Below are 46,497 nucleotides of genomic sequence, written 5' to 3' on the forward strand. Positions count from 1 at the left end.
AACAAGCCAACCCGAAAAGTCAAGCACCCCGCCGGATTAACACCCAAAACGTTAATCACACCCCGACACGCAAGACCGGAGAACACCTCACCACGGATTTAAGACCCACGTTTTGACCCTTAACCCGTTAATTCATTGGTATTGCAGTCTTTGGAAAATCTCGAACAATGGGCAAAGGGCTATACAAATGGGGGGTGGTATGGGTAATGTTGGGCCCATAGGTTTCGTATACGACGTCGTAATACGCCGAGAAGAGGAAGATGAATATGATGCCGAAGCATGGCAAACGAGCATCGTCGGTCGATAATGCATGGGTGGGGATGGTGCGTCGCGCGCTGGTGCCGGTCGTGGCGGTGCTGGGGGTGCTGTTCGCCGGCACGGTGGCCATGGCGGCGATGGGCGTCAACCCGATTGCGATGATGTCCTCCGCATTCGACGGCGGGACGGCCCAGGTGGCCGACGCCCCCGCGGCCGAGACCACTGCGCCGAGCGGCATCAAGGCGCGTGCCGCCGGACGGAGCTTCGTGGGCTATGACGGCACGGACGCGGCCGATTCCACCGTGAAGGTCACGGTCACGTTGCCGGAAGGGGCGAAGACGCCGGCCGGCACGCTCAAGGCCACGTTCGAGCATGGTTCGGTGACCGATTACCCGAACGTCTACAAATACGTGGGCGAGACGAACGGCGAGATTCAATTGATGGGCATCTCGTGGAGGAACGGCGACGACGAGACGTGGCTCGACGGCATCGACGGCGTGGACGCCGACCATCCCGCCACCGTGCAGGTCGAATATCTCAAGGATTCCGCCAAGCTGCCGGGCCGGCCGGCCGAGCGCAAGCTCATGGTGCTGGTGGTGGTCGACTCCGAGGTCAAGTCGCCCGAGGCCGTCACCGATGTGCAGGTGGGCGATGACGGCTACAACGGCTTCACGTTCCAGACCGACTCCGGATTCTATGCCTTCGCCAGCAAGAAGGTGTCGCAGGGCTATGTGAAGAGCGCCGAGATCACCGCCATGCAGGACGGCACCTCGGAATTCGACAAGGACGGCGATCTGAAGGCCGGTTCCGTCGACGCCGGCGGGAACACGGTGGCCGCCGACGCCGTCGACGTGCCCGGCAGCGATTCGGGCCGGAACAACCACGTGGTGCGCACCTTCGACACCGTGAAGTACACGGTCGGCCTGAACTTCGGCTCGCGTGACACCAGCGTCAAACTGAAGACCGGCAAGGTGTGGGTCGAGACCAGGCTCAAGGCCGATGTGACCGAGGCGGGCTTCGACACCACCCAGATGCTGTGGATGGGCAACGCCTACGTGGTCGAATATGTGAACGCCGACGGCAAGGTTGTGCTCGTGCGGGACTCCACCGGCAAGTACTGGAAGGGCGGCGCACTGGACGAGGTCGACGGCAGCGCGGAACTGGACACCAACCAGAACGGCTCGCTCAGTTGGCATGGCGCCACGCAGACCAGCGTCAACGCCTTCGCCTCCGGCAGCGACAAGGGGACGGACAGCTACACCACCAAGGGCTCGCTCGGCATCGTCGAACAGCGCATCATCGGCGGCATGACCGTCAACGCCAAAGACGACGAGGGCGGCAGCTTCCTCAACGGCAACCGCGACGTCTCGGCCGCGGTGCAGGTGCTCAACGCCGGCAACGGCACGGTGGTCACGCCGACGTTCACGGCATGGCTCGACGGCAACGAAGACAACTACGGCTCCGAGGAGCAGGAATCCGGCAAGCACGAGCCCGCGCCGCGCGTGACCTCCAACACGGTCACGGCCGACGTGAAGAGCGGCCGGTACGCCGTGGTCTCCGCGGCCGCCAGCTACAACGTGCAGGTGAAGAAGAACGCCAGCACGAGCTACCGTTCCTGGTTCGACTTCACCACCGGCCAGGAGGTGCCGCACGACAGCACCCTGTGGAAGCGGTTGGAGGAGCTGGCCGCCAAGCCCGCCAACAAGGGCAAGGTCGATCCCGCCCGGTTCGAAGGCGCGACCGACGCCGAGAAGCAGGAGTTCGGGAACATCCGCTGGGGCCGCATCACCGGCTACGGCATCACCCTGCAGGTGGGCAACAAGTCCGACGGCGACAGCAAGGACCTCGCCGCCAACAAGAAGCTGAAGGGCATCTCGCTGCCGGCCGGCACGCTGTCGTTCGACGTGAACCTGTCGTCGCAGCTCGACGGCAAGGCCGACGGGAACTATGAGACCTACCTATGGGACTACAACGAGAACGTCGACGTCCGGGGCAGCTACTGGCACACCTATGAGGACGGCACCAAGGTGGAGGTCAAAGGCGACTACAAGGGGCACGGCGATCGCAACTTCTACTGGGGCGGCGAGTACCGTTCCGCCTATGCCAATGGCGCGGCGCCGTTCAACGTGCCGATGGGCCGCAAGGACGCCAACGGCAACACCATGGACGCGCAGAACGTCTACAAAGGCGGCTCGTGGACGATGACCACCGCCGCCGACTCGCCGACGAGCCACACCGCCGACCACTCGTTCAAGGTCAGCGGGTACGACTTCGACTTCGACAATTGGCACTGGCCGTCGAAGGAGGCGGGCTGGACCCCGGTCACCGAGGCATACCTCACGCACCTGTTCGGCTTCTCCTCGGCGTCGTTGCAGGTGATGAACGCCTACCCCCGCGTGGCCACCGCGGACAACGACTCCAAGACGCTGCGCACCATCGTGAACGCGAACGACCTCACCGTCACGTCCCATGACGGGCAGCAGGTGAAGTCCGATCCGAAGGACCCCACCAGGACGCATCAGGAGGCCAACACCGGCGACAACGTCTACACGGATGCCATACAGATATACTCCCCGGGCCACATGTCCAAGGGCAACTCGTTCAACAGGCGCGGCGCGGTTAGCGAATCGGACGGCTATCTGGGCACCCAGTACTGGGACACCTCCTACGACAGCGTGGCGTATGCCAACAGCGACATCACGATGATCGGATACTACGAGATGTCGCCCGGCGCCGACGACCACATCCGGGCGGCGAACTACCTGCAGCTGTTCGACAGCCGCGCGATCACCATCAACGGCACCCCCAGGATGCTGTTCGACGACGCCGGCGAGCATCCCGCCGCCACGATACTGTACGCGGCCGATCCCGATCATCCGGACGGCTACGACACCAACAAGGACGGCATGGTCCAGTACATGAACGGCGTTCGCGAGGAGGACCTCGTATACAGCAAGGACGCGCCGGACGCCCAAGGGTATGTCGTCGTGAACGGCGAGAAGCTCAAGTGCGTCGGCGTATTGGCGGAAAACCGCAACCTCGACGTATTCGGCGGCAAATTCCAGCGTCTGCAGATTCCCGTGCACATCAACGGTGACGACGCGGACCTCGTGAACCGCACCGTCGCCACCGTGAACATGGTGCGCGTCTGGTACCGCGACGGCGCCATGACCCGCGACGACGGCTCGTCCGTCTCCTGGGCCGACGGCAAGTGGGACGCCGCCAAGGGCAGGAACACGCTCGCCGGCTACCAGACCATCACCAGTTCCAAGGACGAGAACGAGAACAACGGCGAGGACCTGAACAACCGTGACGGCTCGAAGGGCTACGTCAAGACCGAATACCAGAACGGCCAGCTCAAGGAAGGCACGCACAAGGGCGGCGTCTTCTACGGCAACAGCCTGCTCATCGTGTCGTACAAGGCGAGCGTCGTCATCGGCATCGACAAGGCCAACGCCCCCGACAACCCGAGCTACGACCTGACGAACGGCGAAACCCAGGTCGACTATCGCATCACGGGCATCAAGACCGAGATCGGCAGCGACGTCACCAAGCCCTCCACCCAGTTGAAGACCGACCTGGACATCAACGCCGGACTCGACGTCAAACACACCGGCGACCGCGCCCGCGTGACCGTGCAGAACGGCTCGTTCATGACGACCGGCTACCAGGTGGGCAAGGACGGCCGGCCGGAAGGCGACGAACGCCAGCTCGCCATCTCCGCCGACTCGCAGCATCCCACGACCGTGGGCTACTACGTCAAGGACGCCGCCGACCCCGACGGTCCCGGCACGTTCCACACCTACACGGTCTACGCGCGGGTGGCCGCCGACGGCAGATCGGTGAGCTTCCACATCGCCGACGCCATCGTGGGCATGAGCCTGCCGGACATCACGTTCAAGGCGAACCTCGCCCCCAACGAGCTCGACAACAACGACATCTTCACGACGCAGGCCACCATCAGCGGCTCCGGCGACACCCGCGCCTACGACGAGGCCAAGGGCAACATGAGCTCCATCGCCGCCGGCATCGTGAAACTGAGCGGCGCCACGCTGGTCAAGAGCGTCGACAAGACGCTCGTCGACCAGGACAGGACGGTCACCTACACCGTCACCTACGCCAACACCGGCGACAGCGCCATCGGCACGATGTACATGTACGACCTGCTGCCCTACAACGGCGACATCCGTGCCTCGGACTTCACCGGCGACGTCATCCTGCGCGCCGTCGACGCCAAGGTCTCCGGCCTGACGGGCACGGCCGCCGGCACCAGCATCGACGCGTACTATTCCACGCTTCCACAGGATTCGCTGCGCTCCCAGGTCGAAGGCTTCGGCGGCCGCGACGCGACCAAGGTGGAGGCCCTGCTCGGCAACACCAGGTACTTCAACAAGCTCGGCACCATCGACATGGACCCGAACAGCAGCCGCTACGGCGACCTGATCGTCGACCCCGGCATCAAGGACCCGGAGACGACCGCGCGGAAGATCACCGCCGTGTACATCCGCGCGAAGCGACTGCCCGCCGTGTCCACGCTCTCGCTGTACCTCACCGCCGAAACGGGCGACAACAAGGCCGCCGACATGTACGGCAACGTGGCGCACAGCTGGATCGCCGGCGGATCCGCGCCCATCCAATCCAACATGGTGAGCACGGTCGTGGTCTCGCGCGAGATCAACGGCGTCGCATGGTACGACCGCAACGCCAACGGCGTGCGCGACGACGGCGAACGGACGCTCGGCGGCGTGACCGCCACCCTGTTCAAAAAGCAGGCCGACGGCAGCTACAGGAAACTCGACAACGACATCGCCGGCGACCCGTTCTCCGGCAACGGCAGCACGACGACCACCAGGGCCGACGGAGCCTACGACTTCCTCAAAGTCCCCGAAGGCGACTACATCGTGGCGTTCCAAGGCGACCGGCTGGACGACTACATGAAGGCCACCGCCTATCAGTCATCCGCCGCGACCGACGCCACCAACAACGACGGCGTCGCCGTGGCCGAGCTGAACGCCTCCGGCATCACCGGCTACCCCTACGCCATCAAATACTCCGCCAAGTCGAACGACCTCGCCATGTATTCGCCCGAGGACATGGCGAAGCAGGGCATCACGCTCGACAACTACACCCAGCGGTACGCGAACAAGGACCTCGGCCTGACGAACACCGGCGACCTCAAGATCGTCAAGACCGTCAAGCGCAACGACGACGCACAGCTCGCCGACGCGCAGAGGAACCAGTCGTTCGCATTCGACGTGACGCTCGCGCTCGACGGCAAGGCGCTCGCGGGAACCCACGCGGCCGAGACCACGTCCGCGGACGGCAAGCCGACCGAGGGCGACGTGACGTTCGACGCGCAGGGCAAGGCCACCGTCACCCTCAGGCACGGCCAGTCCATCACCATCAAGGACCTGCCCACCGGCGCCTCCTACAGCGTGGCGGAGCGCAGGACCGACGCCTACACGTCCAAGCTCGACAACGCCACCGGCACCATCGGCAAAAGCACGACGGTGACGGCCAACGCCACGAACACCTACACGCCCACGCCCGCCGACTTCACGCCGCAGGTGACCAAGCAGGCCACCAACGGCGGCAATGTGGCCGACCGGACGTTCACGTTCTCCCTCGCCGGGAAGAGCTTCGCCCACGATGACGCCGTGACTGGCGCCGACGGCAAGGCATGGAACGGCGACACGGCCACGGTGCGCGGCCTGGCCGGCACCGGCGACACCGTGTCCGGCACGGCGAAATTCGGCAAGCTGGTCTTCACCAAGGCCGGCACCTACACCTTCGCCATCACGGAGAACGGCGGGAACGGCGACGGCTGGACGATCGACGACTCCACATGGACGCTGACCGTGAAGGTCAAGGACGCCGGCGACGGCACGCTCGCCATCGACGACGCCTCCTACACCAAGGACGGCGCCGGCCAGGGCGACGGCGACGGCCAGAAGCCGACCTCCGCACGGTTCTCCAACACCTACGCGGCCAAGGGCGAGGTGACGCTCGACGGCACCAAGACCCTCACCGGCCGCGACATGGCCAAGGGCGAGTTCACGTTCGACGTCAAGGACGCGAAGAACACCGTCGTCGCCACCGGCACGAACGCGGCCGCCAAGGACGGCAAGCCCGCCGCCATCGCCTTCCCGAAGATCGGATACGACACCGCGTCGCTGCGGAAGGCGGTGGATGACGGCATCGCGCAACGGCAGCCCGACGGTTCCGTCACGTTCGCCTACACGGTGAGCGAAAGGGCCGACGGACTGGCGAACACCGGCGTCGCCCAGACCGGCACGACGTCGTTCGCCGTGACGGTCAGGGTCGTGGACAACGGTCATGGCGGTCTCGTCGCCACGCCGACCTATCCCGACGGCGGCATCGCCTTCGCCAACACCTACACGACCAAGGAGAAGCCCGTAAGCGTGGACGACCTGTTCACCAAGGCCATCGACGGCCGTGACTGGCTGAGTGGGGACTCGTTCGAATTCCACCTCAAGCGGGTCACCAAGGGCGCCCCGATGCCCGCCGAAACCAATGCCGTGCAGAAGGTCGACGACGACACCGTGAAGACCACGGTGAAATCCGACTCCGCGAAGGACGGCGACAAGGTGAAGTTCGGATTCGGCTCCATCACCTACGATTTCGACAGCATCAAGGACGGGACGATTAACGCCGCGACCGGCAAACGCACCAAGACGTTCACCTATGAGGTGACCGAGGCCAAGCCGCGGGACGGCGCCATCGCCGGCATGACATACAGCACGAACAAGGCCACGCTCACGGTGACCGTCACCGACAACGGCGACGGCACGCTGAGCGCCGGCGGTTCGGCCGTCACCGTGGAGAACGGCGCGTTCACCAACGTCTACTCCACCGACGCGCGGCTGAACGTCGCGCTGACGAACAAGCTGACCGGCCGCGACATGGTCGCCGGCCAGTACAGGTTCACCGCCGACCCGCAGGACGTGCCGGCCGCCGACGGGCGTGCCGCCACCACCAAGGACGAGACCGCGAAGAAGCTCGGCCTCGGCGGCGCCGACTCCTACGTATCGCCCGCCGCCAACAGCGGCGAGGCCACCGGCCGTGTGCCGGTGACCGACGGCGACGCGGCGGCCGCCGGCAGCGACCCCATCGTCTTCACGCCGAAGGATGCCGGCAGGACCTATCGTTTCAAGCTGGCCGAAAGCACGTATCCGACCACCGAGGCGTCGGACGCCGGCGGCAACGGCTACCGCAACGACAGGACCGCCCGCGTGGTCGACATCACGCCGTCCTACGACAAGACCACCGGTGTATTGACCGTCACCGCCACATCCACCCGTGAGGGCGCTTCGGCGCCGGACGCCGCCGTCACCGTGAAATCCGATGCCGCGGCGGGCGGCGACGATACGCTGGTCGTCCCGTTCGCGAACACGTACCGGGCCTCCGGCGACGCCACCATCGCCGCGACCAAGACGCTGACCGGACGGCCGCTGAACGCCGACGAATTCACCTTCCAGGTGAAGGACGCCAACGGCAAGGTCATCGCCACCGGGCGGAACGCGGCCGCCGAGGACGGCAAGCCCGCCGCCATCGACTTCGGCAGGCTGGCCTATGACGTCGACTCCCTCGACGCCGCCGTGGCCGACCACGCCGCCACCAGGACCGTGGACGCCAAGACCGGCAACGCCACATGGACGCTGCGCTACACCGTGGCCGAATCGACCGACGGTCTTGCGGACGGCTCCATCACACCCGGCGCCGCGAACTTCACCGTCACGGCGACGGTTACGGACCAGGGCGACGGCAGCCTCAAGGCCACGATCGCCTACCCGCAGGATTCCGACGGCACGCTGGCCTTCACCAACACCTACGGCACGAACGAGGTGCCGGTGACCATTGCCGGCACCAAGCAGCTGGACTACGGCCATGACGGATTGACGACCACATGGTCCGACATCAAGGACGGGTTCGACTTCACGCTCACCGGCGTGGACGCGGCCGATTCCTCCAAGCCAGCCCCGCTGCCCGCCGGCGCGAAGGACGGCAAGGTCATGGTCAAGGCCGACGACGCCGGAGCCATCGACTTCGGCGCCATCAGCTACCGCCAGCCGCAGGTCATGGACGGCATCACGCCCGACGCCAACGGCGTACGCACCCGCTCGTTCGTCTACACGATCACCGAAAGCGGCAAGGCCGACGGCGTCACCAACGACGGGGCCGCCACCCGTACGGTCACCGTGAAGCTCACCGAATACACGCAGGCGTACGACGGCCACGAGGCCGGCGCGCTGGTGGCCGAAACGACCGGCGACACGGTGTTCCGATTCCGGAACACCTACGACGTGCAGCCCGTCGAATCGTCCATCACCGACCAGCTGAAGGTGCGCAAGACCCTCACCGGCCGCAATATGACGCCGGGCGAATTCAACTTCGACATGGTCGAAGGCGACGGCGACCAGGCGAAGGTCGTCGCCACCGGGTCCAACGACGCCGACGGCAACGTCACCTTCGGCAAGATCCGCTACGAGCAGCCCGGCGAACACGACTATACCGTGCGCGAAACAACCGGCGACAAGGGTGGCGTCGACTACGACCACGCCACCTACGTCGTGCACGCCAGCGTGGTCGACAACGGCGACGGGACGATGAGCGTGACGTGGACGCGCATCGCAGCCGGCGATGACACGGCGAAGCCCTCGGACGGCATCGCCTTCGCCAACGCCTATACGCCGACCGGCACGTCGGTGACGCTCGGCGCGATGAAGCATCTCGAAGGCCGCGATCTCAAGGCCGGCGAATTCACGTTCGCCCTCAAGTCCGCGGACGGCGCCACGCTGCAGACCGAGGCCAACAAGGCCGACGGTTCCATCGGATTCAAGCCGATCTCCTACACGGCCGACGACATGGCGGACGCGAAACGGGGCGAGGACGGCCTGCCGTCCAAGACCTTCGCATACACCATCGAGGAGGTCGGGGGAGACGTCGACCACGTCACCTACGACAGGACCGTGCACAAGGTGTCCGTCACCGTCACCGATGACCTCGAAGGCCATCTGCATGCGACCGTCGCCTACGACGGCAAGACGGCGGATGCCACGCCGACGTTCGTCAACACGTATGACGAGCCGGAGAAGCCCACGCCCGGGGAGCCCGGAAAGCCCGGGGAACCGGAGCGGATGGCGCGCACGGGCGTGGACATGGGCGCCATGGCGTTCGGCGTCGTGATGCTGGCCGGTCTCGGCGTTCTCCTGGCATGGCGTCGTCCGTGGGCGGGAGCCCCGTCGGACGCCGATCGGGGACGCTGACTAGGACGCTGACCTCCGGTAGTCGGAGGACGGCGGTCATCAATCATCGACCGCCGTCCGCCGGGCGACGTCAACCGTCCGGCGGGTGACGTCCGACGTCGGTCGATGGCCGCCGGCTGCCACCCGACGGCCGATGAAATATGCACCCGCGCTTACTATGGATTCCCGTATATACGGCGCGCGCAACGAAGGAGACGCAATGACCAACGTAACGGTACTGGGTTCGGGAGCATGGGGCACCACGTTCGGGCAGGTTCTTGCCGACGCGGGCAACACGGTGACGATGTGGGCCATCGAGCCGGAGATCGTCGCCGACATCCGTGACAACCGCCGCAACTCGTACCGTCTGCCGAGCGTCGAACAGCTGCCCGAAGGCATCACCGCCACCGGCGACCGCGCCGAGGCCGTGGCGAGCGCCGAAATCGTCGTCGTGGCAATCGCCGCGCAGTTCGCACGCGTGGCGTTGGAGGAGTTCAAGGGGCTGATTCCGCACGACGCGCTCGTCGTCTCGCTGATGAAGGGCATCGAACGCAACACCGGCAAGCGCATGGACGAGGTCGTGCGCGAGACGCTGGACCTGCCTGAGAACCGGTTCGCCGCCGTCTCCGGGCCGAACCTGAGCAAGGAGATCGCCAAGCGCGAGCCGAGCGCCACCGTGGTCGCCTCTACGAACCCGTACGCGGCCGCGCGCGTGGCCCAGGCCTGCTCCACGTCGTATTTCCACCCGTTCACCTCCACCGACGTCATCGGCCTCGAACTGTGCGGATCGTTGAAGAACGTGGTCGCGCTCGCCGTCGGCATGGCCCGCGGCGCCGGCTACGGCGAGAACACGGCCGCCATGATCGAGACGCGCGGCCTGGCCGAGCTCACCTCGCTCGGCAAGGCGTGCGGCGCCGACCCGAAGACCTTCTCCGGTCTGGCCGGCGTGGGCGACCTCATCGCCACCTGCGGCTCCCCGCTCTCGCGCAACTACACGTTCGGCTCGAACCTCGGCAAGGGCATGAGCGTGGAGGAGGCCACCAAGGCCAGCGACGGCGTGGCCGAAGGCGTGCCCACCACCGCCACCGTGGTAGCGCTCGGCGACAAGCTCGGCGTGCCCACCCCGCTCGCCGCCGCCATGACCCACGTGCTCGAGGACGGCATCTCCTGTGCGCAGATGCTCTCCGAGCTCTTCGGCACCGAAATCACCAACGAGTAGGACCAGCGAGGGCCAGCGAGTACGAACGAGTAGGGAATCATCAGCGAGTAGGGTGCCCTGCGGGGTAGTCTTGCTAACGATATCGTGGACCGACGTCGCGGACGGCGGCCGTTGAACGTACCGGAGGATTGTGGATTATGACCAAGAAGCGCATCGTGGTGTTGTACGGCGGCAGGGCCGACGAGCATCCGATCTCCTGCATTTCGGCGGCGAGCGTGCTCAACGCCATCGACACCGACCGCTTCGAACCGATTCCCGTGGGCATCACCAAGGACGGCAAGTGGATCGTGAACGGCGAGGACCCGCGCGGATGGAACCTCGACAGCGGCGTGCTGCCCGAGGTCGAGATCACCGAAAGCGCGAAGATGGTCGTGCTCGACGTGGCCCTCGGCCAGGACGGGTTCTTCGCGCAGAACGGCAACGAACTCGAATCGCTCGGCCACGTCGACGCCGTGTTCCCCGTGCTCCACGGCCCCTACGGAGAGGATGGCACCGTGCAGGGTCTGCTTGAGATGATGAACGTGCCGTACGTCGGCTGCGGCGTGCTCGCATCCGCCGCCTGCATGGACAAGCACTACACCAAGGTGCTGCTCGCCGCCGCCGGCATCCCCGTGGCGCCCGGCATCACCATCGACGCCCGTGAATTCGACGTCGCCTCCGAATTCGCCGCCAACGGCCCCGAACTGCTCGCCCAGGTGAAGGCCGCCGGCCTCGCATACCCGCTGTTCGTCAAGCCGTCGCGCGCCGGCTCCAGCTTCGGCGTGACCAAGGTGGAGAACGCCGACAACGCCGACGAACTCGCCGCCGCCGTGTTCGAAGCCTCCAAGCACGATTGGCGCATCCTCATCGAACAGGGCATCAACGCCCGCGAAATCGAATGCGCGGTGCTCTGCCCGAAGGCCGGCGGCAAGCCGCAGGTGAGCTGGCCCGGCGAAATCGTGCTCGACTCGCGCAGCACCGACGCCGACTCCTTCTACGACTTCGACAGCAAGTACATGGACTCCAGCGCCTCCCACGTGGAAGTGCCCGCCAACCTGCCCGAACCCATGCTGGAGAAGGTGCGCGAGACCGCGGCCAAGGCGTTCGTGGCCGTGGACGGCGCCGGCCTCAGCCGCGTCGACACGTTCGTGACCGCCGACGGCGAGGTGATGGTCAACGAAATCAACACCATGCCCGGATTCACGTCCATCTCCATGTATCCCAAGGCATGGGAGGCCACCGGCATCGCCTACTCCGACCTCATCACCACCCTCATCGAAGGCGTGCTGCGCTGAAAACGGCACAATGACGGGCCGAAATCGCTGAACAACGGGCAGAAATCCCCGAAATCCCCGATTTATGGTGCCTTTTGGTCGTTTTTCCTCGTGAAAACGACCAAAAGGCACCGTACATTGCCGGGAACGGGGATTTCGGCCCGTATGTCATTTGACTATGTCTGACTACGATGGGGTGGTGAGGCGGTGATTGCCATGACATCCAACGAAGTATCCTCCGAACGCATTCGTCCGGCGGCGGTGGCCGGCGCGTTCTATCCCGACGATCCCCACGCATTGCGACGCATGATCGCCGAACAACTCGACTACGCGCGCGGCCTGCTCACCTCCGACGTGCTCGCGCGACTGCCCGAAGGCGCTCCCAAGGCCGTGATCGTGCCCCACGCCGGATACGTCTACTCCGGCACGACCGCCGCGCTCGCCTACGCGCTGCTGGAACGCGGCCGGGGGACGATTCGCCGCGCCGTGATCGTGGGTCCGACACATCGCGTGGCCGTACGGGGCGTGGCCATGAGCCGTGCCGCCGCGTTCGCCACCCCGCTCGGCATCGCGTCCGTCGACGTGGCCGGCGAGGCCCGCGCGTTCGGATTCCGTCCGCATCGGGCACCGGACGACGCCCCCGGCGACATTCTGCTGGGCGGATACGCCGACTTCCTGCGGCTGCTGAACGACACCTACGCCGCGGCCGATGCCGCCGCGCCCGCGCTGCTGCTCAACGACCCGACCCATGCGCGCGAGCACGCCGTCGAAGTGCAGATACCGTTCCTGCAGACCGTGCTCGGCGAAGACATCGACATCGTGCCGCTCAACGCCGGCTCCGCCACGCCCGACGAGGTCGGCGACGTACTGCGCGCGCTGTGGGGCGGGCCCGAGACGGTGGTCGTCATCAGCTCCGACCTGTCGCATTATCATCCGAACGCCTACGCGCGGGCGCTCGACGACGAGACCATCGCACGCATCGCCGCGCTCGATTTGCCGATACATCCGAACCGGGCGTGCGGCGCGTATCCGGTCAACGGCCTGCTCGACGTCATCCGCAACGGATTGCATACGAGGCATACGACGGACGGCGTGCGGACGCCGGACGCATCTTCCGCGTCGGCATCGTTGGCCGCATCGGCCGCGAATGGACGATTCGACCTGCGATTCCTCGGATGCTGCACGTCCGGCGATGGCGGCGAGGCCGCGCTCGCCGACGATCTGACCCGGCCGGGCGAATCGGAGGGCGTCATCCATGCCACGCGTCCCGCCATGGCCAATCCGGACGAGGCCGTCGTCGGCTACGCATCGTTCGCCATGTGGGAGCATGACGACGATGACGATAGCGGCGACGATGGCGAACGGCGTGGTTCAGGTGATGAAGCCGAGGACGGTTCCCATCCTTGGCCCCCTCTGACGAGGGGGCTGTCGGCGCAGCCGACTGGGGGAGAGACGACTGCCGCTCGGCCGGCGGCCAACTCCTCTGCCGGCAAAGGCCCGGTGCTGCTTGGCCTCGCGCGTACGGCGATTCGTCATTATCTCGGCATCGATGACGGCACCGACGCCACCGCGACCATGGACGCCGTCGTCGACCGACTCGTCGACGACCATCCGTGGCTGCGCGAGCCCGGCGCGAGTTTCGTCACGCTCACCGAGGGCGGACGGCTGCGCGGCTGCATCGGCACGTTGGAGGCGTACCGGCCGCTGGGCCGCGACGTCGCCGAACACGCGGTGGACGCCGCCAGCCGCGACCCGCGCTTCATGCCGGTGACGCCGGCGGAGTATCCGCTGCTGAACGTCGAGGTGTCGGTGCTGTCGAAACCCGAGCCGATGCGCGCCGCCAGTCGCGACGAGCTCGAATCCGAGCTGCGGCTCGGCGAGGATGGCCTGATTCTCGAGGATGCGAAGACCGGATGCCGCGCCACGTTCCTGCCGCAGGTGTGGGATGAGCTGCCGCGGCCGCATGATTTCGTCGGCCATCTGCTCGCCAAGGCCGGACTGCCGAGCGGACTGGACTGGACCGGTCGGCGCATCCGCTGCAGCCGCTACACCGTGACGGCCTACAAGGAGTGACGGCGATGGCCTCGTACGATTCCCGCGCCATCGGCCGCTGGCAGCATCGCATCGGCCCCGCCGCCGACGGCCGCGTGCAATGCGACCTGTGCCCGCGCGCGTGCAAGCTCAAGCCCGGCCAGCGCGGATTCTGTTTCGTGCGCAGCAACCACGACGGCGTCATCGTCTGCGACACCTACGGCCGCAGCTCCGGATTCGCCATCGACCCGGTGGAGAAGAAGCCGCTCAACCACTTCCATCCCGGTTCGTCGGTGTTGAGCTTCGGCACCGCCGGCTGCAATTCGGGCTGCCGATTCTGCCAGAACTGGGACATTTCCAAGGCCCGTGATTGGGACCGTCTCGGCGTCGAAGCCAGTCCGGAGAAGATCGCCGACGTCGCGCTGCGATACGGCGCCGAATCCGTGGCGTTCACCTACAACGATCCCATCATCTTCGCCGAATACGCCATCGACACGGCCGCCGCATGCCGCGAGCGCGGCATCCATCCCATCGCCGTCACCGCCGGATACATGAGCGCGGCCGCCCGTCCGGAATTCTATGATGCGATGGACGCCGCCAACATCGATCTCAAGGGCTTCACCGAGGACTTCTATTGGAAGGTGACCGGCACGCATCTGCAGGATGTGCTGGACACCATCGAATTCGCCGTCAACGAGGCGCGCACGCCCGACGGCGGCCGCGTCTGGGTGGAATTGACGACGCTGCTCATCCCCGGATTCAATGACGACGACGCGCAATTGCATGCCGAATGCGCGTGGATCCGCGAGCATTGCGGCCCCGACGTGCCGTTGCATTTCTCCGCGTTCCATCCCGCGTACAAGATGGACGATGTGCCGCGCACGCCGTTGTCGACGCTGGTGCGCGCGCGGGAGATCGCGCTGGGGGAGGGGCTGCACTACGTCTACACCGGCAATGTGCACAATACCGAGGGCGATGCCACATACTGCCCGAACCCCGGATGCCGGGCGTTGCTGATTCAGCGCGACTGGTACGAGATACGCGCGAACCGCATCACCGCCGACGGTCGCTGCCCCGACTGCGGCACCCCAATCGCCGGCCGGTGGTGAGCGGCCCTCCCCTCCGACCGCCTTATTGTCATCCTGAGGAGAGCTGTGTTGCTTTGTTGTCATCCTGAACGAAGCCGTGTCGCTTTGTTGTCTCTTGCGTGGAGCTGTGTTGCTTTGTTGTCATCCTGAGTGGAGCCGTGTTGTTTTGTTGTCTCCTGCGTGGAGCTGTGTCGCCTTATTGTCATCCTGAGCGGAGGCCGTAGGCCGGAGTCGAAGGATCTTGGACACCACGCATCAAGATCCTTCGACTCGCTTCGCTCGCTCAGGATGACAGGAGTGTGGTGCTCGCGCAGGATGACAGGGGGCGTGGGGCGACGGCGGCCGGAGCGGTGGTGTTCACTCAGGAACAGAGGTGTGGTGCTCGCGCAGGTGACGCTCTGCGCGCCCCTACAGAATCGTCTCCATGCCGATTTTCTGGGGCTTGAGGCCGCAGTGTTCGTAGAAGGCCATCGCCGAGGGATTGCACGACCATACGTTGAGCGTGACGTTGTAGCAGCCGTGTTCGCGCGCGAAACCGAGCACATGCCGGTACAGCGCCTCGCCGACGTGCCGTCCTCGTGCGGATTCGTCCACGCATAGGTCGTCGATGTACAGCGTGGTGATGTCGGTGAGCACGTGGCTGCCCTTGTTCCGCTGGAACACGCAGAACGCGTAGCCGATGACGCCGCCTCCCGCAGCCCCGGTTCCGCCGTCCGTCGCGACCCTGTCGGCCGCATCCCCGTCCTCGTACACGAAGATCGGCCGTTCGTCGTCGGCGATGATTGCGGCCAACTCCTCGTCGGAGTACTTCTTCGCGCCGCCCCGGAACAGGTCGGGCCGCCCGCGGTGGTGCACCTCGGCCACCTGGTACAGCAGCCGGTCCAAATCGGGAATATCCGCTGTCGTCGCACGTCGAATCATCATTTCTTCTCCCTTGTTAGCCCCAATTTGCGAGTTGTGAGGCTTGCATCCGGGGAACGGCCTTGTTCCCAGCCGGATTTTCAACGTTTTCCGCGGTCCGAGACCCTTGTCTCGCCAAACAAAGCCTCACAACTCGAGGTTTCGCCGTTATTCCTCCTCCGGAGCGGCGTTCTGCACGAGGAATCCCTCGCCGGCGATGGCGCGCGCCGCCCTGTCCTGCATCGTGGAGAGCAGTACGCCCGGTTTGGTGAACAGCAGCACCTTGCCTTCGATGCCGTACGGCGAGAATCCGCTGAACTTCACCAGCGGCGGATTGTCCGGCAGCATGATGTCGGCCGTCGCCGCCTTCACCGCGTCGATGATGGTCGTCGCTATGGCGTCGGTGTTGGTGTTCCGGTCGCCGCGTGCGGTGAACGCCACGGTCGTCATGGCCTCGTTCGGCACCGGCATCTTCTCCAACGCCGCTGTGTTGAGCACCGAGTTCGGGATCCACATCTCGTTGCCGGCACGCTCCTCCACGATGGTGTGCCGCCACGTCACGTCCTTGACGACGCCGGTCGCGCCGTTGATGGACACGAGGTCGCCCGGCTGCACCACCTTGCCGAGCATCAGGCCGAAACCGCCGATGATGTTCGAGATGGTGTCCTTCAGGCCGAACGAGAGGGCGATGCCGCCGACGCCAAGCGCCGTCATCAGCGACGTCGGATTGATGCCGAACACCGGTTGCAGCACGATGCTGACGGCGAACACCCACAACAGCACGCGCACGATGTTGATGAAGATGGAGGCGCTGGGAATCTCCGTCTTGTCCAATGCGATGCGCATGCCCTTGGTCACGATTTTGACCACGATGGCCGTGGCGACGAGCACGACGATGAGGAAGATTATCTTCGTGGAGTTCGTTTCGAGCCATGCCAACGGGTTCTCGATGAATTCGCGGATTGTGGAGCCTTGAGTAATATCCATCCCCTTATCGTAAGGGACCGAATCTGTGCGCCACGTAAAGGAACTGTCGGATGTTCCTACGGTCATCCTGAGCGAGCGTCCCATCCTTGTCCTTCTGAGTGAGGGCTCTCGCCCTTGTCATCCTGAGTGAGCGTCCCATCCTTGTCCTCCTGAGTGAGGGCCCCATCCTTGTCATCCTGAGCGAGCGAAGCGAGTCGAAGGATCTCTACAGGCGTTCAAGATCCTTCGACTCCGGCCTGTGGCCTCCGCTCAGGATGACAGTGGGTGGTGTGCGCCTCCGCTCAGGATGACAGTGGGAGGTGGGTCGGCCTCCGCTCAGGATGACAGGCGGTGTCCGGCAGCCTCTCTCGGGATGGCAGGTGCGCCTACTTGGTTTCCTCTCCGTTGCGCGGCAAAGGTGGGAACGTTTCCCGCGGCTTGTGCCGGACTGTGGCATGATGGGCGGTATGGGAAATCATGAGACGCGCATCACGAATGCGCGAATTCCGGGGACCGACAACATCGTCGACATCGCGGTACTGGACGGCGTCGTCACACGCATCGCGGCCGCGGGGGATGTGCACGGGCGCGACAACGGCGAGGCGTTCGCCAAGCCCGCCTACACCGCCAATTACACCGAAACCGTGAACGCGGGCGGACGCTGGGTCATACCCGGCCTATGGGACGGTCATACGCATTTCACGCAGTGGGCGGCCACGTTCGGCCGGCTCGACCTCATCCGGGCGTCGAGCGCGCATCAGGCCATGGAGATGCTGCGCGACTATCTCGATGACCGTCGTGACTCGTTCGCCGGGCTCGACCCCGACACGTTCATCGTGGGCATGCGCTTCCGTCATTCATTGTGGGATGACGACCAGCAGCCGTCCTTGGCCGCGATCGACGCCGTCGCCGGAGACCAGCCGGTTGCGCTTTCCAGCGCCGACATGCATTGCGGCTGGGTGAACACGGCCGCCGCGAAACGCCTCGGCGTGCACGTCGACGATTCCGGCCTGGTCGGCGAGCTCGAATGGTTCGACGCCTACAGCAAGCTCGACGACGCCACCGGCAAGGAGCAGATGAAGCTCGTCAAGGCCGCCGAACAGGATGCGGCCTCCAAGGGCATCGTCGGCATCTGCGACTACGAGATGGCCGACACCATCAGCCAATGGCAGAAGCGGTTCGACAAGGGTATCGACAAACTGCGTGTGCGCGTGGGCGTGTATCCGGAACGCATCGAGGACGCCGTCGCGGCCGGTTGGCATGGCGGTGCGGAGATCGAAGGCAGCGACGGCCTCGGCCGCGTGACCACGATGAAGCTCATCTCCGACGGCTCGCTCAACACCCGTTCCGCCTACTGTTCCGAACCGTATTCGTCGATTACGCCGGAGACGCGTGGCGTGCTCAGCTACAGTCCCGAGCAGATCGAGCACTATATGACCATCGCGCGGGCCAACGGATTCGACGTGGCCTGCCACGCCATCGGCGACGAGGCGAACACCGTGGTGCTGGACGCGTTCGAGCATACGGGCGCCACCGGCTCCATCGAACACGCGCAGCTGCTCAAGCCCGGCGACGTCGCACGGTTCAAGGAGCTCGGACTCGTGGCCAGCGTGCAGCCGCAGCATGCCGTGGACGACCGCGACGTCGTCACCCGCTACTGGGCCAACACGTCGGCCATCCCGTTCCCGTACCGCACGCTGTATGACGCCGGCGTGCCGCTGCGCTTCGGCTCCGACGCGCCCGTCGCCGTGCTCGACCCGTGGGTGGCCATGGCCGCGGCCGTCTACCGCACCGACAGCGAACGCGACCCCTACCAGCCCGAACAGCGACTCGGCATCCGCACCGCCCTGGAGGCGTCCACCTTCGGCAACGGCACCGAGATAGCGGTCGGCGATCCCGGTGACCTCGTCCTGCTCGACAAGGACCCGTACGCCGCCTACTCCGCCGCCGAACTGCGGACCATGCCCGTCGCCGCCACCATGTGCGCCGGCCGCTGGACCCACTTCGCCCTGTAATCATGCGCCCAACCGGCTCCCCGCTCTGAGGGGAGCCGGTTGCCGAGATGCGATGTCTCACCACCCCCAGTCTCGGCTGCGCCGAGCCAGCCCCCGCCGGCGGGGGCCGACCGCTTGAGACGCGTGGTCTTTTCTGTTGTCATCCTGAGCGAGCGGTCTCTCGCTTCTGTCATCCTGAGCGAGCGGCTTCCACTGCCAACCCGAGCGAGCGGTCTCTCGCTTCTGTCATCCTGAGCGAGCGGAGCGAGTCGAAGGATCTCTACGGGCGTTCAAGATCCTTCGACTCCGGCCTACGGCCTTCGCTCAGGATGACAATAGAGGAGGCGTCCTTCGCTCAGGATGACAATGGGAGGTAATCGGCCTCCGCTCAGGATGACAATGGAAGGTGGCTGGCCTGCCGCTCAGGATGACAGAACTCTTTTCAGCCGAGACGCGTGGTTTCGCATCCGGTGAAGTCGCGGCCGGTCCGCCTACAATGGGCGATAGGTCGGCATCGACGCCGACGTTACGCATCCCGAGCATCCAGGAGGTTGCCATGAACATGATGCAGGTGATCAGAACACGTAAGACATGCCGCGAATTCACGGACGAACCGGTGACCCGCGAGCAGATCCAGACCATTCTCGAAGCGGCCAACGCGGCTCCCATCGGCATGCACGATTATGAGGCCATCGAAATCTCCGTCATCACCGACCGTGCGAAAATCGACAAGATCGACGCGCTCGCCGGCCCCAACGCCGGCCGCATGGGCACCGGGCCCACGTACAAGGCGCCCGTGCTCATCCTCCTCTCCGGCGAGGAATCCGGCATCGAACGCGGCACCGCATACTGCAACGCCGCCGGCATCATCGAGAACATGGCGCTCGCGGCCACGGACCTCGGCCTCGGCAGCGGCTACATCCTCGGCGTCATCAAGGCGCTGCAGTCGCATCCCGAATTGTTCGCCGAGCTCGGCGTGGACGAGGGCTACGTGCCCGTCTCGGCCATGACGCTCGGCCACGCGTCCGACGCCACGCTGCTCACCGAGGAGCGCGAGCCCACGACCGCCAACTTCGTCACCCACTTCGTCGGCTAGCCGCAGCGGCGACCGGGGCGGATTCCTCCCGCCGTCGTCCTGGGCGGTCGGTCTTTCTTACTGTCATTCTGGACGAGCGGTTTTTTCCTACTGTCATCCTGAGCGAGCGGAGCGAGTCGAAGGATCTCTGTGTGCGTTCAGGATCCTTCGACTCCGGCCTCCGGCCTTCGCTCAGGATGACAATGGGAGGCCGGCCTTCGCTCAGGATGACAGGAACCGCCCAGCCAACCCCCTCCCGCTAAGCTTTCGGCTGATGTTTGACGTTTTGTCGAGCAAGCCGCCATGATAGTGACGGACAGTTTTTCAATGGGAGTTTCAGTGGGAGGGATTCCTTCATGGCCAGGCATGCGACGAAAATCACCCGGAAAACCCATCGCGACACCGCCACGCGCACGGAGCACGACTGCATCGGCACGTTCGAGGTGCCGGCGAAGGCGTATTGGGGCATCCATACCGCGCGTGCCATGGAGAACTTCCAGGTCTCCAACATTCCCGATTCCACGCATCCGCAGCTCATCAAGGCGTATGCCACGATAAAGAAGGCGTGCGCCACGGCCAACGAGGAGCTTGGTCTCATCCCCGGCGTGCAGGCGGGCGCCATCCGTCAGGCGTGCATGGAGATCGAGAACGGGCGTTGGATGGACCAGTTCCCCGTCGACGTGTTCCAGGGCGGGGCCGGCACGAGCACGAACATGAACGTGAACGAGGTGATCGCCAACCGCGCGTTGGAATTGGCCGGCCATAAGAAAGGCGATTACGAGTTCATCCATCCGAATGATGACGTCAACAAGTCCCAGTCGACGAACGACACGTATCCGGCGGCCTGCCGCCTGGCGTTGATCGATGTGCTCGGCCCGTTGGCGCAGTCGACCGACAAGCTCGCGCGCGCGTTCCATCGTCTCGCCGACCGTCATATCAATGATGTGACCGTGGGCCGCACCCAGTTGCAGGATGCGGTGCCGATGACGTATGGTCAGGAGTTCCATGCGTTCGCGAGTTTTCTCAAGTCCGACATCGCCGCGTTCGAGGCGTTGGTGCCGCGTCTGGCCGTGGTGAATCTTGGTGCGACGGCCATCGGCACGGGTATTTGCGCGAATCCGGAGTTCCGTGCGTCGGCGGTCCGTCATCTTGCGCAGATGACCGGTCTGCCGATTACGGCGGCGCCGGATCCGGTGGCCGCCGTGACCGATATGAGCGTGTATGTGGCCGTGTCGTCGGCGGTGAAGAACCTCGCCATCCATTTGAAGAAGGCGGCCGACGATCTGCGACTGCTGAATTCGGGTCCGAACGCCGGATTCAACGATATTAATGTGCCGGCGCGGCAGGCCGGGTCGAGCATCATGCCGGGCAAGGTGAATCCGGTGGTGCCCGAATGCGTGAACCAGTGCGTGTTCTCCATTTTCGGCATGGATACGACCGTGCAGTGGGCGGCTGCGGAGGGGCAGTTGCAGCTCAACGCGTTCGATCCGGTGATCATCCATGCGCTGTTGAGCGGCATGGAGCTGATTTCGCGTGCGATGGACGTGTTCCGTGAGGAGTGCGTGAACGGCATCACCATCAATGCGGAGATTGGCCGGCATTATGCCGAGTCGACGCCGTCGATCGCCGCGTCGCTGAACGAGGCGTTGGGATATGAGGACGCGATGACGATTGCGAAGGAGGCCGAGGAGAGCGGCCGTACTGTGCGTGAGGTGGCCGGCGAGCGTACGCGGATTCCCGCCGCCAAGCTCGACGAATTGCTCGACCCGATTGCGTTGTCGCGTCGTCTTGGCCAGACGTGCCGTGAGCGTACCGACCGCAGCGGTCGTGGACGCGACGGCCGCAGGTAGTCGGTCCGCGGTCGCCGCGCGGTTGCGCGGCCATGGGGTCTTTTTCGGTCGTTCGCTGGTGGACCGGTCTGTGTTTATGTGATTTTTCGCCGTGGTCCATGGGGAAAGGCGATTTTTCCATGGACCACGGCGTTTTTTATGCGATTCGCGGAGTAGTCCATCGGCGTCTGAATAATGAACCAATCAAAACCGCATGATTGCAATGATTGTACTTCCCTGACTCATGGTTTGTGATGGACCATGTTGCATTTTTGCCGATAAATCATCGTTGTCCATCCAAATCGTCCAATTGTGATGGACAACGATGTATTCTGATGCTTTTACCCTGCAGTCCATGGGTATTGGAGCGTTCGATGTCCTGTAGAAGCTCCGCTGGGAGCATGATCTAACAGAAATCATTGACAATGCCTGTTATGCTGTCGCCTGAACGTTGGGGGTTCTTTCTGCGGAATTCATAGATGACTTCGGCGAATACATCCTCGCTGGAGAACAGTTTGAATACTTGGATCTCGCTAGTGGATAATGCGTATAGCCAATCTCGAACCGTACGAGAATACAGGATATTCGCATCAACGAAAACCCGTTCCATATGTCCTCCGCTGTTTGAATGCCGTCAATGGCAGCAATGCTACGCGGACTTAGTTCAGCTCGTCGAGAGAATCTCGCATTTGCAGGAACTTCTTGCGCTTGATTCGCTGCTGCCTAGTGCGGTACTCGAGAATGTCGTTGAGGCGGAAGCGATGATGCGCGCCGACCTTGTATGAGGGAATTTCGCCGTCTCTCACCATTTTGAGCAGAGTCGGGCGAGAGATGCCGAGCATTTCCGCGGCGGCGGTTGTGCGCAGTTCGCGCGGCGTAGTAGAGATAACGACCCGTGAACCCTTTCCAAGGCTTTCCAGCACACTCATCACTATGGAGGAGACATCTTTGGGCAGTTCGATTTTTTCGCCGTGAGCCAGTAAAGCAAGCTCCGAACGAACGTCTTGCACATCATTCACCGTTTGCGCGACGTTTCTCCGGGTTGCATCGTCTACGAGAATCGTCAACTCCTTATCGCGGTTCAATACTTCCAAAATTTCCTCCCCTCGTGTGCGATGGATTGTTTTTAAACTAAAACTTTCACTTGTAAGTGTAACACCTTCTTCGGCATTGGAGAGTCGTCTCCTTGCCGAAGGCATAACTGACGGGGATTGTAGGCCTATCAGACGTGATCGCACAGCCGTGGGGCCTTTTTCGGTCGTTCGCTGATTTCACCGCGAAACAGGGTGTGCAAGCGCTTGTTTGCGGTGAAACCGGCGAACGACGTTAATATGCGGTGAACACGGCGAATTATCGTGGGCGGGTGGATCGCATCGGCGCGGTCCGGCCTCGTTCGTGACGCCGTCTCGAATTCGCCGGTATCTGCGTATCTGTGTATACGTCTGTGTATACGCGATGCATGCACCTATATATACGTGTTGTATACGCGGCCTCGGGGTCTTGGCCGAGTCATGTATGAGGGGACGGGGCGGTCTCCTTTGCGGACGGTTCGGCCGTCCGGTGATGGCGGGGGATTGATTCCCCTCCTCGGCGTGTTGTCCATGCAGGGGTGAATTCTTGGGGTAATTCCCCTACTGGGGGGTAGTGGTCTCGATGGGTTGCGAAAAGCGTTTGACTGTGGGTATACGAGGGGCATCGGTAAACTCTGGAGGGTATCAAAGGGGCATGTAAAGCCCGCTTTTTCGTTGGTATTATGCCGATTCTGTAGGCACTATCGTGTGGTGGAATTACGCATGAGGGGTGCCAGGGAACACAGGCTTGAGAAAAGAGCGGGATTATGAAACAGCATGACAACCCGAAGCGCAAAGGGGGAATAGTCGCGCGCGTGGCCGCCGCACTGTCTGCGCTCGCGGTCTTGGGCACGATGGCGGTGACCGGCACCGCCGTCGCCGCCACGGCGAACGAGGCGCCGACTGCGGAAACCACGTCGACCACACCGGCCCAGACTCCGGACGCCGAGACCAAGGGCACTACGGACGCCGCAACGAACAACGGAGCCGCGAAGGATTCGGCCACGTCCGGAACCAACGGATCCTCGACGCCGACGAACGGCACCACCAACGAGGCGACGCCGTCCCCGTCCCCGACCCCCGACAAGCAGGTCCGCGCCGTCCCGGCCCCCGCGACCACGCTCGCCGCCCGTGCGGCCGGAAACTGCTCCTATGCCACTGATGACAGTGGTCTGAAGCATGTGTGCTGGCTGGATATGTCCGGCTTCAACCAGAATGAGGCTGAGTACGGTGGCCAGCAGATGACGGTGCCGCTGGCCGGTGGTCTGTCGCTGTCCTTCACGGCCACCTACTCGTCTCCGAAGGGTCGCGACGTTGTTGCAGCTGCGGCCCCGGTGTGGGATGACGAGAATGGTCATTCCGTCTTCGGCGAGGAACTGTACCCCGGTGTCGGAGGCAAGCCTGTGCTGTACCAGAAGAGCGGTGACAGCGCATACAACGCGACTTCCACCATTACGTTGACGAACGTTCAGCTGTTGAGGAACGGCGCACGTGTGACCGACAGTGATTACTCCCTTATCCTCGGCGATGGTGAGAGTACCGCGGTCGGTGAATCGATCAGCTATGGTTCCAGCGCACCGCTTACCCAGCTGGCCCAGTATCCGGCATCTGCCGGAAATGGATGGGGCCTGTGCACGCCTTCGGGTGTGGGATCGACCAGCGTGACCTGCACCGGTAACGGTGAGGATAAGAATACGCTTATGGGCATTCGCCTGTACCAGACGAACAACCCGACTGAGGTGTCCATCACGCTGAAGGACAATGATCCCGGTTCCCGTCAGGGTGCCGTGTTCGGCGTCATGTTCGCCTCGGCGTTGACCACCGTCAGTGTGGACAACAACGCGAATAATGCGTTCACTGCCAAGGTGGAGGAAACGAACAACCAGCAGAACCAGGAGTCGACTCAGGCTTCCGCCGGAGAAACCACGACCAGTGGCACCCTTGCCATTCTGGCCAAAGGCAACGAGTCGAAGGACGTCACGTTCACCCTGAGCGGTGTTTCCAATTGGGATAACTACGATGTGACGTTCTCCTGCGACGGCGCGTGCTCTAACAATCCTCCGAAGGCTCAGTTGCAGAACGGCGTGTATACCGCTACGACCTCCGTCAAGCCCAACGAATCCGTGCACGGCACGTGGGTTGTCACGCCCAAGACGATGAAGATCGATGTGAAGAAGGAATGGGCCGATGGTGCCACCAAGGCCAATAGCGTGACCGTCTCCCTGAACAGCTGCACCGACAAGACCTACGCAACGTGCCAGCCGACTGGTCAGACGAAGACGCTGCAGGCTGATGGCTGGACGGCATCGTTCACCGATCTCAAGGCCGGCTACTACCAGGTGGTCGAAACCGCGGTCGACGGTGACGCCAGCAAGGTGAAGGAATACAAGGTCACCTATTCACCGGATGGCGGCCATGCCGATCTGAGCGGCTACAAGGACGCCACTGTCACCATCACGAACGCCCCGGCTTCAGTCACGTTGCCTGCTGCCGAGTTCTTCAAGGCTCGTGCCGTCATCGTGGGGCGTGAATGGAAGACCAACCCCGCCGATTCGTTCACCTACGTGCTCAACGGTAAGGCGTCTGTTACCGGCAAGTCCCGTGCTGCAGGTGATTGCCAGCCCATGCCGGCGGACTACAACATCCCGGAATGCAATACTTCCATCATCGTGACGGATAAGAACGCGCATTCGTTCGGCGACATCACCTACTCGGAAGCGGGCACCTACACGTACCGCATCAACGAGTCCGCGCAGGTGAACCACGATATTACGCGGTCCCAGGCTGTATATCAGGTGGTGGTCACTGTGGCCACCGGTACTGATGGCAACCTCACTGCCACTGCGAAGGTCAGTCAGGTGAATGACGACAACGGTACCGTCGTCTCGCCCGCGAAACTCATGGCCGACAAAACCGGTGTGTTCACACATTACCTGCTGCTGTCCGCGCTGCCGGTGACCGGTGGCACGACGGGGCGTGCCTGGCTCATCGCCTCGGGTGTGATGCTGGCGCTGGCCGGTGCCGCCTACACGGTGTGGCGCAGGACCCGGATGGAGGTCTGAGGCTTCCGGCAGTGGCTTCGGCTCCCCTCATGCGAGGGGACGAAGCCCACTGCCAAGGGCCTGACGGGGAGGTGCCTGATTTGTAGCGCAGAGCGGCGCCTCCCATAAATCAAGATTTGCGGACTGCGGAAGCCGGTGCGGCTGCCGCTTCCGTAGTTGCAGAACAACAGTAATGAAAGGAAGAGGAGTTTCTTATGAAGTTGAAGAAGCTTTTCGCGGGCGTCGCGGCTGCGGCGACCCTCTTGGGCGGCATGGCCTTCGGCGCCACCGCCAACGCGGCTGATGGTGACACACTGGATGTCACCGTGCCGCAGAACATCGAAGTCAAGGGCGATGCTGTCAACGGTCACACGTTCCAGGCCGTGCTCATCGGCGCGTACGACAACGCCACTCAGGACGCGAGCGGCAACCTGAAGAACGTTTCCGTGAACACGCCCGACGCTGTTAAGCCCGCCGTCTCCAAGGCGCTGAACGCGACCGACGCCAACTGGGCGAAGGACGCAGTGTACGCTGACAATCCGGCTGGCTACGTTGCCAAGAACTTCCTTGACAGCGGCAGCGATGCCACTCCGCAGTGGTCTGGCACCCTGCGCAATTTCGTGACCAACTTGGTCTCCTCCACCAACCCCGACGTGTTCGCCGGCTCCACGCTCACTGCCACGGGTGCGAACGGCGTTGCCACGTTCGACAACCTCACGCCTGGTGTTTACGTCATCAAGGACGTGACCGACGGTGCCAAGTCCATTCCGATGCTCGTCGGCACCAAGGTCGCCGGCAAGAGCTTCGCCAACGCTGCGCTCGGTGAGGTCGACGTCAAGCCGATCACCCTGCCCGCCCCGGTCAAGACCGCCGACAAGACCGCCGTCTACACCGGCGACACCGTGAAGTTCACGCTGACCGCCAAGGTTCCGAACACCACCGGTGTGACCGCCTTCGACTACCACATCAAGGACTACACGGCCACCAACGAGAGCCTTGACATTCTCGATGACCCGGCTCTGACCGTCACCGCCACCAAGAAGGGTGCCAAGGAAGCAACGGTTCTGACCAAGGGTGCCGACTACACGGTTTCCGGTAACGCCAAGAGCGAGAATACCCCGCTTGACATCAACCTCTCCAACTCCGTGCTGAACCTTGAAATTGGTTCCACCATCACCGTTACGTACTCCGTGAAGGTTAACTCCTCCATCACTAGCGGCTATCAGGTTCAGAACAGCGTCTACGTGCAGCATGACGACGCCAAGGTCGACGGCAACACCGTCACCCTGTACTCTGCCGAATTCCAGTTCCAGAAGATCGACGCTGATGACAATCCGGTGAATGGCGCTGAATTCGTCGTGAAGAACGCCGACAGCAAGTACCTCAAGGCGGACGGCTTCAACTGGACTTTCGTCGACAATGAGAGCGATGCCACTAAGTTCGCCTCCGGCGAGTATGGTTCCAATGGTTTCGTCGACATCAAGGGTGTGGCTCCTGGCACGTACACCGTCATCGAGACCAAGGCCCCCAACGGCTTCCTCCAGAGCGTGAAGCCTACCTTCACCGTCAATGTGCAGAACGATGCCACTCACGACTACAAGAAGGACGTTTCCTTCACCGAGACCACCAAGTTCGGTCTGGTCAAGGATTCGACTCTGCCCGGCGATAAGGACTTCAAGATTGCCAAGGTGACCAACGTCAAGTCGCTCACCGAGCTGCCGAAGACCGGTGCCGCTGGCATCGCGATGTTCGTCGCCTTGGGCGTCGTGCTTGCCGGTGCCGCCGCCGCGGTGTACGGCAAGTCCCGTCGCGCGGGTTCCGCTCTGCGCGCCTGAGACTGGTCGCAACGGTAATCGTGTGATATAGCAAAGCGTGGTGTCGTCCACCGGTATGGTGGAGGGCACCACGCTTCGTTATCGGCATCGGATATCTGGTACAGGAAGTCAGCTATGACAGACAACGAATTCACAAACGACGAGATCACGTATCTCCGCTCCCTGCGTGCCGTAGCCCGCGTGTCCAACGGCCGCATCCGCTATACGGAAGCGTTCAAACGCGAGTGCATGAGACGATACGGTGCCGGCGAATCCCCGGCGAAAATCTTCCGCGACGCCGGATTGGACTCCTCGCTCATAGGATACAAGCGCATCGAACGATGCATCGCCCGCTGGCGCGGAATGCTGTCTGACGACTCCATCATGCATCCGGAGAACACACAGCCCTCACGCGTCCCGATGCCCACGCACGGCAAAGGGGAGGAATCCCCGGCCCCCGAGAACCACGCCAATGAGGAGACCGCCGAATCATCGTTCGCGCCCAAACTGCACGTACGCTCCGGACGCCGCGACCTGCGTGACCTGCTGATCGCCCAGCAGGTGCGACGCATCGAGGAGCTGGAACACGAGGTCACCCTGCTCCAGACCGAACTCGAACGCATGCAGCAGGACGACACGGCCGGCAATACCGACGACGACATGGCCACGACCGCATCCGACGCCGACGAATCCAGCAATCGTTAAGGCGACATTCAACAATAATTTCATGAAGACGAAGGCGGTCTTACGGGCCGCCCAAGTCCATGCCATGGTACGCGTCGTTCAATGAGATCATCCCGACGAAAGGATGATTATGACGACGCACAGACCGACGCCACGCGCCGCGACACGACCAGCCGCGGCAGGCCCGGGCGTGGCGACGAAAAGACTCGTTGCCATCGTGGCCGCGGTATCCCTCGCAGGAGGCCTCGGCACCGGAGCGGCCGGCGTAATGCTGCTCGGACGCCTCTCGGGGCCGTCAGCCGCAGGCGGCGCACCCGGCGGCGCCGGCGGGGCGAACACCATGAGCTACGACTACAACGGATCGTATTCCGCAACACTCACCGCGGACAGCACCGAAAAAACATCCGGCACGACCGTAACCTCCACCAAGGCCGACCAGAACGCGGCGCTCGCGCAAAACGGCGGCACGCTCACCCTCGATGGCGCCACACTCAACAAATCCGGCGACGGCAGCAACGACGACAACGACAACTTCTACGGCACCAACTCCGTGCTGCTCGCCGTCGGCAAACAATCCAAGGCCATCGTCTCCGGCAGCACGATACGCGCCACAAGCTCCGGATCGAACGGCATCTTCGCCACCGACTCCGCCACCGTGCTCGCCAACGACACAACCATCTCCACGACGTCCGACAACTCACGCGCCCTGGACGCCACCTACGGCGGCACCATCCTCGCCAACGCCATCGACGCCACCACAGACGGCGACCACAGCGCGACCGTGGCCACAGACCGCGGCGGCGGAACGGTCTCCCTCACCGGATCCACGCTGAAAACCTCCGGATCGGGGTCGCCGCTGCTCTACTCCACCGGCGACGTGCAGGTCAACGGCGTGAACGGTACCGCGGACGGCAGCCAGATCGCCGGCATGGAAGGGCTGAACACCATCCTCATCAGCGACTCCACGCTCGAAAGCACCATCACGTCGAAAACCGCATCCGACCCCATCGCCAACGGCGTGATCATCTACCAGTCCACCTCCGGCGACGCGGAAGCCAGCACCGGCGAGCACGCCACATTCCAAGCCAAAGACTCCACGCTGAAATCCGCCATCCAATCCGGATCGATGTTCTACTTCACCAACACGACCGCCGACGTGGTGCTCAGCAACACCACGCTCGACTTCGACACAGCCAAGGCCACGCTCATCAACGCGTCCGGCAACGATTCCAACAAGTGGGGGCAGGCCGGATCGAACGGCGCCACCGTGAACTTCACCGGCCGCGGGCAGCAGCTCGAAGGCGACGTGACCGCCGACACCATATCCACGGTGAACCTGTATCTGCTCGACGGGTCGACGTGGAGCGGGAAAGCGAAGATCGTCGACAATGCCTCGGCGGCTTCGGAGTCCACGGGGGCTTCGGGGTCCACGCCCGTGAGCGACGCGCCCATTGCCGTGAACGTGGACGGCACCTCCACATGGACGGTGACCGGCGACACCACCATCTCCACACTCAACGTGGCGTCGGGCGGACGTGTGGTGGACTCCAGCGGACGCAGCGTGACCATCGTGGCCGGCGGCAGAACCGTGGTGACCGGCAGCGGCGGGGTGACCGTCACCGTGACAGGCGCGTACTCCACCACCGTGAACGCCGGCAGCGACACGAAACTCTCGGACGACGCGGTCGACAGGTCATCCTTCGACAAGCAGTTCAACACCACGACCACGTGGGGCATGTAAGGGCCACGCGAAACAGGCGACGGTCGCGGGGCCGTCAAGGGCGGTCGTGGGCGGTCGGGTCGGTAGGGCGGTCGTGAGACGGCCAGACCGCAGCGATTGCAAGAACCACCGGACTATAGGGAACCATCGGACTATAGGGAACGATCAACGATCAGAACAATCAGGTCATAACGAACAATCACAGACAATTTGCTAAGGAGACAGCCATGACAACGGCAACCATGAACACGATGACGAACACGGGTACGGCAGCGGTGAGCACGGCCACGGCGGCTTTGAACGCGATGACGTTCGTGCCCATCAGGCAGGGCAGCATCGGCATGAACGGCAGGACGCTCTCGCTCACGCACATCATGTCGTCGGTGAAACACCGGCTCGGAGGATGGGAGTCGGCAGGTGGCTCCGGCTCCGGCGCGGGCTTCGGCTCCGGTTTTGGTGCGAGGGCGCGGGTGACCGGGCGGCACGTGGCCGGCGAAGATGACGAGGCGATGCGTACGGTGCAGGCGGAGCGGACGTCCGGGACGATGCGGACGGCGCAGTCGACGGGACGTGACTCCACGGCGGTCATGAGGCAGGAAGGCGGCGGCTCATCCCCGTATGGCTATGGCGGCGGTTCCGGCACGGCGAACGGCGCGGGTGCTGGTGCGGGTGCTGGTGCTGCTGGTGCGGGTGCGGGGTATGCGGGCGGCGTGACGGTGGCGTTGCCTCCGCGCAAGCCCGATTCCGACACCGGCGACGGCGATGACGGTCGCTCCGGCGGGTTCGGCGAATCCGGCGGAAACGGTTCCGGCGGCAGGGGTGACGCCGGCCGGAAGGCGGGGTCGCATCATCATGACGGTATGGGGCGGAACGTCGGCGCCGGTACCGCGGCCGTCGGCGTCGGGCGACTGTCGGGCAAGACGTGGGGCATCCTCGCCGCGCTGGCGCTCGTATGCGGGCTCGTCGGCGGTGCGGGTGGCGCATTGGCCGTGACGCACTTCACGGGCGGCGCCTCGGGCGGCCAGCAGCAGATGCAGCAGGGCGGCGGCAACATGGGCCAGCCGCCGAGCGGCAACGGCCAGGGCGGCCCCGGCGGCCAGCAGGGCAGCGGTTCGGGCTCGGATTCGGGCAGCAGCTCGAACGGTTCCAGCGGTTCCAGTGGGTCGAACGGGTCTAGTGGGTCCAGCGGTTCGAACAGCGGCTCGGGCTCCAGCAGTAGCTCCTCCAGCAGCAGCTGAGTGAGCGTTCTTCCTTACTGTTATCCTGGGCGAGCGTTTCCCTACTGTCGTCCTGGGCGGGCGTTTCCCCTACTGTCGTTCTGGGCGAGCGTTCCCCCTATTGTCATCCTGAGCGAGCGCAGCGAGTCGAAGGATCTTATGAACGCCTCGTATGGAACCGTTCGAGATCCTTCGACTCCGGGCTTCGCCCTCCGCTCAGGATGACAGGGGGAGGTACATGCGCGTCGCCTTGGATGACAGGGGGTGGTGCATGCGCGTCGCCTTGGATGACAGGGGGAAGTGCATGCGCGTCGTTCTGGATGACGGAGGGACGCATGTCGTCGCCCCTGGATGACGGAGGGGCGCATGCGCGTCGCTGTTCAATCTCACAAAAAAATTCCTAGACAAGCCTGTCGTTCATTGTTAGTGTGGTCGGCGATTAATCACGTATTCATACGGCAATGATGGGATGGACGATGTTCGACAAACGACTGTTCGCACTGGCGCCGGGAATCGGCCGTCTGGTCGCGGGCAAGGTGGCGTTGATGTGGGTGAGCCTGCTCGCCAACGTCGTGTTCATGATCACGGTGACCATGCTGCTGTCCGATGCGGCGGCCGCGTTCTCCGGCGGCGTCACGCTGTTCACCGGCGATCTGCGGCGGCGCGCGGTCATATACGCGGGCGTATTCGTGGCGGTGCTGATTGTGCGGTATGCGGCCACGCGCGCTTCGACACGGCTCGGATTCGAGGCCGCCGAACGGGTGAAGCTCGCGTTGCGCGAACGCCTCTACCGCAAGATGCTGCGGCTTGGACCGTCGTATTCCAGCCGGGTGAAGACCGCGGACGTGGTGCAGTCGGCCGGCGAGGGCGTCGAACAGATCCAAAGCTTCTTCGAACTGTTCCTGCCGCAGCTGTTCTACGCGGTGCTGGCGCCGCTCACCCTGTTCGTGGTGCTGCTGCCGGTGAACTGGCCGGCGGCCGTGGTGCTGCTCGTCTGCGCTCCGCTCATCGTGGTGATCGTGGGGCTCGTGGCCATGCGCGCCGCCCGCGTGTTCAAGAAATACTGGGGCAAATACACCGACATGGGCGCCGCGTTCCTCGATAATCTCCAGGGACTGGAGACGCTCAAGACCTTCGACGCGGACGGGCGTGCCGCACGCGACATGGATGCCAAGGCCGAGGAGTTCCGCGTGATGACCATGCGCGTGCTCCAAATACAACTGCGCTCGCTCACCGCCATGGACGTGGTGGCATACGGTGGTGCGGCCGCGGGCATCGGCATGGCGGTGTGGCAGTCCGCGCACGGGGCGCTGGACTGGGGCGGCTGCCTGCTGATCGTGCTACTCTCCGCCGAGTTCTTCATCCCGCTGCGGCAGCTCGGCTCCTACTTCCACGTGGCGATGAACGGCATGACCTCCACCAAACGCATCTTCGCGCTGCTGGACGCGCCCGAACCGTCGTATGGCACCGCGGCGCTGGACGTGGCGGGGGAGACGTGCCTCGGGGTTTCGTTCGGGGACGTCGGGTTCGCGTATGACGATGGTGCTGTGAGCGGCGATGGCGCTGAGGGCGCTGATGGCGCTGAGGGCGCGGACGGGGACGGGGATGCCGCCAAGCCCGCGTTGCGGGGCATCTCGTTCACGGCGCTGCCCGGCAGTCTCACCGCCATCGTGGGAGGCAGCGGCTCGGGCAAGTCGACCGCCGCCGCACTGCTCGCCGGCACGCTCACCGGATACACCGGGTCCATCGAACTGTGCGACGACCACACCGAATACGAACTGCGTGACCTGTCCGCGGAATCGCTCACCGCGGCCGTGACGCTGGTCTCCTCGCGCTCGCACCTGTTCATGGGAACCCTTCGCGAGAACCTGCTCATGGCCCGCCCCGATGCCACCGACGATGAACTGTGGCAGGCGCTGCATGACGCCCGCATCGACGAATTCGTGGACGCGCAGCCGGACGGGCTCGACATGCGCATCGAACAGGACGCCGCCAATCTCTCCGGCGGCCAGCGTCAGCGCATTGCCATCGCCCGCGCGCTGCTGCGCAACAGCATGGTCTACATCTTCGACGAGGCCACCAGCAGCGTCGATGCGGAAAGCGAGGCGCGGATCCTCGCCGTCATCCACGAGCTGGCGAATCGCAGGACCGTCATCATGATCACCCATCGCATGGCCAACGCGGTGGACGCCGACGCCGTGGCGGTGTTCTCGCACGGCCGGGTGGTCGAACAGGGCACCCACGCCGAGCTCATGGCCGCCGGCGGCGAGTACGCGGGGCTGTTCCGGGCGCAGGAGGCCATCGAAAACGTCTCCGCAACCGAAAAAGCGCGAGTTGTGGGTGTTCAATCCGGCGAATCGGCCGCCGATGGAGAGGCGAAGTTGGATGGCGGATTGTCAAAACCGCGGAATATCAACGATGGTGCGGCTGCGGCGACGGCTGCGGACGGGCGGTCTGCCAAAACAAACACCCACAACTCGCGTTCTCGGCATGAATCGGTGATTCCACGGCTGCTCAAGGTGGCCAGTCCGCTCTCCGGATTCATGGTGGCGGCGTGCGTGTTCGGCGCGCTCGGGCATCTGGCGGCCACGTTCCTGCCGGTGTTCGGCATGATGGCGCTGTTCGCCGCGCTCGGGCAGCCCGTGTGGGGCATGGGCGTGGGCGCGTCGGTGGCCGGCATGGTCGTCTGCGCGCTGATTCGCGGCCTCATGCGCTACGCTGAACAGTTCATGAACCATAACGTGGCGTTCCGTCTGCTCGCGTTGTTCCGGTCGCGCGCGTTCGCCGCACTGCGCCGACTCGCCCCCGCCAAGCTCGACGCCAAGGGCAAGGGCGATCTCATCGCGCTGATCACCACCGACGTCGAGATGCTGGAGATCTTCTTCGCGCACACCATCTCGCCGGTGGTCATCGCCGTCAGCACCACCGTGGTGTATGCCGTGGCGTTGCTGCTGCTCAGCCCGCAGATGGCGCTGCTGCTCGTGTGCGCGCACCTCGTCATAGGGGCGGTGATTCCGGCGCTGTTCGGCCGTGCCGTGCGCGACATCGGCCCTAGGTTGCGCACGGACTCCTCGGCGCTCGACGACCAGGTGCTTGACGGCCTGCGCGGCGTGGACGAGATTATCCGCTTCGGCAGCGGCGAGACGCGCGTGGCCGACGTGGTCTCCCGCACGCGTGGCCTGTGGGCGCAGCGGGCGCGGCTCAACCGCATCAACGGGCATTACGCCGGCATCGGCGGCGTGCTCGTGATGGTGTTCACCGCGGCGGCCGTGGCGCTCGCCTTCTGCGGCATGCTGTTCGGGGGGCAGGCTGCTCCCGAGATGATTGTGGCCACGGTGCTGCTGGCCAGCTCCTTCGGCCCCACGCTGGCGTTGAGCGCCCTGCCAGCGAACCTCACCAACACGTTCGCCGCCGCACGCCGCCTGTTCGCGCTCATGGACGAATCGCCGGCCGTGGTGGAGCGCGGCACGCGGCGCCCGGCCTACACCGGCATGGCCATCGACCAGGCGACGTTCGCCTACCCGGACGCCGACGTCCCCGTGCTCTCCGGCTTCTCGCTCGATGTGCCGCGTTCCGGCGTACTCGGCATCTAGGGTCCGAGCGGCCGTGGCAAGTCCACCGTGCTCAAACTGCTCATGCGGTACTGGGATCCGCTGTCGGGCGAAGTGCGGTTCTCCGACGTGCCCCTGCCGGACGTCGACGCGCATCATCGCCGCCGCGTGCAGACCATGATGAGCCAGGAGACCGCCCTGTTCGACGGGACGATTCGCGAGAACCTGCTTCTCGCCGTGCCGCAGCCGGAGGGGGCTAGCCAGGGCTCGACCCCGCAAGCGTCGACCGCGACCGACGCCGTACTGCGCGAGGCCTGCCGCAAGGCATCGGTGCTCGACCTCATCGACTCGCTCCCCGCCGGCCTCGACACCCCCGTCGGCGAACTGGGCGACCGCCTCTCCGAGGGTGAGCGCCAGCGCATCGGCCTGGCCCGCGTGTTCCTGCGCGACGCGTCACTCGTGCTCTTCGACGAGCCGACGAGTCGTCTCGACGCGCTCAACGAGGCCGTGATCCTCCAGTCCATCAACACGCTGGCCTCGGAGCACGACGCCGCCATCGTGCTGGTTTCGCACCGCGCCTCCACCATGCGCATCGCCCACCGCGTCGTGCAGGTGTGACGCGGTCGCCTTCCCGGCCGGGGGGGGGGCTGGAGCATTTCCCCCATTGTCATTCTGAGTAAAGGCACCCCCCCCCATTGTCATCCTGGGTAAAAAGGCATCTACCCCTTCCTTTGTCATTCTATGTAAAGGCGCCTTCTCCATTGTCATTCTGAGCGAGCGTAGCGAGTCGAAGAATCTCGGCGAGACAGGGGGCAAGATCCTTCGACTCCGGCCTGCGGCCTTCGCTCAGGATGACAGCAGGAGAGGAGATGCCTCCGCTCACGATGACAGCAGGAGAAGACGCCCTCGTCCACGATGACAACGGAGGGCAGGTGCCTCTGTTCACGATGACAGCAGGAGAGGAGGTGCCTCCGCTTAGGATGACAACGACTACGCTCAGTCCGTGAATGCGTCGGCGTATGCCTTGGCGGCGGCGTCCAGTTCCTCTTCGGTGATGGCCGACGTGTTCTGTACGAGAATCGGCTCGCGCCACGTGAGGTCCACGCGGAACGCGGTCAGCTCGAACGGGCTGAGCAGCTCCTTCATCGTGTGCCCGTATTCGCCGTCGGTCTGGTAGCGCGACGCCGGCGACCCGGTCGTCACCACCAGCTGCACGGTCTTGCCGTCGAGCGCGGTGCCGCCGGCGTACGCCCAGCCGGGCGTCAGCACGGTGTCCTTCCACTGCTGCAGGAGCCTCGGCGCGCTGTACCAGTAGAACGGGAACTCCAGCACCAGATGGTCGACCGACTCGACGAATGCCTGTTCGGCGGCCTTGTCCACCTTGAAGTCGGGGTAGAGCGCGTATTCGTCGCGCACGGTCACGTCGGCGGGATGACGGCTTTCCAACTCGTCGATCAGTCGACGGTTGATTTTCGATGCCGCATAATTCGGATGAAACAGCAGGATTCCGGTGGACATGGGTTCGTCCCCTTCCATGGGTTGGTTATGGTGTGGTCATGCCGACCGTTTCCCAGTATATTGCCGTATGCCCATAACGTTCGCGACACGCCCGGATTTTTATTATAAATACCAGTAATATCAAGCGTTTTCGAGGTTTTATGACGGTTCGGTTGGACAAGCTGGAATATTCGTGTATAGTAGTCATTCGTTGCTTCACGGCGACATGCGGACATAGCTTAGTTGGTAAAGCGCGACCTTGCCAAGGTCGAGACCGCGGGTTCGAGTCCCGTTGTCCGCTCGCAGACCCGGGCGGTTGGCGCAGAGGTAGCGCACTTCCCTGACACGGAAGGGGTCACAAGTTCGAATCTTGTATCGCCCACTGAGCCGATTCGTTCGGTGAAACCGATAGCGATATCGGGAGCGTCGGGTGATTGGCGCAGCGGCTAGCGCACTTCCTTCACACGGAAGGGGTCGCAGGTTCGATTCCTGCATCACCCACGATGTGTGCAGGTCTTGCATCTGCCGCAGATAAGTGAATACGGGGCTATGGCGCAGCTGGTAGCGCATCTCCATGGCATGGAGGGGGTCGGGGGTTCGAATCCCCCTAGCTCCACAGGGAAAATCCTCCGAGGCTTCGGCTTCGGAGGATTTTTGTTTATCCCGTTATTCCGGTATCCCGGTCTGGGCCTTATGGCTCTTCCTGCATTGATGACATCCTCCGCTTTGGCGTCTTTCACCTTGCTGCCATCCTCTATTTTGTCCTTCTCTACTCTTTGTCTTCTGCTATTCTTTGTCTTCCTCTGTTTTGTCGTCCCCTACGGTGTCGTCTTTCACTTTGTCGTCCCCCACTTTGGCGTCTTTCACTGTGTTGTCTCCGACTGTGCGGTCCACGCTCCGCTTTGCCCTTGGAATCCGCTATGGCCCTGTTTTATTTCTGGGTTTGTGGGTCCCGCGAGTCGCCGACAACGGAAAGTGAGTCTGAACGATTGCCAAAAACAAAAAGTGGGTCTAGAAGGTTGCAGAGAACGGAAAGTGGGTCTAAAAGTTTGTCAAAAATGAAAAGTGGGTCTAATGATTCGTGAGGACGAGGTTTTTGAGGTCCTCGTGTATGCCGTAGACCCACAAACCGCTATATGAACGGATTCACCCACTATTAATGAATGAGTGGGACCCACAAACTGGCTAAAATGATTGACCAGACCCACGAATCCAATCGGCTGACCCACAAATCCGACCGTTTGGACCCACGAATCCGATTAGCTAGACCCACAAACCGATGAGCGGGCCGATAAGCTGGATACATGATTGGTCAGACCCACGAATCCAATTGATTAGACCCATAGATTCAATCGGCTAGACCCACAAATCGATGGGCTGACCCACAAATCCGACCGTTTGGATCCGTGAGTCCGATCGGGTAGACCCACAGATCCGATTGGTCAGGCCGACGAGCGGACCCACAAATCCGATCGGGTAGACCCACAAATCCAATCGGATAGACCCACGAAACCAATGGGCGGGCCTACGAACCGGTGGTGAATGTCTGGGCCTGCGGACCGTGTGCGGCGTTGCTCCGTTCACTCTTTTGGCGGGGGCTGGAAAGAGTGAACGGGAATGATTCTCAAGAGAACAGGATTTTCCCGGAAATATGCCGAATGTCATGTACGGGAATGGGAGAAGATGAGCGTTTGGGATTCACTCTTTGGCTCCGCTGCAAAAGAGTGAATCCCAAACCACCAGCCCCGCTACGAGAGCATCACCTCGCGCTTGGGATGCGTTCTGCGCCACCACTGCTGCACAAAATACGCGGCGTAGCAGAACACGATGAACACCAGCTCGGCCCCAAGTGCGAACCGCTGCTCCTTGTCGAAGAAGACCAGCAGGAACGAGGCGGTGCACAGGATGAACGCGCCCCACGAGGTCCACGGGTGGCCGGGCGTCGCATACTTGAGCTCGCCGACCGTATGACCGGAGGCAATCCAGCGCTTACGGAACACGATCTGGCAGTACGCAATCGCAATCCACACCACCACAGCCGACAATCCTGATAGCGCCACCAACACCAGATACACGGTCGACGCCGCCACCACCGACGAGAGCAGCGCGAGCAGGCCGCCGGCCATCGCCGCGCACAACGCCAGCATCGGCACGCCACTACGGTTCGTCTTGGCGAACCAACGCGGGATCATGCCCTCATGACCCATCGACCACACCATGCGCGTCGAAGCGTACAGGCCGGAGTTCGAGGCGGACAGCACGGCCGTGAGCACCACGAAGTTCATGATGTCGGCCGCATAGGGAATGCCCACCGAGTTGAGCACAAGCACGAACGGGCTTTCGCCCACGCCCGCCTGACGCCACGGAATCAGCGCGCTCATCACCACGATCGAACCGATGAAGAAGAGGACCAAGCGCCACAGCGTGGTGTGGATCGCCTTCGGCACCGCTTTCTCCGGGTTACGCGTCTCACCCGCCGTCACGCCGATGAGCTCGGTGCCGGAGAACGCGAAGTTCACGGTCAGAATCGTTGCGAACACGGGCATGAACCCGTTGGGGAAGATGCCGTCCTTGAACAGGTTGTCGAACATCGGCGCATGCGTGTACCCCTTCATAGGGATGAAGCCGAAAATCGTGAGCGCACCAATCAGGATGAACGCGCAGATCGCGAACACCTTGATCGAGGCGAACCAGAACTCCGCCTCGGCGAAGAACCGCACGGAAAGCGCGTTCAGCGTGAATATCAGCACGATGCACGCCGCCGACCATATCCACGTGGGCGTGTGCGGGAACCATCGTTGCATAAGCAGTCCCGCCGCCGTGAACTCCGAGCCGAGTGCCACCGTCCACGTCAGCCAGTATTGGATGGCGACCACGAATCCCGTGCCCGGTCCGATGAACTTCTCCGCATACACGTGGAACGAGCCCGTCACCGGCATGGCCACCGAAAGCTCGCCCAGCGTGAGCATGACCAGATACACGATCACCGCGCCAATCGCGTACGCCAGAATCGTGCCGATCGGGCCGGCCTGCTGAATCGTATAGCCGGAACTCAGAAACAGGCCGGTGCCGATGACACCGCCGAGCGAGATCATCTGCAGATGCCGCGCCTCCATGCCGCGCTTGAGATTCGTGTGCAGGGCGTGCTTCTGGTTGACGGCATGACCGTCGTCGTTGCCGGCGTCGGCGGACGCGTCGTGTTCGGCCGCGTCGTCGGCCGTGACGTCCGGTGATGCGGATCGAGGCTCCGCAGCCTCGGTATCGGATTGGCTCATGGTTCTCTCTTTTGCTGCTGTCGTCAAGTTTTTCAAGGGATTGCGTCCGCCGCCCATGATGCCGGCGGCGAAAACGACCCCGAACAGTATACGTTTCCAGCCCTACGAGCGGCATCGCCGCCGGAATCGTTATCGGTGCCATGGAATGACGGCCTATTCTCGTCACATTCGCGGCGCTAGAGTGGAGGTGATGCAGTATTCGCCGCAGTCCGCGACGTTCGTAGCGAACGCGCGGACGGATGCGCGGCGATGGAGAGAACGGAGCATATGATGACCTCGCCTCAGGCCGGATGGTATCCCGATCCTTCGGGAGATACGACGCGCATGCGTTGGTGGGATGGAATGCAGTGGACGCAAAACGTGATGCCGGCGCAGCCGGATTCGCAGCAGCCGCCGTACGGTGGCGGGAACATGGGATATGGGCAGTCTGGGCCGCAGCCGGGCTACGGCCAGCCGAACCAGCCGGGCTACGGGCAGCAGCCTGGCCAGTCCGGCTACCAGCAGCAGCCGTATGCCGGCGTTGTGACCAATGGCGCGATATATCCGATGACCGATTCCGACCGCACGTTGCGTATGGTCGCGTTCATCTTCAACATCATCAGCATTGCGGGAACGTGCTGGCTGATCGTCCCACTGGCGTGGATGATTCCGATGACGATTCGCAGCTGGGGCATCTATCAGGGCACGAAGCCGAACACGATGGCGTTCGGCATCTGCGATCTGCTGTTCTGCAGTCTGATCGGCGGCATCCTGCTGCTGATTTCGAATAAGAACGAGTGAACAGGGCGGATTGACGGTGCCAAATGGTCGTTTTTTTCAGCGAAAAACGACCATTTGGCACCGTCAATCGCCGATAACGGGATTTTGCGCCCGTCATTGGCAACGGTGGGGACTAGGATATCCACGGCGAAAGGGAGCGTGACGATAGGAGAACGGCATGACGAAGGCGGCGAGCACGGGGAAAACCACGTCGGACGATGCCAAGCTGAGTAATGCCGCGTCCAACGATGCCGTGTCGAGCAATGCCGCATCGACCGCGTCGAATAATGCCGCGTCGAATAACGCTACGTCGACCGATTGGCGGCGGATCGGATGGCTCGTCGTCGCCTCCCTCGTGCTCGGCGCGATCATCGGCGTGGGCGCGGGCCTGCTCACGCTGCTGCTCTACGGCGTGGAACACGTGATGCTTGGCTATGTCGAAGGGCCGTCGATTCCCGGCCCGTTCGCCGTGCCATGGATTCGCCGGGCCGTATCGGTGACGGCCGGCCTGTTCATCGCCGCCGTCATCTGGTATCTCCTCCGCACCAAGACCACGAAGGTGCCATCGGTCAAGAAGGCCGTCGCCGGCGAACGGATGCCATGGTGGCAGACCGTCGTGCACGTAGTATTGCAGATCTTCATCGTCGGGTCGGGCGCATCCATCGGCCGCGAGGTCGCGCCGCGCGAACTCGGCGCCATGCTCGCGCAACGGTTCTGCGACGTCTTCCATCTCGAACGCGCGGACCGGCGCATGGTCGTGGCCGTGGCGGCGGGCGCCGGCCTCGGCGGCGTCTACGACGCGCCGTTGGCCGGTATGTTCTTCGCGGCGGAGATTTTGCTCGGCAGCATCTCCATCGAGACCATCGCGTTCGGACTGGGCATGTCGGCGACCGCGGCCTACGTGGCGTCGCTGATCAAAGGCCATCATGCGTTCTACGACATCACGGCCATGCAGCCGGGGGAGACGTCGAGTCTGATGCTGTTCGCGCTGGTGTGCGGGGCGTTGTGCGGCGCGGCGGGCGCGCTGTTCCGGCGTGGCTCGTCGTGGGCGGAGTCGCATAAGCCGGCCGGAAAGCAGTCACTCGGGCTGCTGTGGCAGATGCCGTTGGCCGGCGTATTGACCGGCGTGGTCGCCACCGCCGTGCCGCAGGTCATGGGCAACGGGCGCGCCGCCGCGCAACTCGGATTCAGCACGTTCGTGGGGGCCCCTGGCGTCGCGTCGTCATCGGGCGCCGTGCAGTCGGTTGTGGCGGCGGCCGCATCGCCGTGGACGCTGCTGGCCAATGGCGACGACGCGGTCGGCGGCTGGCTGCGTGGGCTCGGTTTCGGCGGTGCGGCGGGTTCCGGTGCGTCGGGCGGTGCGTCCGTCGTGGCCCCCGGTGCGGCCTCCGTGCACGTCGTCTCCAGCATCGACCTTCATCACCTCGGTCTCATGCTCGCCATCCTCGCCGTCACGTTCGTCGTGAAGGCCATCGTGACGTTGCTGACCATCCGGTCGGGCGCGTCCGGCGGCGTGCTGCAGCCCGGCATCGCCCTCGGCGCCACGCTCGGCGCGATGCTCGGCCTGATGTGGACGCTCGCGTTCCCCGCCGACTCGATTACGGCATGCGCGCTCATCGGCGCGGCCGCGCTGCTCTCCGCCTCGCAGCAGGCCCCGCTCATGGCCATGTGCCTCGTCATGGAGCTCACCGAGGCGCCGATCACATTCTTTGTGCCCGTGGGCCTCGCCGTCGCCGCGTCCGCGTTCGTTTCCAGCTGGCTGCTCGGCCGCACCGCCCGCAAGCCGGTCGCCGCTGCTGACGACGTCCCCGCCGCCGTCTGACTCCCTTGCCGCAATTTACGGTGCCAAAAGGTCGTTTTCGCCGCGAAAAACGACCAAAACGCACCGTAAATCGGCGGGAACGGGGTTTTCGGCCCGTATGTTACCGGTCCACCCGGCCTACCGCGCGGAAATGTTGCCGCACGAGCACGCCGCCTCGCGTCCGTCCTACCGTACGAAAACGTTGCCGCCGTACCGGTCGGTGCCGAAATCAAGGTCGTATCGCGGCGCGATCATCCCGGCGCCGAAACTCAGCGACGGATCCTTGCGCTTCGTCGCCCAGCCATGCCCATGCCAAACGTCGTACGACACGCCGAAATCGGGGACGAACCGCGCCTGGTCGCCGTATATCTCCACGGTCACGCGCACAATCGGCCACCCGCCGACCTCGACCCCGGCAATCGGCCGCCGCGCATACACGGAGAACCGTCGCACGCCGTAGGCGTCCGCGCCGCCGTATCCCGCGCATTCACCGTATCCCGCCGGAACGTTGACTGCCGGGGCCCACATCAGACACGTCGCACGTTCGGTCGTATGAAAGGCCGAGCGCGCTTCGTCGCGGATGACGTAATCCGGGCAGCGCAGCAGGTCTGCAACGCCCGCCTCCGCGCACATGGCGTCCAGTTCACGCGACCCCATCGAAACCAGACGCGTCAGATTCCGCCGGACCAGCGTCACGTCGCCGATATCACGGCCGGCGGAGAACCACATGAATATGGCGCAGGCGATCAGTCCGACCTCGATGGCGAGGAAGGTCAGCAGCGTCGCCCGCGGATTATGTTCGGCCGGGTACGCCACCGTATAGATGACGAACGCCGTCCAACCGGCGAGGAACACGGCCACCGTGATCATGTCCACCTTGCGATTGTGGCCGGTCTTCCTGGCGAGCCGTTGCAGATAGCCGGCGTCGACGCCGGGCGACGCGCGATGCCATTGCGATGCAGTCATGCCGTCATTATCCCACCGATGGGATGGTGCAGGCGATGAACGGTGTGGATGATGCTGGCGATGGACGGCGATGGATGGCACGGGTGATGGACGGTGCGGCGGGGGATTCGTGAACCTGGCCTACTGTGGGAGTCATGAGCGAGCAGACGTTGTTCCATGGCAAGGCGCAGGCGTACGCCGACGCAAGACCCGACTATCCGGACGCGACGATCGGCTACGTCGGTTCGATGATTGCGGACGGTGCCGTCGTCGCCGACGTCGGCGCGGGGACAGGCAAGTTCACCGTGCCGATAGCGCGATACGGCGCGCGTCACGGCGGCGGCTCCGGCGCTGGCTCCTCCGGCTCCGGTCGTGGCTACGAGGTGCGCGCCGTCGAACCGGACGCCGACATGCGCGCCGCGCTGACCGAGGCGACGCGGCCGTACGCGAACGTCACGGTCGTGGACGGGTCGGCCGAGCATACGAATCTGTCGGATGCGAGCGTCGACGCCGTCGTCTGCGCGCAGGCGCTGCACTGGTTCGACCACGACGCGTTCCTCGCCGAATGCCGACGCATCTCCCGTGGTCGGCGGCTTCTGCTGGTTTCGATATACAACGTCACGTCGTTCGATTCGGCGATGACCATCGGAGGCGGCGAATCCGGCGGCGTCGCCATCCCCGCCGACGGCCTCTCCCCGGAGCAGATGCACGAGGTCGTCGGCGTCAGCGGACGGCATTTCCGCGAGACGACGGCCGAATTCTTCCATCATCCGACGATCAAACGATTCCCCAATCCGATTCATTACACGCGCGACGCATGGCGGGCCTATATGGACTCCCATTCGCACAGTCCGTTGCCGACGGATCCCATCTATCCGGCGTTCCGCGCGCAGGTCGACGCCATCTTCGACGAACGGTCCGTCGACGGCATCCTGACCGACGACAACGTCACCATGGTCGCCAGCGAACTGTTGGACGTCTGACGCCCCCGGAATCCGGAATTATGGTGCTTTTCCGCCGTTTTCGCCGCGAAAAACGACCGAAACGCACCGTAAATCGCCGGGAACGGGGGTTTTGGCCCGTATGTTGGGGTGGGCGGAACGGTTTGCTGTCGCCGAAGTGTGTTCCGCGCGGTTCACGCTTTTCTCGTCGGGTCCTTTTGGAGGGTGAGGAAGACGAAGGCGACGACGAGGAGGATTGCGATGGACAGCACGCCGAGGCTGGCGTTGCCGGTGAGGGTGGTGGTCGTGGCGACGAGGAACGTGCCGAGGATCGACGCCGTCTTGCCGAAGATGTCGTAGAGGCCGTAGTACTCGTTCGCGTGGTCCTTGGGGATGATCTTGCCGTAGTACGAGCGGGAGAGCGCCTGGATGCCGCCCTGGAACATGCCGACGAGGATCGCGAGGATCCAGAACTCCAACGCCTCCTTGAGGAAGAACGTGGCGAAGAACACGATGCCCATGTACGCCACCACGGCGGCCATGATCATCGGCTTGCAGCCGAAGCGGCCGGCCAAGCGACCGTAGATGATCGCGCACGGGAACGCCACGAACTGCGTGACCAGCAGCGCCACCACCAGCTGCGTGGAATCGATGCCCAGCTGCGTGCCGTACGACGTGCTCATCGAGATGACCGTGTTCACCGCGTCGATGTAGAAGAAGAACGCGACCATGAACATCCACAGCGGCTTGTTGCGTACGAGCTTGCGCAGCGTGCCGGCGAGCTCGGTGAACGTGCCGCGCACGGCCTCTCGCGTATGCTCGCGGGTGGCGCGGTAGTGGACCTGACGGTAGCTGGTGATGAGCGGGATGGTGAACGCCACCCACCACACGGCCGTGATGATGAAGCTCGCGCGAGTGCAGGCGACGGTGGACCAGCCGAGCAGCGCCGGACCGCCGAAGATCAGCGCGATGCAGGCGATGAACGGGACGGTGGAGCCCACATAGCCCCAGCCGTAGCCGTGCGAGGAGACCTTGTCCATGCGCTCGTTGGTGGTGGTGTCGATGAGCATGGAATCGTAGAACGTGAGCGAGCCGTTGAGGCCGATGGTGGCGAGCACATACACGATGAGGAACGGCAGCCAGGCGAGCGGCAGCGCCATCGCGCAGCACATGACCGCGCCGGTGCCAAAGAAGCCGAGGAAGAACTTGATTTTCATGCCCTGCACGTCGGCGATCGAGCCGAGCAGCGGCATGAGCAGGGCGATGACCAGCGAGGCGATGGTCTGCGCGTAGCCCCAGGCCGAAACGATGTTGCCGTCGGCCGGCATCAGCGACTTCGCGTAGATGGGGATCACGGCGGTGGAGAGCAGCACGAACGCGGAATTGCCGACGTCGTAGATAATCCACTTCTTTTCGCGTGTGGTGAGGCGGCCGCGCGGGGGAGTCGGGAACTCGCCGCTGGAGAGGGCCTGCGGGGCGTCCTGCCCTTTGATGGTGCCGGCGTGGTTGGCGGTGTCGGCGGTGGTGGGGTGGTCGGTCATAATACTCCTCGCATACTCCTCGCTCGCATTCAGCTTTCATGGTAACGGCCGATTTCGGGTGCCGGAGCCCCCGAAAATGAACGCAGCGTGAATTGCCGAGCGCGGTTCGGTGCCGGAATCGGGCGGTTTCGACGTATCGAGGGGCTCCGGCCGGAGCAAATCGGCGGTGGAAGCGCTCCGACTGCTAGAGTGGCAGACAGTGAAGTGACGGTGGGTTCACTGGAAAGGTCGGTAGGTCGGCGATGGACGAACGCGGGGATGACGGGCAGTCGGCCGGACGCCGGGAAGACGGTGTAGGCGCGTGGGCCGTGGGGAACGGCTCGGGAGCCGTGCCGCCCCACGATGGCGCCGGGTCGCCACGCGGCCGTCACGCGGCGCCCAGACACGCGGCGCGCTCGCCGTACGTTGCCGCCCCGAGCCCGGTGCCGCCCGCACCTGCGCAGCCGACGGCCTCCTATGCGCCGAACCCGACGTACCCCACCCAGCCGATGCGGCCCATGCGCCCGGTGCCGCCGGCCTCGGTTCGGCAAGGGCAAACCGCCACGTCGTCTCCGTCTCCATCCCTGTCATCGGCCACGCCTGCCGCACCGGCCTACCCGTATGCGGCCGCGGCCCCGTCCGCCCCCCGCCCGGTTCCCGGAGCATCCCAAGGCACGGCCACCCAGCCGCCCTACCCGCAGACGTCCGCATCCCCGCACGCCGCCATCCCGGTTCCCCCGCCCCGACCGTAGCCGCCCGCCGCGTCCCAGGCACCCATTCCAC

General features: G+C 64.0%; 23 protein-coding genes, 4 tRNA genes and 1 pseudogene. 21 read left to right on the forward strand and 7 right to left on the reverse strand.

The window, feature by feature from the left end:
- The first annotated feature begins 266 nt into the window (after window positions 1–266).
- The 5 genes from KIH77_RS09800 to amrS all read left to right on the forward strand — a co-directional run bounded on the left by KIH77_RS09800 (window position 267) and on the right by amrS (window position 15,136).
- On the forward strand, window positions 267–9,545 hold the full coding sequence (locus KIH77_RS09800) for a Spy0128 family protein (RefSeq protein ID WP_219101418.1): 9,279 nt from the start codon (window positions 267–269) through the stop codon (window positions 9,543–9,545).
- A gap of 199 nt (window positions 9,546–9,744) precedes the next feature.
- Window positions 9,745–10,743, forward strand: a complete 999-nt coding sequence (locus KIH77_RS09805; RefSeq protein ID WP_219101420.1) for an NAD(P)H-dependent glycerol-3-phosphate dehydrogenase — start codon at window positions 9,745–9,747, stop codon at window positions 10,741–10,743.
- 137 nt (window positions 10,744–10,880) lie between these two features.
- Window positions 10,881–12,017, forward strand: coding sequence for a D-alanine--D-alanine ligase family protein (locus KIH77_RS09810; RefSeq protein WP_219101422.1), 1,137 nt, complete (start codon window positions 10,881–10,883; stop codon window positions 12,015–12,017).
- Window positions 12,018–12,212: 195 nt separating this feature from the next.
- Window positions 12,213–14,069 (forward strand): AmmeMemoRadiSam system protein B, encoded by a 1,857-nt coding sequence (gene amrB, locus KIH77_RS09815; protein ID WP_219101424.1) that lies wholly within the window; start codon window positions 12,213–12,215, stop codon window positions 14,067–14,069.
- Window positions 14,070–14,074: 5 nt separating this feature from the next.
- Window positions 14,075–15,136: an AmmeMemoRadiSam system radical SAM enzyme gene (amrS, locus tag KIH77_RS09820; RefSeq protein ID WP_219101426.1), complete on the forward strand. Its 1,062-nt coding sequence runs from the start codon at window positions 14,075–14,077 to the stop codon at window positions 15,134–15,136.
- A 387-nt stretch (window positions 15,137–15,523) separates the two neighbouring features.
- On the opposite strand, the gene KIH77_RS09825 is transcribed toward amrS, so the two are convergent.
- The gene (locus tag KIH77_RS09825; RefSeq protein ID WP_219101428.1) at window positions 15,524–16,039 is read right to left on the reverse strand and encodes a GNAT family N-acetyltransferase; all 516 of its coding nucleotides are present in this window, start codon (window positions 16,037–16,039) and stop codon (window positions 15,524–15,526) included.
- 144 nt (window positions 16,040–16,183) lie between these two features.
- On the reverse strand, window positions 16,184–17,002 hold the full coding sequence (locus KIH77_RS09830) for a mechanosensitive ion channel family protein (protein ID WP_219101430.1): 819 nt from the start codon (window positions 17,000–17,002) through the stop codon (window positions 16,184–16,186).
- Between the two features lie 437 nt (window positions 17,003–17,439).
- Here KIH77_RS09830 and KIH77_RS09835 point away from each other — a divergent pair, with 437 nt between their 5' ends.
- The 3 genes from KIH77_RS09835 (at window position 17,440) to KIH77_RS09845 (ending at window position 21,900) form a co-directional block, all read left to right on the forward strand.
- The gene (locus KIH77_RS09835; protein WP_219101432.1) at window positions 17,440–18,996 is read left to right on the forward strand and encodes an amidohydrolase; all 1,557 of its coding nucleotides are present in this window, start codon (window positions 17,440–17,442) and stop codon (window positions 18,994–18,996) included.
- Window positions 18,997–19,531: 535 nt separating this feature from the next.
- Window positions 19,532–20,071 (forward strand): nitroreductase family protein, encoded by a 540-nt coding sequence (locus tag KIH77_RS09840; RefSeq protein ID WP_219101434.1) that lies wholly within the window; start codon window positions 19,532–19,534, stop codon window positions 20,069–20,071.
- Between the two features lie 335 nt (window positions 20,072–20,406).
- Window positions 20,407–21,900 (forward strand): aspartate ammonia-lyase, encoded by a 1,494-nt coding sequence (locus KIH77_RS09845; protein WP_219101436.1) that lies wholly within the window; start codon window positions 20,407–20,409, stop codon window positions 21,898–21,900.
- A 638-nt stretch (window positions 21,901–22,538) separates the two neighbouring features.
- On the opposite strand, the gene KIH77_RS09850 is transcribed toward KIH77_RS09845, so the two are convergent.
- Complete coding sequence (locus KIH77_RS09850; protein WP_219101437.1) at window positions 22,539–23,078, reverse strand: helix-turn-helix domain-containing protein; 540 nt, start codon at window positions 23,076–23,078, stop codon at window positions 22,539–22,541.
- A gap of 638 nt (window positions 23,079–23,716) precedes the next feature.
- Here KIH77_RS09850 and KIH77_RS09855 point away from each other — a divergent pair.
- The 6 genes and pseudogenes from KIH77_RS09855 (at window position 23,717) to KIH77_RS09880 (ending at window position 35,594) form a co-directional block, all read left to right on the forward strand.
- A complete protein-coding gene (locus KIH77_RS09855) occupies window positions 23,717–26,011 on the forward strand; it encodes a Spy0128 family protein (RefSeq protein ID WP_219101438.1) in 2,295 nt (764 codons plus the stop codon).
- A 194-nt stretch (window positions 26,012–26,205) separates the two neighbouring features.
- Window positions 26,206–27,825 (forward strand): SpaA isopeptide-forming pilin-related protein, encoded by a 1,620-nt coding sequence (locus KIH77_RS09860; RefSeq protein WP_219101440.1) that lies wholly within the window; start codon window positions 26,206–26,208, stop codon window positions 27,823–27,825.
- A gap of 114 nt (window positions 27,826–27,939) precedes the next feature.
- Complete coding sequence (locus KIH77_RS09865; RefSeq protein WP_219101442.1) at window positions 27,940–28,509, forward strand: HTH domain-containing protein; 570 nt, start codon at window positions 27,940–27,942, stop codon at window positions 28,507–28,509.
- A 109-nt stretch (window positions 28,510–28,618) separates the two neighbouring features.
- Window positions 28,619–30,229, forward strand: coding sequence for a beta strand repeat-containing protein (locus KIH77_RS09870; RefSeq protein ID WP_236024617.1), 1,611 nt, complete (start codon window positions 28,619–28,621; stop codon window positions 30,227–30,229).
- 206 nt (window positions 30,230–30,435) lie between these two features.
- Window positions 30,436–31,446 carry a hypothetical protein gene (locus KIH77_RS09875; RefSeq protein WP_219101444.1) on the forward strand — a complete coding sequence of 337 codons (1,011 nt, stop codon included), beginning with the start codon at window positions 30,436–30,438 and terminating at the stop codon, window positions 31,444–31,446.
- 455 nt (window positions 31,447–31,901) lie between these two features.
- Window positions 31,902–35,594: pseudogene (locus KIH77_RS09880) on the forward strand (thiol reductant ABC exporter subunit CydD/CydC).
- A gap of 378 nt (window positions 35,595–35,972) precedes the next feature.
- Here the strand turns inward: KIH77_RS09880 and KIH77_RS09885 are convergent.
- Window positions 35,973–36,494 carry an NAD(P)H-dependent oxidoreductase gene (locus KIH77_RS09885; protein ID WP_219101446.1) on the reverse strand — a complete coding sequence of 174 codons (522 nt, stop codon included), beginning with the start codon at window positions 36,492–36,494 and terminating at the stop codon, window positions 35,973–35,975.
- A 207-nt stretch (window positions 36,495–36,701) separates the two neighbouring features.
- Here KIH77_RS09885 and KIH77_RS09890 point away from each other — a divergent pair.
- From KIH77_RS09890 to KIH77_RS09905, 4 genes are all read left to right on the forward strand, one after another.
- Window positions 36,702–36,774: transfer RNA gene (locus tag KIH77_RS09890), tRNA-Gly, on the forward strand.
- Between the two features lie 9 nt (window positions 36,775–36,783).
- Window positions 36,784–36,855 (forward strand) — tRNA-Val (locus KIH77_RS09895).
- 46 nt (window positions 36,856–36,901) lie between these two features.
- A tRNA-Val gene (locus KIH77_RS09900) sits at window positions 36,902–36,974 on the forward strand.
- Window positions 36,975–37,016: 42 nt separating this feature from the next.
- Window positions 37,017–37,089: transfer RNA gene (locus KIH77_RS09905), tRNA-Ala, on the forward strand.
- Between the two features lie 1,132 nt (window positions 37,090–38,221).
- On the opposite strand, the gene KIH77_RS09910 is transcribed toward KIH77_RS09905, so the two are convergent.
- Window positions 38,222–39,748: an amino acid permease gene (locus KIH77_RS09910; protein WP_219101448.1), complete on the reverse strand. Its 1,527-nt coding sequence runs from the start codon at window positions 39,746–39,748 to the stop codon at window positions 38,222–38,224.
- A 270-nt stretch (window positions 39,749–40,018) separates the two neighbouring features.
- On the opposite strand from KIH77_RS09910, the gene KIH77_RS10505 reads away from it, so the two are divergent.
- A complete protein-coding gene (locus KIH77_RS10505) occupies window positions 40,019–40,528 on the forward strand; it encodes a DUF2510 domain-containing protein (RefSeq protein ID WP_274607474.1) in 510 nt (169 codons plus the stop codon).
- A 307-nt stretch (window positions 40,529–40,835) separates the two neighbouring features.
- On the forward strand, window positions 40,836–42,329 hold the full coding sequence (locus KIH77_RS09930) for a chloride channel protein (RefSeq protein WP_443623255.1): 1,494 nt from the start codon (window positions 40,836–40,838) through the stop codon (window positions 42,327–42,329).
- A 165-nt stretch (window positions 42,330–42,494) separates the two neighbouring features.
- Here KIH77_RS09930 and KIH77_RS09935 read toward each other — a convergent pair whose 3' ends face one another.
- Complete coding sequence (locus tag KIH77_RS09935) at window positions 42,495–43,274, reverse strand: hypothetical protein (protein ID WP_219101452.1); 780 nt, start codon at window positions 43,272–43,274, stop codon at window positions 42,495–42,497.
- Between the two features lie 134 nt (window positions 43,275–43,408).
- Here KIH77_RS09935 and KIH77_RS09940 point away from each other — a divergent pair, with 134 nt between their 5' ends.
- Entirely contained in the window at window positions 43,409–44,236 is an 828-nt protein-coding gene (locus KIH77_RS09940; protein WP_219101454.1) for a class I SAM-dependent methyltransferase, read from the forward strand.
- A 152-nt stretch (window positions 44,237–44,388) separates the two neighbouring features.
- Here KIH77_RS09940 and KIH77_RS09945 read toward each other — a convergent pair whose 3' ends face one another.
- Window positions 44,389–45,735 carry an MFS transporter gene (locus KIH77_RS09945; RefSeq protein WP_219101456.1) on the reverse strand — a complete coding sequence of 449 codons (1,347 nt, stop codon included), beginning with the start codon at window positions 45,733–45,735 and terminating at the stop codon, window positions 44,389–44,391.
- Window positions 45,736–46,497: the final 762 nt, after the last annotated feature.

This window comes from Bifidobacterium pluvialisilvae (genome assembly GCF_019331695.1).
Taxonomy (GTDB): Bacteria; Actinomycetota; Actinomycetes; order Actinomycetales; family Bifidobacteriaceae; genus Galliscardovia; species Galliscardovia pluvialisilvae.

Bases quoted from the DNA above. Each gene is read 5' to 3' on its own strand.
- KIH77_RS09860 (WP_219101440.1), top strand. From the start codon at position 26,206: ATGAAGTTGAAGAAGCTTTTCGCGGGCGTCGCGGCTGCGGCGACCCTC.
- KIH77_RS09800 (WP_219101418.1), top strand. From the start codon at position 267: ATGATGCCGAAGCATGGCAAACGAGCATCGTCGGTCGATAATGCATGG.
- KIH77_RS09855 (WP_219101438.1), top strand. From the start codon at position 23,717: ATGAAACAGCATGACAACCCGAAGCGCAAAGGGGGAATAGTCGCGCGC.
- KIH77_RS09910 (WP_219101448.1), bottom strand. From the start codon at position 39,748: ATGAGCCAATCCGATACCGAGGCTGCGGAGCCTCGATCCGCATCACCG.
- KIH77_RS09865 (WP_219101442.1), top strand. From the start codon at position 27,940: ATGACAGACAACGAATTCACAAACGACGAGATCACGTATCTCCGCTCC.
- KIH77_RS09825 (WP_219101428.1), bottom strand. From the start codon at position 16,039: ATGATGATTCGACGTGCGACGACAGCGGATATTCCCGATTTGGACCGG.
- KIH77_RS09875 (WP_219101444.1), top strand. From the start codon at position 30,436: ATGACAACGGCAACCATGAACACGATGACGAACACGGGTACGGCAGCG.
- KIH77_RS09805 (WP_219101420.1), top strand. From the start codon at position 9,745: ATGACCAACGTAACGGTACTGGGTTCGGGAGCATGGGGCACCACGTTC.
- KIH77_RS09845 (WP_219101436.1), top strand. From the start codon at position 20,407: ATGGCCAGGCATGCGACGAAAATCACCCGGAAAACCCATCGCGACACC.
- amrB (WP_219101424.1), top strand. From the start codon at position 12,213: ATGACATCCAACGAAGTATCCTCCGAACGCATTCGTCCGGCGGCGGTG.
- KIH77_RS09840 (WP_219101434.1), top strand. From the start codon at position 19,532: ATGAACATGATGCAGGTGATCAGAACACGTAAGACATGCCGCGAATTC.
- KIH77_RS09870 (WP_236024617.1), top strand. From the start codon at position 28,619: ATGACGACGCACAGACCGACGCCACGCGCCGCGACACGACCAGCCGCG.
- KIH77_RS09940 (WP_219101454.1), top strand. From the start codon at position 43,409: ATGAGCGAGCAGACGTTGTTCCATGGCAAGGCGCAGGCGTACGCCGAC.
- amrS (WP_219101426.1), top strand. From the start codon at position 14,075: ATGGCCTCGTACGATTCCCGCGCCATCGGCCGCTGGCAGCATCGCATC.
- KIH77_RS09850 (WP_219101437.1), bottom strand. From the start codon at position 23,078: ATGCCTTCGGCAAGGAGACGACTCTCCAATGCCGAAGAAGGTGTTACA.
- KIH77_RS09935 (WP_219101452.1), bottom strand. From the start codon at position 43,274: ATGACTGCATCGCAATGGCATCGCGCGTCGCCCGGCGTCGACGCCGGC.
- KIH77_RS09835 (WP_219101432.1), top strand. From the start codon at position 17,440: ATGGGCGGTATGGGAAATCATGAGACGCGCATCACGAATGCGCGAATT.
- KIH77_RS09830 (WP_219101430.1), bottom strand. From the start codon at position 17,002: ATGGATATTACTCAAGGCTCCACAATCCGCGAATTCATCGAGAACCCG.
- KIH77_RS09945 (WP_219101456.1), bottom strand. From the start codon at position 45,735: ATGACCGACCACCCCACCACCGCCGACACCGCCAACCACGCCGGCACC.
- KIH77_RS09885 (WP_219101446.1), bottom strand. From the start codon at position 36,494: ATGTCCACCGGAATCCTGCTGTTTCATCCGAATTATGCGGCATCGAAA.
- KIH77_RS09810 (WP_219101422.1), top strand. From the start codon at position 10,881: ATGACCAAGAAGCGCATCGTGGTGTTGTACGGCGGCAGGGCCGACGAG.
- KIH77_RS10505 (WP_274607474.1), top strand. From the start codon at position 40,019: ATGACCTCGCCTCAGGCCGGATGGTATCCCGATCCTTCGGGAGATACG.